At 56.5% G+C, this 57,394-nt stretch carries 54 protein-coding genes, 2 tRNA genes and 1 rRNA gene (1 of these 57 cut by a window edge); 18 read left to right on the top strand and 39 right to left on the bottom strand.

What is annotated here, in order from left to right; genetic code table 11:
* The first annotated feature begins 370 nt into the window (after positions 1-370).
* From rrf to CPJ18_RS00020, 4 genes are all read left to right on the top strand, one after another.
* Positions 371-485: ribosomal RNA gene (rrf, locus tag CPJ18_RS00005) — 5S ribosomal RNA — on the top strand.
* Between the two features lie 299 nt (positions 486-784).
* Positions 785-861: transfer RNA gene (locus CPJ18_RS00010), tRNA-Met, on the top strand.
* Between the two features lie 140 nt (positions 862-1,001).
* On the top strand, positions 1,002-1,280 hold the full coding sequence (locus CPJ18_RS00015; protein WP_103656547.1) for a hypothetical protein: 279 nt from the start codon (positions 1,002-1,004) through the stop codon (positions 1,278-1,280).
* A gap of 5 nt (positions 1,281-1,285) precedes the next feature.
* Positions 1,286-1,636: a hypothetical protein gene (locus tag CPJ18_RS00020; protein WP_188348531.1), complete on the top strand. Its 351-nt coding sequence runs from the start codon at positions 1,286-1,288 to the stop codon at positions 1,634-1,636.
* A gap of 84 nt (positions 1,637-1,720) precedes the next feature.
* On the opposite strand, the gene CPJ18_RS00025 is transcribed toward CPJ18_RS00020, so the two are convergent.
* The 12 genes from CPJ18_RS00025 to CPJ18_RS00080 form a co-directional block, all read right to left on the bottom strand.
* A complete protein-coding gene (locus CPJ18_RS00025) occupies positions 1,721-2,080 on the bottom strand; it encodes an MmcQ/YjbR family DNA-binding protein (RefSeq protein ID WP_103656549.1) in 360 nt (119 codons plus the stop codon).
* Positions 2,077-3,282: a bifunctional phosphopantothenoylcysteine decarboxylase/phosphopantothenate--cysteine ligase CoaBC gene (gene coaBC, locus CPJ18_RS00030; protein WP_103656550.1), complete on the bottom strand. Its 1,206-nt coding sequence runs from the start codon at positions 3,280-3,282 to the stop codon at positions 2,077-2,079. The genes CPJ18_RS00025 and coaBC overlap by 4 nt, the downstream gene beginning before the upstream one ends.
* An 82-nt stretch (positions 3,283-3,364) precedes the next feature.
* Positions 3,365-4,675: a thymidine phosphorylase gene (gene deoA / locus CPJ18_RS00035; RefSeq protein WP_153366881.1), complete on the bottom strand. Its 1,311-nt coding sequence runs from the start codon at positions 4,673-4,675 to the stop codon at positions 3,365-3,367.
* 5 nt (positions 4,676-4,680) lie between these two features.
* A complete protein-coding gene (deoC, locus tag CPJ18_RS00040; protein WP_077119896.1) occupies positions 4,681-5,454 on the bottom strand; it encodes a deoxyribose-phosphate aldolase in 774 nt (257 codons plus the stop codon).
* A gap of 1 nt (position 5,455) precedes the next feature.
* Positions 5,456-6,244 carry a purine-nucleoside phosphorylase gene (locus CPJ18_RS00045; RefSeq protein ID WP_407026444.1) on the bottom strand — a complete coding sequence of 263 codons (789 nt, stop codon included), beginning with the start codon at positions 6,242-6,244 and terminating at the stop codon, positions 5,456-5,458.
* An 11-nt stretch (positions 6,245-6,255) separates the two neighbouring features.
* Entirely contained in the window at positions 6,256-6,645 is a 390-nt protein-coding gene (locus CPJ18_RS00050; protein WP_103585442.1) for a cytidine deaminase, read from the bottom strand.
* 3 nt (positions 6,646-6,648) lie between these two features.
* Positions 6,649-7,620: an ABC transporter permease gene (locus CPJ18_RS00055; RefSeq protein WP_077119890.1), complete on the bottom strand. Its 972-nt coding sequence runs from the start codon at positions 7,618-7,620 to the stop codon at positions 6,649-6,651.
* A 6-nt stretch (positions 7,621-7,626) separates the two neighbouring features.
* The gene (locus CPJ18_RS00060) at positions 7,627-8,730 is read right to left on the bottom strand and encodes an ABC transporter permease (protein ID WP_077119888.1); all 1,104 of its coding nucleotides are present in this window, start codon (positions 8,728-8,730) and stop codon (positions 7,627-7,629) included.
* 19 nt (positions 8,731-8,749) lie between these two features.
* Complete coding sequence (locus tag CPJ18_RS00065) at positions 8,750-10,255, bottom strand: ABC transporter ATP-binding protein (protein ID WP_103656552.1); 1,506 nt, start codon at positions 10,253-10,255, stop codon at positions 8,750-8,752.
* A gap of 83 nt (positions 10,256-10,338) precedes the next feature.
* Entirely contained in the window at positions 10,339-11,331 is a 993-nt protein-coding gene (locus CPJ18_RS00070) for a BMP family lipoprotein (RefSeq protein ID WP_077119883.1), read from the bottom strand.
* Between the two features lie 303 nt (positions 11,332-11,634).
* Positions 11,635-12,285: a peptide-methionine (S)-S-oxide reductase MsrA gene (msrA, locus tag CPJ18_RS00075; protein ID WP_103656891.1), complete on the bottom strand. Its 651-nt coding sequence runs from the start codon at positions 12,283-12,285 to the stop codon at positions 11,635-11,637.
* A 70-nt stretch (positions 12,286-12,355) separates the two neighbouring features.
* On the bottom strand, positions 12,356-12,673 hold the full coding sequence (locus CPJ18_RS00080; RefSeq protein WP_103656553.1) for a hypothetical protein: 318 nt from the start codon (positions 12,671-12,673) through the stop codon (positions 12,356-12,358).
* Between the two features lie 233 nt (positions 12,674-12,906).
* Between CPJ18_RS00080 and CPJ18_RS00085 the strand changes: the two genes are divergently transcribed.
* A tRNA-Ser gene (locus CPJ18_RS00085) sits at positions 12,907-12,996 on the top strand.
* Positions 12,997-13,074: 78 nt separating this feature from the next.
* Here CPJ18_RS00085 and CPJ18_RS00090 read toward each other — a convergent pair.
* Positions 13,075-14,307, bottom strand: a complete 1,233-nt coding sequence (locus CPJ18_RS00090; RefSeq protein ID WP_103656554.1) for an ROK family transcriptional regulator — start codon at positions 14,305-14,307, stop codon at positions 13,075-13,077.
* A gap of 263 nt (positions 14,308-14,570) precedes the next feature.
* Here CPJ18_RS00090 and CPJ18_RS00095 point away from each other — a divergent pair, with 263 nt between their 5' ends.
* From CPJ18_RS00095 to CPJ18_RS00125, 7 genes are all read left to right on the top strand, one after another.
* Positions 14,571-15,593: a sugar ABC transporter substrate-binding protein gene (locus tag CPJ18_RS00095; RefSeq protein WP_077101942.1), complete on the top strand. Its 1,023-nt coding sequence runs from the start codon at positions 14,571-14,573 to the stop codon at positions 15,591-15,593.
* Positions 15,594-15,727: 134 nt separating this feature from the next.
* A complete protein-coding gene (locus tag CPJ18_RS00100) occupies positions 15,728-16,792 on the top strand; it encodes an ABC transporter permease (RefSeq protein ID WP_077101944.1) in 1,065 nt (354 codons plus the stop codon).
* 11 nt (positions 16,793-16,803) lie between these two features.
* The gene (locus CPJ18_RS00105; protein WP_103656892.1) at positions 16,804-17,586 is read left to right on the top strand and encodes an ATP-binding cassette domain-containing protein; all 783 of its coding nucleotides are present in this window, start codon (positions 16,804-16,806) and stop codon (positions 17,584-17,586) included.
* On the top strand, positions 17,583-18,212 hold the full coding sequence (locus tag CPJ18_RS00110) for a nucleoside triphosphate hydrolase (protein ID WP_103656555.1): 630 nt from the start codon (positions 17,583-17,585) through the stop codon (positions 18,210-18,212). Before CPJ18_RS00105 ends, CPJ18_RS00110 begins: the two co-directional genes overlap by 4 nt.
* Positions 18,213-18,309: 97 nt before the next feature.
* Positions 18,310-19,434: a DNA replication/repair protein RecF gene (gene recF / locus CPJ18_RS00115; protein ID WP_103656893.1), complete on the top strand. Its 1,125-nt coding sequence runs from the start codon at positions 18,310-18,312 to the stop codon at positions 19,432-19,434.
* A 40-nt stretch (positions 19,435-19,474) separates the two neighbouring features.
* Positions 19,475-20,236 carry a molybdopterin-synthase adenylyltransferase MoeB gene (locus tag CPJ18_RS00120; protein WP_103656894.1) on the top strand — a complete coding sequence of 254 codons (762 nt, stop codon included), beginning with the start codon at positions 19,475-19,477 and terminating at the stop codon, positions 20,234-20,236.
* Entirely contained in the window at positions 20,236-20,706 is a 471-nt protein-coding gene (locus CPJ18_RS00125; protein ID WP_103656556.1) for a GNAT family N-acetyltransferase, read from the top strand. Before CPJ18_RS00120 ends, CPJ18_RS00125 begins: the two co-directional genes overlap by 1 nt.
* Positions 20,707-20,712: 6 nt before the next feature.
* Here the strand turns inward: CPJ18_RS00125 and CPJ18_RS00130 are convergent, their stop codons facing one another.
* Positions 20,713-21,717: a 2-hydroxyacid dehydrogenase gene (locus tag CPJ18_RS00130; RefSeq protein WP_103656557.1), complete on the bottom strand. Its 1,005-nt coding sequence runs from the start codon at positions 21,715-21,717 to the stop codon at positions 20,713-20,715.
* A gap of 184 nt (positions 21,718-21,901) precedes the next feature.
* Between CPJ18_RS00130 and CPJ18_RS00135 the strand changes: the two genes are divergently transcribed.
* Positions 21,902-22,438, top strand: a complete 537-nt coding sequence (locus tag CPJ18_RS00135) for an SH3 domain-containing protein (protein WP_077101952.1) — start codon at positions 21,902-21,904, stop codon at positions 22,436-22,438.
* Here the strand turns inward: CPJ18_RS00135 and CPJ18_RS00140 are convergent.
* On the bottom strand, positions 22,431-23,423 hold the full coding sequence (locus CPJ18_RS00140) for an adenosine kinase (RefSeq protein WP_077101954.1): 993 nt from the start codon (positions 23,421-23,423) through the stop codon (positions 22,431-22,433). The two genes, CPJ18_RS00135 and CPJ18_RS00140, sit on opposite strands and share 8 nt — an antisense overlap.
* 348 nt (positions 23,424-23,771) lie before the next feature.
* Between CPJ18_RS00140 and CPJ18_RS00145 the strand changes: the two genes are divergently transcribed.
* Positions 23,772-24,716 carry an AEC family transporter gene (locus tag CPJ18_RS00145; RefSeq protein WP_103656558.1) on the top strand — a complete coding sequence of 315 codons (945 nt, stop codon included), beginning with the start codon at positions 23,772-23,774 and terminating at the stop codon, positions 24,714-24,716.
* Here the strand turns inward: CPJ18_RS00145 and CPJ18_RS00150 are convergent, their stop codons facing one another.
* The 9 genes from CPJ18_RS00150 to rimP all read right to left on the bottom strand — a co-directional run bounded on the left by CPJ18_RS00150 (position 24,717) and on the right by rimP (position 35,937).
* Positions 24,717-25,736: a class I SAM-dependent methyltransferase gene (locus CPJ18_RS00150; protein ID WP_103656559.1), complete on the bottom strand. Its 1,020-nt coding sequence runs from the start codon at positions 25,734-25,736 to the stop codon at positions 24,717-24,719.
* 77 nt (positions 25,737-25,813) lie between these two features.
* Positions 25,814-27,955, bottom strand: a complete 2,142-nt coding sequence (gene pnp, locus CPJ18_RS00155; protein ID WP_103656560.1) for a polyribonucleotide nucleotidyltransferase — start codon at positions 27,953-27,955, stop codon at positions 25,814-25,816.
* A gap of 286 nt (positions 27,956-28,241) precedes the next feature.
* Positions 28,242-28,511 carry a 30S ribosomal protein S15 gene (gene rpsO, locus CPJ18_RS00160; protein ID WP_067649741.1) on the bottom strand — a complete coding sequence of 90 codons (270 nt, stop codon included), beginning with the start codon at positions 28,509-28,511 and terminating at the stop codon, positions 28,242-28,244.
* 176 nt (positions 28,512-28,687) lie between these two features.
* Positions 28,688-29,635, bottom strand: coding sequence for a tRNA pseudouridine(55) synthase TruB (gene truB / locus CPJ18_RS00165; RefSeq protein ID WP_103656561.1), 948 nt, complete (start codon positions 29,633-29,635; stop codon positions 28,688-28,690).
* Positions 29,636-29,638: 3 nt separating this feature from the next.
* The gene (gene rbfA, locus CPJ18_RS00170) at positions 29,639-30,055 is read right to left on the bottom strand and encodes a 30S ribosome-binding factor RbfA (RefSeq protein ID WP_067649736.1); all 417 of its coding nucleotides are present in this window, start codon (positions 30,053-30,055) and stop codon (positions 29,639-29,641) included.
* Between the two features lie 75 nt (positions 30,056-30,130).
* Entirely contained in the window at positions 30,131-32,881 is a 2,751-nt protein-coding gene (infB, locus tag CPJ18_RS00175; RefSeq protein ID WP_103656562.1) for a translation initiation factor IF-2, read from the bottom strand.
* A 102-nt stretch (positions 32,882-32,983) separates the two neighbouring features.
* The gene (locus CPJ18_RS00180) at positions 32,984-33,676 is read right to left on the bottom strand and encodes an RNA-binding protein (RefSeq protein WP_103656563.1); all 693 of its coding nucleotides are present in this window, start codon (positions 33,674-33,676) and stop codon (positions 32,984-32,986) included.
* Positions 33,673-35,283, bottom strand: a complete 1,611-nt coding sequence (nusA, locus tag CPJ18_RS00185; protein WP_103656564.1) for a transcription termination factor NusA — start codon at positions 35,281-35,283, stop codon at positions 33,673-33,675. The genes CPJ18_RS00180 and nusA overlap by 4 nt, the downstream gene beginning before the upstream one ends.
* A 66-nt stretch (positions 35,284-35,349) precedes the next feature.
* Positions 35,350-35,937: a ribosome maturation factor RimP gene (rimP, locus tag CPJ18_RS00190; protein WP_077101969.1), complete on the bottom strand. Its 588-nt coding sequence runs from the start codon at positions 35,935-35,937 to the stop codon at positions 35,350-35,352.
* A gap of 283 nt (positions 35,938-36,220) precedes the next feature.
* Between rimP and CPJ18_RS00195 the strand changes: the two genes are divergently transcribed.
* Positions 36,221-37,849: an MFS transporter gene (locus CPJ18_RS00195; protein ID WP_077101971.1), complete on the top strand. Its 1,629-nt coding sequence runs from the start codon at positions 36,221-36,223 to the stop codon at positions 37,847-37,849.
* A gap of 212 nt (positions 37,850-38,061) precedes the next feature.
* Entirely contained in the window at positions 38,062-40,077 is a 2,016-nt protein-coding gene (locus CPJ18_RS00200) for a hybrid sensor histidine kinase/response regulator (RefSeq protein WP_167397795.1), read from the top strand.
* Positions 40,078-40,086: 9 nt separating this feature from the next.
* On the opposite strand, the gene CPJ18_RS00205 is transcribed toward CPJ18_RS00200, so the two are convergent.
* From CPJ18_RS00205 to CPJ18_RS00220, 4 genes are all read right to left on the bottom strand, one after another.
* Complete coding sequence (locus CPJ18_RS00205) at positions 40,087-41,331, bottom strand: FtsX-like permease family protein (RefSeq protein WP_103656565.1); 1,245 nt, start codon at positions 41,329-41,331, stop codon at positions 40,087-40,089.
* Between the two features lies 1 nt (position 41,332).
* The gene (locus CPJ18_RS00210; protein ID WP_103656566.1) at positions 41,333-42,013 is read right to left on the bottom strand and encodes an ABC transporter ATP-binding protein; all 681 of its coding nucleotides are present in this window, start codon (positions 42,011-42,013) and stop codon (positions 41,333-41,335) included.
* Positions 42,014-42,015: 2 nt separating this feature from the next.
* The gene (locus CPJ18_RS00215) at positions 42,016-42,480 is read right to left on the bottom strand and encodes a hypothetical protein (protein WP_103585654.1); all 465 of its coding nucleotides are present in this window, start codon (positions 42,478-42,480) and stop codon (positions 42,016-42,018) included.
* 93 nt (positions 42,481-42,573) lie between these two features.
* Positions 42,574-44,331: an alkaline phosphatase gene (locus CPJ18_RS00220; RefSeq protein WP_103656567.1), complete on the bottom strand. Its 1,758-nt coding sequence runs from the start codon at positions 44,329-44,331 to the stop codon at positions 42,574-42,576.
* Positions 44,332-44,685: 354 nt separating this feature from the next.
* On the opposite strand from CPJ18_RS00220, the gene dnaK reads away from it, so the two are divergent.
* A complete protein-coding gene (dnaK, locus tag CPJ18_RS00225; protein WP_077119849.1) occupies positions 44,686-46,590 on the top strand; it encodes a molecular chaperone DnaK in 1,905 nt (634 codons plus the stop codon).
* Positions 46,591-46,675: 85 nt separating this feature from the next.
* The gene (dnaJ, locus tag CPJ18_RS00230) at positions 46,676-47,809 is read left to right on the top strand and encodes a molecular chaperone DnaJ (RefSeq protein WP_077101983.1); all 1,134 of its coding nucleotides are present in this window, start codon (positions 46,676-46,678) and stop codon (positions 47,807-47,809) included.
* A 78-nt stretch (positions 47,810-47,887) separates the two neighbouring features.
* Here dnaJ and CPJ18_RS00235 read toward each other — a convergent pair whose 3' ends face one another.
* From CPJ18_RS00235 to polA, 11 genes are all read right to left on the bottom strand, one after another.
* Positions 47,888-48,439: a DUF924 family protein gene (locus tag CPJ18_RS00235; RefSeq protein ID WP_103656568.1), complete on the bottom strand. Its 552-nt coding sequence runs from the start codon at positions 48,437-48,439 to the stop codon at positions 47,888-47,890.
* A gap of 10 nt (positions 48,440-48,449) precedes the next feature.
* Complete coding sequence (locus CPJ18_RS00240) at positions 48,450-48,662, bottom strand: SlyX family protein (protein WP_042616170.1); 213 nt, start codon at positions 48,660-48,662, stop codon at positions 48,450-48,452.
* Between the two features lie 107 nt (positions 48,663-48,769).
* Positions 48,770-50,275: a tripartite tricarboxylate transporter permease gene (locus CPJ18_RS00245; RefSeq protein WP_077119845.1), complete on the bottom strand. Its 1,506-nt coding sequence runs from the start codon at positions 50,273-50,275 to the stop codon at positions 48,770-48,772.
* An 8-nt stretch (positions 50,276-50,283) separates the two neighbouring features.
* Complete coding sequence (locus tag CPJ18_RS00250) at positions 50,284-50,745, bottom strand: tripartite tricarboxylate transporter TctB family protein (protein WP_103656569.1); 462 nt, start codon at positions 50,743-50,745, stop codon at positions 50,284-50,286.
* Between the two features lie 72 nt (positions 50,746-50,817).
* Positions 50,818-51,801: a tripartite tricarboxylate transporter substrate-binding protein gene (locus CPJ18_RS00255; protein ID WP_077119841.1), complete on the bottom strand. Its 984-nt coding sequence runs from the start codon at positions 51,799-51,801 to the stop codon at positions 50,818-50,820.
* 292 nt (positions 51,802-52,093) lie between these two features.
* Positions 52,094-52,468: a tudor domain-containing protein gene (locus CPJ18_RS00260; protein WP_103656570.1), complete on the bottom strand. Its 375-nt coding sequence runs from the start codon at positions 52,466-52,468 to the stop codon at positions 52,094-52,096.
* Positions 52,469-52,644: 176 nt separating this feature from the next.
* Positions 52,645-53,973 carry a sigma-54-dependent transcriptional regulator gene (locus tag CPJ18_RS00265; RefSeq protein ID WP_103656571.1) on the bottom strand — a complete coding sequence of 443 codons (1,329 nt, stop codon included), beginning with the start codon at positions 53,971-53,973 and terminating at the stop codon, positions 52,645-52,647.
* Positions 53,970-55,793: a sensor histidine kinase gene (locus CPJ18_RS00270; protein WP_167397796.1), complete on the bottom strand. Its 1,824-nt coding sequence runs from the start codon at positions 55,791-55,793 to the stop codon at positions 53,970-53,972. Before CPJ18_RS00270 ends, CPJ18_RS00265 begins: the two co-directional genes overlap by 4 nt.
* A 140-nt stretch (positions 55,794-55,933) precedes the next feature.
* Positions 55,934-56,119, bottom strand: a complete 186-nt coding sequence (gene rpmF, locus CPJ18_RS00275; protein ID WP_003507205.1) for a 50S ribosomal protein L32 — start codon at positions 56,117-56,119, stop codon at positions 55,934-55,936.
* Positions 56,120-56,310: 191 nt separating this feature from the next.
* Positions 56,311-57,033: a DUF1868 domain-containing protein gene (locus CPJ18_RS00280; RefSeq protein WP_103656573.1), complete on the bottom strand. Its 723-nt coding sequence runs from the start codon at positions 57,031-57,033 to the stop codon at positions 56,311-56,313.
* A 71-nt stretch (positions 57,034-57,104) separates the two neighbouring features.
* On the bottom strand, positions 57,105-57,394 hold the 3' end of the coding sequence (gene polA, locus CPJ18_RS00285; RefSeq protein ID WP_103656896.1) for a DNA polymerase I. 2,701 nt of this gene lie beyond the right edge of the window; only the last 290 of its 2,991 coding nucleotides appear in the window; the start codon falls outside the window, past its right edge; the stop codon is at positions 57,105-57,107.

Raw genomic sequence — 57,394 nt, forward strand, 5'->3', positions numbered from 1 at the left:
GAAGCTTACCGTTACTAATAGCTCGATCGACTTCTTCGTTCCCATTGATTATGTTCATGTTTATCGAAGATAAACATCAACTGTTCTGTCCTGACGCGCGAAGCGCTCCGGACGGGCCGCGCCACATGGTATTTTGCCTTACGGCAAAAACCGGAGCGCGACGACCTCTGGTCTGTATGGCTGCCCTGCTCGCACTCGAGCAAGGTTACCAAGCAGACAGGTCACAGAATGACGTGTAAATTAAATAGAACCTTCGGGTTCTCCAGCTTCTCGAAAACAACTTATGTTGTTGCGTTNGACGTGTAAATTAAATAGAACCTTCGGGTTCTCCAGCTTCTCGAAAACAACTTATGTTGTTGCGTTTTGCCGACCTGGTGGTTATTGCGGGGCGGCTGCACCCGTTCCCATTCCGAACACGGCCGTGAAACGCCCCAGCGCCAATGGTACTCCGTCTTAAGACGCGGGAGAGTAGGTCGCTGCCAGGTCTGCAAATCGCAACTCATGATAAAACATCTTCTCAAGCAAAAACAAACCTCGGCCCAGCCGATACCAAGGGCCGCGATAAGCGGCCTTTCGTCGTTCCGGGGTGATGCATAAACGGAAACACGGTTTACGCAGTCGGTATNGGTATCTTGCCAAGGTAAAATACCGGGAAAAGACGACATTTTGCCTCCGGCAAAAGTCGGGTAGAGGCGACAAATCCAAGGGGATTTGCGCTGGTAGAGGCGCAAACTCTGCGAGTTTGCTCTGGCGCGATAAATCCCTTCGGGATTTACGCTGGTAACGCGGGGTGGAGCAGCCCGGTAGCTCGTCAGGCTCATAACCTGAAGGCCGCAGGTTCAAATCCTGCCCCCGCAACCAAAAACAAACAAAAATTCCTAGCAAGATAAAGATACCAATCTCCTCACCAAACGCGTCCAAGAGATGTTTGCGTTTGACATAAGGTCGATCTCGCCAGTCGCAGGCCAGGACATGATGTCGTTGCCCGCCGCAGCAAGGAAATGCTGCTCCAGAAGATCGACCACCTCCAACGATCCCATGATGTTGGCTATGTCGACGTCAACCTAAAAGGATGCCGGCTGGTGGCCCTGGGTCTTGCCGAGCGCAACCGTCTGGATCAGGGCGCGAACCAAACGCTGCGACGCTTGCTCTTCGACACTGTCGTGGAGCGGGCCTGCCATGCCCCACAAGTCAACGTCAAAGTGAGGGATTGCTTGCTGATGGAGACAGGCTATATTTCTTTGGCTTACGGAGAAAAGCTTGGGAGGAGCGTTTCATGAGACGGATGTGGCCGGAGGAATTCAATTCTATTCTCAACGAGGCGCGGGAGGTTACGCTTGGTGTTCCCGCAGCAGGCCCTTACGGGGACGTGACCAAGCGCAAGGCATTGACCGTGCGTCTGACGCAAGCGGACTATGAGCGCATATGGCCACTGGCCGAGATACGGTACCGCGTCCAAGGGCCTTTGTCGGGCAAGGCAATAACGCTGATCACCAACAATCCTCACTATCAGAAATGGCATCCAGTGGATGGCGGATTTGAGGAAGAGATTTCCGATAGTGGTAAGCCATTTCAAACAAAATATGTCGTTGTGCATTTTTTGTTGGATGACGTTAGCGACAAGGTGGAGGCCTAAGTACCGGTTGGAGCATTTCTCTTGGAACAGCAGAGGGCTTTCGGGTAAAGCTGTGCGCGACCGGCACGTTGGAACAGATGTCTTTCAGCTCAACGCAATTCCAAGATCGGCCCGCAGTTTTTTTGTTAGCCCTCGTGCTACCAATTCATAAGACCGCAAGACATAATGCTCCACCTCCGATAGCTCGAGCGGAGAGTGGTCAGAGATGGATATCCATTTGCGTTTGCTGAAATAGGGTGCCTGTCCTATTCCCTCCAGGGCGGTCAGAATCTCGAAGCTCTCTTCGGAGCATTTGACGACAAGCCGCCAATTTTCTCGCTCGCCCAGAACGGCGAAGACCTTATCTCCGACCTTTGCGACATGTGAATCCCACTGATCAACGAAATGAACACCCGGCCATGTTTTCAAGGTCGAATCAAAGTTTTGGCGCTCGAATAGGCTCATGCGATTTTTTCCGCAATCAATGCTGCGAGCCGTCTGGCCACCTCATTTTTATCGAGATCGGGCCATGCCTCTACGCCTGTCTTTGAAATAACCTTCACGCTGTTGCGGTCACCGCCCATCACGCCAGTGGCGGCGGACACGTCGTTAGCGATGATGATATCGGCTCCTTTGCGCTCTAGCTTTGCACGTCCGTTGGTTTCAACATCCTGCGTTTCCGCAGCGAAACCTACGACGATACGTGGCCTGTTCGCATGGTGGCCGACGGTCTTGAGGATGTCGGGGTTTTCCGTCAATTGCAGTGCTGGCGAAAGGTCGTCCGGCTGTTTCTTGATCTTCTGATCCGAAGACGCCGCAACACGCCAATCAGCAACAGCTGCCACCATCACGGCGATATCGGCCGGCAGGTGAGCAAGCACCGCGTCCAGCATCTCTTCGGCACGCTCCACATGGACAGTCATTACGTTGGACGGGTCGGTAATCGTGACCGGGCCAGATACCAGCGTAACGTCCGCACCCAATGCCGCAAGAGCTTTTGCGATGGCGTGGCCCTGCTTACCGGAGGAGCGGTTGGCAATGTACCGCACCGGATCGATCGGCTCGTGCGTCGGGCCGGAGGTGACAATGGCTTTCTTTCCTGCCAACGGCTTTGGTCCATCATCAAGCAGCGCCTCGACAGTTTCAACGATCTGCAAGGGCTCCGCCATGCGGCCAAGTCCAGCTTCGCCTTTTTCTGCCATTTCACCCGCCATCGGCCCGATGAATTGGATGCCATCGATTTTCAAGGTTTCGACGTTGCGCTGTGTCGCCTTGGCGCTCCACATTTTGGGGTTCATGGCCGGTGCGATGAGAATTTTACGCTCCGTAGCGAGCAGTATGGTAGAGGCCAGATCGTCGGCCAGTCCGTTTGCCATCTTTGCCATCAGGTCAGCCGTGGCGGGTGCTACAAGCACCAGATCGCAATCCCTTGCCAATCTTATATGGCCGACGTCCTGTTCATCCTGTCTCGAGAACAGCTCGGTAAACACATGGGTAGCAGACAAAGCGCCGACAGCAAGCGGAGTGACGAACTCCTGCGCGCCGCGTGTCATCACCGGCGTCACCTTTGCCCCTCGCTCCCTCAAGCGGCGGATGAGATCGAGGCTCTTATAGGCCGCGATACCGCCAGAGATAATGAGAAGAATATGTTTGCCTGAAAGCGCCATGATGTCGGACCAATTTCCATTTCACGGCAGAAACTAAGCGCTCAGCTTTCAAAGTGCAATCACGCGTTCAGCTTCTGCCGCTCTAAGCAATGCGGCCGTAGATAATGGGAGTTTCAGAGAGCGGTATTGGCGAGAAACCATAGGTGTTCAAAACCGCAGCCACGGCCTGCGCGGCAGCTCGCTCTGTTGCGGCGTGTACCATCGCGATTGGCTGGCCTTTTTCTACCTTCGTTCCCAAGGGCAGGATATTCGAAATTCCAACGCGATGATCGATGATATCGTCAGGTTTCCTCCGCCCGCCGCCAAGTTCGACAACGACCATGCCAAGATCACGGGTCTGACATGAAGAAAGCCAACCCGCCTGCGGTGCCATAACCGGGACGATATGCGGAGCAGATCTAATATAGCGATCCGGCTTTTCGACAAAATCCGTTGGCCCGCCGAGATCGGATACCATACGGCCGAAGATATCCATCGCCGCACCACTTGCTAGCGCTGCTTTGGCCTTTTCTGCACCTTCTTCCAACGTTGAAGCGATGCCAGTCTGAACCAGCATTTCGGCTGCCAGAGCGAAAACGAGTGTCTCGATACGTGTGCCCGACTTCTTGCCGCGGAGAAAATCGAGGCAGTGGATTATTTCGAGTGCGTTCCCGGCGGCGTCGGCCAATGGCTGGTTCATGTCGGTGAGGAGGGCTGATGTTTTGACGCCCGCGCCATTGGCGACATCGACAAGCGACCGCGCCAGTGTCTCAGCCTCTTCCTGGCTTTGCATGAAAGCGCCATTACCGAATTTCACGTCAAGCACCAATGTATTCAGCCCCGCCGCCAGCTTCTTCGATAAGATGGAGGCTGTAATCAATGGCACCGAATCGACGGTCGCTGTTACATCGCGAATGGCATAGAGCCGTTTGTCCGCAGGCGCGAGGTCTCCCGTCTGGCCGATGATGGCGCAACCCACTGTGGCCACCGTGCGGCGGAACAAGGCTTCGTCCGGCATGACGTTGTAGCCTGGGATTGCTTCCAGCTTGTCCAGTGTGCCACCTGTATGACCAAGCCCCCGGCCTGAAATCATGGGAACTGCCAACCCGCAAGCTGCAACGATCGGCGCGAGCATGAGTGAGACATTATCGCCGACGCCACCGGTAGAGTGTTTGTCAGCGATGGGTTTCTCGATATCCGACCAGAAAAGAACATCGCCGCTGTCGCGCATTGCAACCGTCAGCGCAACCGTCTCATCCCGGCTCATGCCACGGAAAAACACCGCCATAGCAAAGGCCGCGGCCTGCCCTTCGGAAATTGCGTTGTTGGACAAGGCGTAGATGAAGGCGGCAATTTCAACTGCCGTCAACGTTTCGCCATCACGTTTGCGACGGATAATTTCCTGCGGGATCATAGCGATCAATAGCCGTTGGATGCTTTGGCCGGTTCACCACCTGCCAGCACGTTCACGATATCATCCAGAACGCCGGATGCGCCGAAACGGAAAGTGGAAGGCATGGCCCAGTTGGGCTGCATGATGGTTTCTGCCAAGCGCAAATAAAGCGTGGCATCTGCAACCGTTCCAATCCCGCCAGCGGGCTTGAAGCCGACCTTTTTCTTGCTGTCGCGAATGACCTGCAGCATGATGTCTGCGGCCTCCAGCGTTGCGTTGACAGAAACTTTGCCGGTGGACGTCTTGATGAAGTCTGCGCCTTCGGCAATAGCGATTTCAGAGGCGCGTCGAATCAAAGCCTTGTCTTTCAGCTCGCCGGTTTCCAGAATGACCTTGAGCAGAACGGGGGAAACGCAGACCTTACGCACGGCGGCAACCATCTCTGCCACGGCGTTTTCATCACCTGCGATGAGTTTTTTGTACGGAATCACCAGATCGATTTCGTCCGCACCATCATTGATGGCACGCTCTGTTTCTCCGACGACGGTTGCGAGATCAAGATCGCCAGAAGGGAAATTAACGACCGTGGCAATCCGGATCGAATGGTCCTTACCAAAGGCGGCACGGGCCTGGGCCACGAAACGCGGCCAAATGCAAATCGCAGCCGTGTTGCCATATGGCGTATGCGCTTTCTGGCACAAAGCAGCAATCTGCTCGGGTGTGCAATCTTCCTTCAGATTGGTGAGGTCGAGCAGGGATAGGGCGAGAGCGGCAGCTTCACGCGGGCGCTGAAGTTCCATCTCAATTTCCTCCAGAAATCATTTCCGTTAAAATCGCGGCCAGTCGTTTGCCGCCAATCGGGGCCATGTCTTTGGTTTCTTCATGGCTCAGTTCGTCGCCAGTCATACCGGCACCGTAATTGGTAATAACGGAAGCAGCGGCAACACGCATCCCGAAAAATCGCGCGAGGATAACTTCTGGCACTGTCGACATGCCAACCGCATCTGCGCCCAGCGTGCGGGCCATACGGATTTCCGCAGGTGTTTCGAAACTCGGGCCGGAAAACCACATATAGACACCGGTGAACAGCGGAACAGTGGCACGGATGGCGGCATTGCGCATGACAATCGATAATTCCGCATCATACGCACTGGTCATACCAACGAAACGGCGATCGGTTTCTTCGCCGATCAGCGGGTTCATGCCGGAATAATTGATATGGTCGGTGATCTGCATCACCGACCCGGGTGGCATGTCCTGCCTGACGGAGCCTGCCGAATTGGTCAGAATGAGCGATTGGACGCCGATACCTGCGAGAGCTTCTATCGCCGGGCGCATGGCCGCCGCATTGCCTTTTTCATAGTAGTGGACACGGCCCGCCAGCATAATGACGGGCTGTCCGCCGAGATATCCCGCCACAAGCTCACCCGCATGGCCGGAGACGGCACTCTCCGGAAAACCGGGAATGTCCGAATAGGGAATGCGGATGGCATCTGTAACCTCATCCACCAAAGACCCAAGCCCGGAGCCCAAAACGATGGCGGTTCGCGGCACAAGTCCATTCAGCCTGTCGACGAGAACGTCGATCATTGCGTGATCCATCACGGTAGCTCGGTCTTGAAGCTGAAGGGCAAAAGCTCTTCCATGGTCATAACCTTTTGAACACCAGCCTCATCACACAGATAGATTTTCGTGTCGGCAGAGGCGAATTCTGCGATCTTCTGGCGGCAGCCACCGCAGGGTGGGCAGAGGGCCAACTTTTCAGCGATGACAGCGATTTCGGCGATCTTCTTTGCCCCACCCATGATCATGGCACTGATGGCGGATGGTTCCGCGCACCAGCCCTGTGGGAAGGAAAGGTTCTCGATATTGGCGCCCTTGTAGATTCTGCCGTCTTCGGCGCGGATGGCCGCACCGACAGGGAATTTTGAATAGGGCGCGTGGGCAAAGCTCATCGCGTCGCGAGCTGCCTCAAACAATTCGTGCGACATGGACTAACGCTCCTTCGAATAGGCGACGCCACCGGCCTTCGGCGGTTTTGCAACGCCAATGAAGCCAGCCAGCAGAATGCATGTGAGGATATAAGGCAGCGCCTGGAAAATTTGGACTGGCACTTCCCCAATGCCCGGAATGGCCTTGCCCTGCATGAAGTTTGCCATGGCGTCAAGAAAACCAAACAGCAGGCAGGCAAACATGACGGGAACTGGCTTCCACTTGGCAAAGATCAGGGCTGCCAGCGCAATATAACCCTTGCCCGCAGACATGTTGGCAATGAAGGCAGCCGATTGCGCGACGGCAAGATAGGCTCCGGCAAAGCCACAGAGAAAACCGGCAACGATGACGGCGCGGAAGCGCATCCACGCCACCGAAATGCCTGCCGTATCTACCGCACCGGGATTTTCACCGACGGCACGAAGACGAAGACCAAAGCGTGTACGGTAGAGCACCCACCAGGAAATCGGCACGGCGAGAAAGGCGAGGTAAGTCAGAATGTTGTTGCCGGAAATGACGTTTGCGTAGAGCGGACCAATGAAGGGCACTTCGCGCATCATGTCGGCACCAGGCAGGATGATGGGCGAGAAGCGACCTTCGCCGGGGATTTGCGGTGTGCGACCGCCTTGTCCAAACCATGCCTGGCCGAGAACCACCGTCAGACCGGCGGCAACGAAATTCAAGGCCACACCTGAGACGATCTGGTTGCCACGATTGGTGATGACGGCAAAGCCGTGCACCAGCGAGAAAAAGATCGCAGTGCCAATGCCTGCGGCTAGTCCAGCCCATGGGTTTCCGGTCAGATAAGCCACACAGGCGGATGCAAAAGCCGCCGCCAGCATCTTGCCCTCAAGGCCGATATCGAACACGCCGGCGCGTTCAGAAAACAGCCCGGCCAATGCCGTGAACAAAAGCGGGATTGTCAGACGAACGGTCGAACCGAGAATGCTGACCAGCATATCGAAGGTTTCCATGGGCCGTTACCTCTTCACGAATTGCTGGTAGATGCGCACGAGCGCGGGGCGGTACATAAATTCAAGTGCGCCCGCAAACAGGATGACGAGACCCTGAATGACGACGATCATCTCACGGGTAATGTTGGGCATTTCGAACGAGAGATCCGCTCCACCCTGATAAAGGATTCCGAAAAGCAACGCCGCAAAGACGATACCAAGCGGGTGACTGCGGCCCATCAGCGATACGGCAATGCCGACGAAACCTGCGCCACCGACAAATTCCACCTGCAAACGTGCGGATGCGCCCATGACCGGGTTCAGCGCCATCATACCCGCCAGACCACCTGATATCAGCATGGCGATGATGACCGTGCGCGAATAGGGAATACCTGCATAAACGGCAGCGGAGGGGCTGATGCCCAGTGTCCGCATCTCATAACCCAGCTTGGTGCGCCAAATCAGGACCCAGACCAGAAAGGCCATAACGAGCGCGATGATGAAGGACACGTTGAAAGGTGCCGGCCCCAGCTTCAGCCCGAACATCGCCATCAGCCAGTCCAGCTTCGGCAATTGTCCGCCTGGCAGAAAGGTGCGGGTTTCCGGTGCCATCTTGCCCGGCACGATCAGCACATTGACCAGGAGATATACCATCAGCGCCGCGGCTATGAAGTTGAACATGATGGTGGTGATAACGACATGGCTGCCGCGTTTTGCCTGAAGCCAGCCGGGAATGAAGGCCCAGGCCGCACCGAACACGGCAGCACCGATGACCGCAAACGGCATGGTCACATACCATGGGACGTAGCGGTCCAGCGCGAGTGCCACGAGGGCCGCACCCAAGCCACCAATGTAAGCCTGGCCTTCGGAGCCGATATTGAACAGGCCGGCATGGAAAGCGACGGCCACCGATAGGCCGGTGAAGATGAAGCTGGTGGTGTAAAACAGGGTGAAACCAATGGCATCACCCCGGCCCAGCGCACCTTCGATCAAAAGCTGCAGGGCGGCGAAGGGGTCTTCTCCAATGCCCCAGACAACAAGGCCGGAGATGAAAAAGGCTGTTAGGATATTCAAAAACGGCAACAGGCCGTAGGTGATCCAGTTGGGAAGAGGGACGGAAGCTGTACTCATGGACTTTAAAGCCTTTGCCTTATGCGGCGATGCCGGCCATCATCAGGCCCAGCGTTTGTTCTTCGGCTTCCGCCGTTTTCTCTCCGACGACCCGGCCTGCGAACATGACCAGAATACGGTCCGACAACGACCGTATCTCATCAAGCTCCACGGACACCAGCAGAATGGCTTTGCCCGCATCACGCATTTCGATGATGCGGCGATGGATAAACTCGATGGCACCGATATCGACGCCACGTGTCGGCTGGCCGATGATCAGCATCTTCGGATCACGCTCGATTTCGCGCGCAACGACGATCTTTTGCTGATTGCCGCCTGAGAAGTTGGCGGTTTTCAAATTCGCATTTGGCGGGCGGATATCGTATTTCTCTATCTTCTCGATAGCATCTTTGCGGATGGCTTCTGGATTGAGAAACGGTCCCTTGCCGTAGCGCTCGTCGCGGTGATAGCCGAGGATGGAGTTTTCATACTCCTCAAACTTCAGCACCAGCCCCATGTGATGACGGTCTTCGGGAATATGGGCCAAGCCCAGCTTGCGAAGGACCGCGGGATCGACCTTGTCGACGGTTTTGCCGCCCATCAGAATCTCACCGGAATAGGGTTTGCGGATACCAGCGATGGCCTCCAGCAGTTCCGACTGGCCATTACCAGCCACACCGGCAATGCCGACGATTTCGCCAGCGCGTACGTCAAAAGAAACATCGTCCACCATGGTCACGCCACGGCTGTCCTTGACGGTTAGATTGCGGACGGAAAACAGGACTTCGCCGGGGTTTGATTCACCCTTTTCAACGCGCAGAAGCACGCGACGACCGACCATGAGTTCGGCCAGTTCTTCCACCGTGGTCTCGGAGGTCTTGCGCGTCGCCACCATCTCGCCGCGACGCATGACGGAGACCTCATCGGTAATCGCCATGATTTCGCGCAGCTTGTGGGTGATAAGAATGACGGTTTTGCCCTGATCGCGCAGCACGCTTAATATCTTAAAAAGATGATCGGCTTCGGCGGGTGTCAAAACCCCTGTGGGTTCATCCAGAATAAGGATTTCAGCGCCGCGATACATGGCTTTGAGGATTTCGACGCGCTGTTGCAGTCCAACCGGCAAATCCTCGATGATTGCGTCAGGATTGACCTCAAGGCCGTATTCATCCTCGAGACGCTTCAACTCCTTGCGGGTCGCGGCTGTGCCTTTGGCCAGCAAAGCACCGCCTTCAGCACCCAGCATGATGTTTTCCAGCACCGAGAAATTCTCCACCAGCATGAAGTGCTGATGCACCATGCCGATGCCGGCATCTATGGCCGCCTGGCTATCTCTGATGTTGACGGCCTTGCCGTCGATGCGGATTTCACCGGAATCGGCAGAATAGAAGCCGTAAAGGATCGACATCAAAGTCGATTTCCCCGCTCCGTTTTCCCCAATAATGCCGTGGATGCTACCCTTGGCAACGGTAAGATTGATATTCTTGTTGGCGTGTACGGTGCCGAATTTTTTATCGATACCGACAAGCTCGATCGCAGGTTCCATCGTCAACCCAAACGTCTCCGGAGGCTGGATATGAAAAGGGCGCAACGCGAAATCCGCGATGCGCCCGTCTTCTATAAATCACATCACTTTGGGCAAGAGTTGTCCGACATATAGTCGTGAACCTTGACGGTACCGGCAATGATATCAGCCTTTGCCTTTTCAACGGCGGCAGTCATTTCCGGGGTGATCAGAGCCTTGTTGTTGTCATCGAGGGCATAAGCAACGCCATCTTCCTTGACGCCGAGAGCGGTCACGCCTGCTGTGAACTTGTCGTCCTTGGTGTCCTTGAATGCGTTGTAGACAGCAAGATCGACACGCTTGACCATCGAGGTCAGGACAGAGCCGGGATGCAGGTGGTTCTGGTTGGAATCCACGCCGATCGAATATTTCTTGTTGTCGGCAACTGTCTGGAGAACGCCGAGACCGGTTGCACCTGCAGCTGCGTAAACGACGTCAGCGCCCTGATCGAGCTGGTTCTTGGTCAATTCACCACCACGAACCGGATCGTTCCAGGCAGCACCTGTCGTGCCGGTCATGTTCTGGAAGACTTCGATCTTGTCATTGGCAGCCTTTGCACCCTGTGCGTAACCGCAGGCGAACTTGCGGATCAGCGGAATATCCATGCCGCCGATGAAGCCGACCTTGCCGGTTTTGGATGCCATGCCTGCCAGAAGGCCGACGAGGTAAGAGCCTTCTTCTTCCTTGTAGACGACGGAGCGCACATTCGGCAGCTCGACAACGGAGTCGATAATTACGAACTTGGTGTCCGGAAACTCGGCCGCAACCTTTTCCATAGCGGATGTCCATGCGAAGGACACGGCAACCACGGGGTTGAAGCCACGGCTTGCGAAGTTGCGAATCGCCTGCTCACCCTGCGTGTCGCTGGTTGGCTCGAAATCGCGGTATTCAGTGCCGGTTTCCGCCTTGAACTTTTCTGCGCCTGTCGCAGCAGCTTCGTTGAACGACTTGTCGAATTTGCCGCCCGTGCCATAGACCAGCGCAGGCTTGATGTCCGCAGCCAAAGCGGAAGCCGACATCGCGGCCAGCGCGAAAAGCGTCAGAAGGGATTTTTTCATTGTGCAGCCCTGTTGTTACAGTTTGGTTTTTTAAAGGGTCCTCCCGCAAACCCGAGAAACGGGCATGTCTGCGGAACTGCCAGCCTTTTCTAGACTGTGCGTGAGGATATCCTTGCACGGCTGCGAGAAAAATTCATCCGGTTTTTTTTACCCAGTGGAAAAACCGTTAACTGCTGTTTTCTAAAGCAACATGCGCAAAAAAGTGCATCGACTTTGCGATAACAATGAGCAATACCGAGAGGGCGGCAAAGGCCAGCAAAACAAACCGTAAAACCTTCGCCTCACCGCTGTCGGCACAAAGACTTAGCTGATATTGCAGCTCACGCCCGTTCCCCGAAGGCCGCAATAACCGCCGGGATTTTTCGCCAGATACTGCTGGTGATAGTCTTCTGCGTAATAAAAGACATCCAGTGGCTCAATTTCCGTGGTGATCGCCTGTTTGTGACCAGCATCCGTCAAGGCTTGTTGGAATACATCACGGGCGGCCTTGACCTCGGCCAACTGTTCTTCGCTGGTGGTATAAATCGCGGATCGATAGGTCGTGCCGACATCATTGCCCTGGCGCATGCCCTGCGTCGGGTCGTGCTCCTCAAAGAATGTCTTCAGCAATGCTGCCAGCGAAACCTTGGCCGGATCGAATACGACCTTCACCATCTCTGTGTGACCTGTTAGCCCCGTGGTCGTTTCCTGATAGGTGGGATTTCGTGTGATGCCCCCTGCATAACCGACAGCGGTCACCCAAACGCCCGGTGTTTGCCAGAACAGGCGTTCCGCACCCCAGAAGCACCCCATGCCGAGATAGACCGTTTCCAGATTATCCGGGTAGGGGCCTTTCAACGGATTGCCGTTGACGAAATGATGTTCCGGGATCACCAAAGCCTCATCGCGACCGGGATAGGCGGTCTCCGGTGTTGGCATGACAGTTTTTTTGGACATCGTATCAAATCCGAACATTGCAGTCTCCTTGCGCGCCCAAACGGGGCCGCTCTCTGGCTTCAGCATGAGTGTGCGTGACGACGCCGTTTCAAGCGGCAAAGCGGCCTATGGCTCTGTGCTTCTTGTATCCAGCCATCCAGAACAGGAGCGACAGGGTAAGAAGAACCGCGAAAGCCGGAACCATCGATAGGCCATTTTCGACCCAACGCCACGCTTCAGGATGAATATAGTGCGCGACCCCGGCTTCTACCATGGTGACCGACGCAGGAAAAAATTTCACCCACGCATCGTGCGCGCTCATCAAATCGACGGACGACGTCGAGACAGAGCGGATCGAATCCAGAACGCCGACGCCAACTGCCGCAGCCAGAGCTATGAAGCTGATGAACCGGAAAACCGTCTTCATGGAATGGCTGCTCCGATGATTATCGCAAAACTGCGGGCCGGTTGGCGCGCTATGTTTTGACCGCGAAGCCTCTGGATAATGCGGTCAAACCGTCTTTGCAATCCACATCCTTAGCAAGCAATTGTTGCACAAATAAAAAAACTGTCAGATTCGGGTTGATCCCTGCGAATTCATCGGTATATATCGCGCCGTTCCAGTGATTTGCAGTTTTCACGAAATGCAGATGTTTAGACGGACAGGTGGCCGAGTGGTTTAAGGCGCACGCCTGGAACGCGTGTGTGCGTGAAAGCGTACCGTGGGTTCGAATCCCACCCTGTCCGCCATCCCTTCAAGATGTTACCGACAATCCGGCAACCGCAAAGCTCGCGTTCTTTAGAACACGGCTGATGTGTATCAGTTGTTCAAATCGTCGTTTCCTTGAAAAGAACATTCTGGTCCAAAAGGTACCGTGAGAAAAGTGGCAAGCTTGCTCCTCCGATGGCACGCGCTTGGCTGCCGACGGCACCTTCCAATATTTCCGGCACCACCACCCCTTGAAGATCGTGCAGATCCAAAGCCTTGCGGGTCGCATCGGTGATGCGCGTTCGGACCCAGCCCGGGAAGCCACCGTCAATGATGACTGATGCGAAATCGATGATCGAGGCTGCGGCGAGCACGGCCTGAGCAAGGGCTGCGGCCGTATTTTGTATCCAGCGTTCCAGCGGCTCGCCGAAATCGACCCAATCGTCAGGGGAAAACCACAGGGGTTTGGGGTCGATGTGGTTTTCACGCAGCATGTCTTCCAGAACGAAGATAGAGGCGATCTTGAGTAGCGGAACGGTGGAGCCGTCGCGCCCCTGAACGGGAAGGGGGCCGATGGCACCCGCAGCACCGGTTCGCCCGGAAAATAGGGCGGAGTTCAGCACGACACCTCCACCGATGAACGATCCTATGAAAACATAGAGAAAATCAGGGTAGTTCTGGCCCAAGCCAAAAACCAGTTCTGCGCCGCAGGCGCTGGTGGCATCGTTTTGGAGAAAAACGGGGTAGCTGACCTGATTGGCGATTTCCGCTCTCAAATCCACGCCGCGCCAACGATCCATTTCCTTTTGTGGCGCACCGACTTCCTTTGCCCAGCTCCACATCTCAAAGGGCGCTGCGATGCCTATGCCGGCAATCCTCTCGCGTTCATCCGGTGTCAGGCGTGCTTCCAGCTCTGCCATGCCATTGATCAAAAACGGCAATATCCACTCGGGCATGGGGTAGGGGTAGGTATTGCGCAGCTTTAGCCTGATCCGGCCGACGAAATCCATCAGGACGAGATCGACACTACGCCGGCCGATTTTGACGCCGAATGAGAACACCGCATCGGGATTCAGCCTCATGGGCGTGGACGGTTGGCCGACCTTGCCGCGCAAACGTTCGCCGCGAATAAGCAGTCCGTCACTTTCCAGCGAGCGCATGATGACGGAGACGGTTTGTGCCGAAAGGCCACTTCTGCGGGCGATTTCCGCTTTCGAAAGGCCGCTGTGCCGACGCACGAGGGAGAGAACGAGGCGCTCATTATAGGCGCGCACACGAACCTGATTGGCCCCGCCACTCAGATCCGGCACATTCGCTGGCGCGTGCCGGGTGGCTTCCGCTGAGCGTGTCATTCTTTTCCTCCCGATGACGACATTTAAGCCGCCAGTATCTGCGCTTCGGAACCACCATGTTTGCGAAAAGCAGTGCCTCCAAACACACTTTTCAATGGTTACGAAAATCATAAAATGCCACAACAAATTAATAATTCAATTGGATTTATTTATTGACAGGGTGCAGTTTTGATGTTTCCATCTGCGCCAGTGGCACCCGATCTAGGAGGAGAAGGGCCGCAAAAGTCGCTTCGACAAGAAGCACTCATCACTGGGAGGACTACATGAAAAGCACCGTTTCCGCCTTTCTCGGCGCGCTTGCGCTTGGCGTTTCTTTTGCATCTGTCGCATCCGCTGCCGACACGTCGGCCTGCCTCATCACCAAAACGGACACGAACCCATTCTTCGTAAAAATGAAGGAAGGCGCGACAGCCAAGGCCAAGGAACTCGGCGTTACGCTGAAATCCTATGCCGGTAAGGTCGATGGCGACTCCGAGAGCCAGGTTGCCGCGATCGAGTCCTGCATTGCCGATGGCGCAAAGGGTATTCTGATCACCGCATCCGACACCAAGGGCATCGTGCCTACCATCAAGAAGGCCCGCGATGCTGGCATTCTCGTCATCGCGCTCGACACACCGCTTGATCCAATCGCGTCTGCCGATGCGACCTTCGCTACGGACAACCTGCTCGCAGGCAAGCTGATCGGCGAATGGGCAAAGGGAACGATGGGCGACAAGGCTAAGGACGCTAAAGTCGGCTTCCTCGACCTGACCCCTGATCAGCCAAGCGTCGACGTTCTGCGCGACCAAGGCTTCATGATCGGCTTCGGCATCGACCCGAAAGACCCGAACAAGATCGGCGATGAAGTCGATCCACGCATCGTTGGCCATGACGTAACCAACGGCAATGAAGAAGGCGGCCGCAAGGCTATGGAAAACCTTCTCCAGAAGGATCCAGGCATCAACGTCATTCACACCATCAACGAACCTGCCGCTGTCGGCGCTTATCAGGCCCTCAAGGCTGTCGGCATGGAAAAGAACGTGCTCATCGTTTCCGTTGACGGTGGTTGCCCCGGTGTGAAATCGGTTCAGGACGGCGTGATCGGCGCGACATCGCAGCAATATCCGCTGATGATGGCAGCCCTTGGCGTGGAAGCGATCAAGAAGTTCGCTGACACCGGTGAAAAGCCGAAGCCAACCGAAGGCAAGTCGTTCTTCGACACAGGCGTTTCGCTCGTTACTGACAAGCCGGTTTCCGGCGTGCCAGCCATCAGCGTCAAGGAAGGCCTTGCCAAGTGCTGGGGCTGATAGCCTCTATCGATTAACGCGCGCTGGCCGGGACCAAATCCCGGCCAGTTCCGTCCCAAAGATTTCGCTGTCAGATTACCCGGCTCAATAACGGGCGCCTTGAATGGCTGTGCTGGCGGGCGGCAGGAGGAAACATGAGCGGAATACAGGAATTCGAGAAAGTGCTGGATTCAAGCGACAAGAATGTCGCTTCTTTCGACCAGCAAAAGATTTCACCCTTTAAACGCGCGCAGCACTTCCTGCACTCAACCCCCGCGGCGGTGCCGCTGATCGTGTTGATATTATCGGTCGCCATCTTTGGTCTCACCATCGGCGGGCGCTTCTTTTCTTCCTATACGCTGACGCTGATTCTGCAGCAGATTGCCGTCGTCGGTATTTTGGGCTCAGCACAGACGCTGATCATTCTGACCGCCGGTATCGACCTTTCGATTGGTGTGGTGATGGTCATTTCATCCGTCGTCATGGGCAACTTCGCCGTCACCTACGGCTTGCCGACAGGCATTGCGATCCTCGCAGGCTTTGTGGTTGGCGGATTGTGCGGCTTCTTCAACGGCTTCCTTGTCGCGGTTGTCAAATTGCCACCCTTCATTGTTACCCTGGGATCATGGAATATCGTCATGGCAACGAATTTCATTTATTCCGCAAACGAGACGATACGTGACGCGGACGTGGCGCAAAGCGCGCCTCTTCTTCATATCTTTGCCACGAACTTTCGAGTTGGAACCGCAATCTTCACGCTTGGCGTGATTGCCATGGTCCTGCTGGTCGCTTTTCTTTGGTACGTCCTCAATCACACGGCATGGGGTCGCCACGTCTATGCAGTGGGTGATGATCCCGAGGCGGCAAAGCTGTCTGGCATTCAGACGCGCAAGGTTCTCTTGAGTGTTTATACGGTTGCCGGGGTTATCGCAGCCTTTGCCGCCTGGGTCGCCATCGGTCGTAACGGTTCGATTTCGCCGTCTGCTGCGGTGACCGACTATAACCTTCAGGCCATTACGGCGACGGTTATCGGTGGTATCTCGCTGTTTGGCGGACGTGGCTCCATTCTCGGCACGCTGTTTGGTGCCATGCTTGTTGGTGTCGTTTCCATGGGTCTCAACATGCTCGGTGCAGACCCGCAGTGGAAAGTCATGTTGACCGGCTGGCTGATCATCGCCGCCGTCGGAATTGACCAATGGATCAGAAAGGCAGGCGTGTGATGACTGTTGATATGACCAAGCAACCCATTCTTTCCGCCCATGGTCTCGTCAAGCGTTATGGCCGCGTGACCGCTCTCGACAATGCGGATTTCGATCTCTATCCGGGCGAAATCCTTGCTGTCATCGGCGACAACGGCGCTGGCAAATCTTCGTTGATCAAGGCTCTTTCGGGCGCTGTGCGCCCTGATGAAGGCGAGATCAGGCTGGATGGCAAGCCGGTGCAGTTCAAAACGCCGCTCGAAGCCCGCGACGCTGGCATCGAGACCGTCTATCAGAACCTTGCGCTTTCACCTGCGCTGTCGATCACGGACAATATGTTCCTGGGGCGTGAGCTCAGAAAGCCTGGTTTTATGGGCACGGTCCTGCGCAAGCTCGACCATGCGGCCATGGACAAGTTTGCCCGCAACAAGCTCTCCGAACTCGGGCTGATGACCATTCAGAACATCAACCAGTCGGTGGAAACACTGTCGGGTGGCCAGCGTCAGGGTGTGGCCGTGGCAAGAGCGGCCGCCTTCGGCTCCAAGGTCGTTATTCTCGACGAACCGACAGCGGCGCTGGGCGTGAAGGAAAGTCGGCGCGTGCTGGAGCTTATTCTGGACGTTCGCTCCCGTGGCATGCCCATCGTGCTTATCTCGCACAACATGCCGCATGTGTTTGAGGTCGCAGACCGCATCCACATTCACCGGCTTGGAAAGCGCCTCTGCGTCATCAACCCAAAGGAATACACGATGTCGGATGCCGTCGCCTTCATGACGGGTGCCAAGGAGCCTCCAAGGGAAACGATCGCCGCATGACTATGACACTCGGTGCGCTGACAGATACTATCGTGCAGCGCGCGTCGGGACATTCCCGCTTCATCGTCGCCATTGCCGGTCCCCCAGGGGCCGGCAAATCCACTTTGGCCGATGCACTTCACGGTGAACTGACTCATCGTGGCGAAAAAGCTGAAGTCCTGCCCATGGACGGGTTCCATATGGACAATGGCATTTTACGTGAGCGCGGCCTTCTTGCCCGTAAAGGCGCTCCTGAGACGTTCGACGTTCGCGGTTTCTTCGATATCGTAACCGCAGTCAGAAAGGCGGATCAGGAGGTTCTGGTGCCGGTTTTTGACCGCTCCCGGGAGATCGCCATTGCATCCGCACGCTCCGTTTCTTCTGAAACGCGGTTCATTTTGGCGGAAGGCAACTATCTTCTATTGAATGAAGAGCCGTGGATTCGGCTGAAAGACAGCTTCGATTTTTCCATTTTCGTCGGGCCGACCGTCGAGGTTTTGGAGCAGCGTTTACGAGATCGCTGGATTGGATACGGGCTGGATGACGCTGGCATTGCCGCGAAACTCTATGAAAACGATCTGCCGAATGGCAAGCGCGTGGTTCAGAATTCGCAAGAGGCGGACATCAAGATCGACATTTGGGAGTAGGGGGCTCTGGCTCCTTGTCCTGCTCCACCCGTGAAATTTCATTCCGATTTTTCAGCGAATGCTGTAGGTCATGGGCCATGACGATTCTGGATGCGGCATGACTGCCAAGGTTTTCCTCACACGGTTGAAACTGAACGCGTTTCGCAATTACGCGGAGGCTTCGTTGCGTCTCGACCAGCGGCACGTTGTGCTGACGGGCGATAATGGTTCTGGCAAGACCAACCTGCTGGAGGCGATTTCCTTTTTGTCGCCGGGGCGAGGTTTGCGTCGTGCGACCCTGTCCGATGTTACGCAGGTGGGCGCGGAAAACATCGGCTTTTCGATCTTTGCCGAGGTGACCGGCATGGATGGCGACGTCGCGATTGGTACCGGTGTCGAGGGCGAAGGTGAGGCTCTTTCGCGCCGATTGCGGCTGAATGGGACGCCGGTTAAATCCGTGGATGAGTTGACCGATCACCTCCGTGTTTTGTGGCTGACGCCCTCCATGGACGGGCTTTTCACCGGCTCCTCGTCTGAACGCCGTCGTTTTCTCGACCGACTGGTTTTGTCGCTCGATCCCAGTCATGGACGCCGTGCCAGTGACTTCGAAAAAGCCATGCGTGGCCGCAATCGCCTGTTGTCAGACGGACGTTTCGACCCGGTGTGGCTTGAAGGCATCGAAAAACAGATGGCAGAACTCGGCATCTCCATGGCGGTTGCGCGCCACGAGATGCTGGGCCTGCTGAGAGCGCTGATCGAGAGCCGCGGCAATGATGCGAATTTCCCGACCGCTTCACTGACTCTGTCTGGATTCATGGATGGTGAATTTCACCGCCCAGCCGTCGATTTGGAAGACGAATATCTCGCGCTGTTGAAGGATAATCGTTACCGCGATGCCGGTGCCGGGCGCACGCTGGATGGGCCGCACCGTGCCGACCTTTACGTCCGCCACGCTGAAAAGGACATGGACGCCGGTCGCTGTTCCACGGGTGAACAGAAAGCTCTGCTTGTCGGGTTGATCCTGGCTCACGCGCAATTGACAGCCAATATGACAGGCCATGCGCCGGTGCTGTTGCTGGATGAGATCGCTGCCCATCTGGATGAAGGCCGCCGCGCCGCCCTGTTCGATCTCATTCACGCACTGGGCGGTCAAAGCTTCATGACCGGAACCGACGCATCGATGTTTTCAGGCTTGCAGGACAGGGCACAGTTTTTCAACGTTTCCGATGGAAGCATCGGATGATAATGCTTACATCCTCGTGAAAATCACCGGAGACGCGATTTTGGATCCCTTGAGCCCAGAGGAAATCGAACGCTACAAACGACATATCCTGTTGCCGGAAATCGGCGGCGTCGGGCAGCAACGGCTGAAAACGGCGAAAGTGCTGGTCATCGGTGCGGGCGGTCTGGGAGCGCCGGTGCTTTACTATCTGGCGGCGGCAGGTGTTGGAACACTCGGTATCATCGATGATGATGTCGTTTCGCTATCCAATCTCCAGCGTCAGGTCATTCATGATACAGGCACGATCGGCGAGCAGAAGACCGAAAGCGCGCGTCGGTCCATCGCGCGGCTCAACCCGCATGTGCGGACACTCCATTTCGAAGAGCGTTTCTCTATTGTCTGGGCACATGATCATCTGAAGTCCTTCGATCTGGTCATCGATGGCTCAGACAATTTCGATACCCGCTATGCCGCAGCGGATGCGGCAGAGACAGCCAAAGTGCCGCTGGTGACGGGGGCGGTGGGACGTTTCGATGGTTCCGTGACCGTTCTCAAGCCGTATGAGACAGGACCGGAGGGCGTACTATTACCCGGCTACCGGGATTTGTTCCCGACGCCTCCGCCGCAGGGCGTGGTGCCGTCTTGCGCCGAAACCGGTATCATTGGAGCGCTAACCGGCGTCATTGGTACGATCATGGCGATGGAAGCGATCAAGCTCATCACGCAGACAGGCGAACCACTGTTGGGACGCTTGCTTCTATACGATGCGCTGGCATCCCGCTTCGACACTGTTCGTTACAAACGCCGACAGGAAAAGGCGTAATGGATATCGTCAGAATCAAACCGAGCTTTGGGCGCTTCGATGAACTGCTGGCGCTGATCCGCTCGTCTTTCGCCTACATGGATGGCGTCATTGATCCTCCATCATCGGCGCATCGCCTGACATCAGAAACGTTGATGCAGAAAGCGAAGGACGAAATTGCCTTCGTGGCGTTTGATGGTGAAGACCTGTTGGGCTGTATTTTCTGCAAACCCGAAGTAACGAGCCTTTACGTCGGCAAGCTTGCAGTGTCTCCAACCGCGCAAGGGCAAGGCGTGGGCCGCGCACTGCTGGCCAAGGCCGAAGACATTGCCTCCAGCTTGGGTCTTACGGCATTGCGGTTGGAAACACGCATCGAGCTGGCTGGAAACCATCAGCGGTTTTCGGCATGGGGCTTTACCAAAACCGCCGAAAACTCCCATCCCGGCTATGACATCATCACCTCTATCGAAATGACCAAACGCCTGGGCTGAAGCTTTTCAGCTGCGCCCCGGCAGCACCCGGTTGGGTGGGCGATGGCCATCATAGAAGGCACGGATGTTGATGATGACCTTGTCACCCATATCGATCCGGCCTTCGATGGTGGCCGAACTCATATGCGGCAAAAGGACCACCTTGCCTTCTTTGGCCAGCTTAATGAGCTTTGGGTTCACGACCGGCTCGTTTTCGAAGACATCCAGACCCGCACCGGCGATCTTGCCGTCCATCAGGCATCGGATGAGGGCTGCTTCGTCGATGATATCTCCGCGTGCCGTGTTGACGATGTAGCTCGTCGGCTGCATCAGCGCCAGATGGCGGGCGGAAATCAGATGGTAGGTTGCGGGGGTTGAGGGGCAGTTGACCGAAACGATATCGACCCGCGCCAACATCTGGTCGAGGCTGTCCCAATAGGTCGCCTCAAGCTCGGCTTCCGTTGCCGGGTTCACGCGCTTGCGGTTGTGATAATGGATGGACAGGCCGAATGCCTTGGCGCGGCGCGCAACGGCGGTGCCAATGCGTCCCATGCCGACGATACCGATGCGCTTGCCGGACAAACGCCGTCCCAACATCCACGTGGGCGACCAGCCGCTCCATTCGTCGGAACCGTTGGCTAACACACGGGTGCCCTCCACCAGTCTGCGCGGAACGGCAAGAACAAGGGCCATGGTCATATCGGCGCTGTCTTCGGTCAGGACGTTCGGTGTGTTGGTAACCGTGATGCCTTTGCGAGCCGCCGCATCCACGTCGATGTGGTCGATGCCATTTGAAAAACCAGCGATCAGTTTCAGTTGCGGGCCAGCCTGATCAATCATCTCTGCCGTGATTCGGTCTGTCACGGTCGGCACCAGAACATCCACCTGCTGCATCGCTGCAACCAGCTCCGCCATCGTACGCGGGGCGTCTTCGATGTTCAGTTCCGCGTCGAACAACTCGCGCATGCGGGTTTCGACCAAATCCGGCAATTTGCGTGTCAAATAGACGGAAGGTCTCTTTTTATTCGTCATCGTCAGCAGGCACCTTGTTCAGAGGTCATTAACCAGAAAGAGCGATAATTTCATTCACCACGGGCGTTTCTACCAGACCCAACGACGAAGACAAACAAATCTCGCATGTCGCAGTCGCAGCCTTTAGAAACGATGACCCCGACCACACTTCTCTATTGCTAAAAAGCAAGGAACGGAAACCGGCATGCGTAGCATTGTTTCGATTATCTGCATTGCATTGTCGCTGGGTTTGATCGACGCCGCAAGCACGCCCGCATATGCGCAGGGTGCAGCCAAGGGCGCAAGCGGCCTGCCGCTGCCACGATTCGTCAGCCTCAAGTCGCGTCGAGTCAACATGCGCATCGGGCCAAGCACGGATTATGCCGTGTCGTGGATGTACATGAAATCGGGCATGCCGGTGGAGATCATCCAGGAATATGAAAACTGGAGACGCATTCGCGATGCGGATGGCACCGAAGGCTGGGTCAACCAAGCGCTTCTATCTGGTGAGCGAACGGCTGTGGCTGCGCCATGGATGCGCGGCAAGGGCAAGGACGTCTTCGTCAACATGCGCCGCGAAGCCCAGTCCGGTGCCGCCGTCATTGCCAGGCTGGAGCCAGGCGTTCAGATCAGCATCGGCGAGTGCAATGGCGATTGGTGCCGGGCCCATGCCGGTCAGGTGACCGGCTGGGTATCTCAGGGTGAAATCTGGGGGGCTTACCCAGGAGAGGCCTTTAAATAAGGCCGTGCTTTTCTGCCAGTGCTTTCAGCGATGACATAGGCCGTGGGCCCACTTGCTGAATGACAGCTGCTGCCGCCAGGCATCCGAGCTTTCCGCTGTCTTCCAGCGAACGGCCCTGCGTGTAGCCATAGAGAAAACCGGACGCAAAAAGGTCGCCTGCACCTGTTGTGTCCACAACGTCAAAAACCGGGTAGGCCTCGACTTTAATGCGCTCTGTGCCGGAAACGATGGTCGCACCTTCTTCACTCATGGTCACGGCTGCGATCTTGCAATCGGCCGCGATCTTCGTCAGCGCCAGCTCGAAGTCGTCGGTTTCGTAGAGCGAGAGCGCTTCTTGCTTGTTGGCAAAAACGATGTCGACGGTGCCGGAGCGCATGAGATCGAGAAACTCATCGCGGTAACGACCAACGCAGAAGCTGTCGGAGAGCGTCATGGAAACTTCACGCCCATTTTCATGGGCAATTCTGGCGCAATCACGAATGGCGTCCTTGGCCTGTGGTGGATCCCACAGGTAACCTTCGAAATAGGTGACCTTTGATTGGGCAACGACTTCTGGTTCGACATCCTCGGGGCCGAGATCGACGCAGGCACCCAGATAGGTGTTCATCGAGCGTTCGCCGTCTTCGGTAACGAAAATCATCGAGCGTGCTGTCGGCGGGAAGGTGCCTTCCGGTTTGGTCTCGAAATAAACGCCTTGGGCACGGATATCATGCTGGAAAATCTCACCGAGCTGATCTTCGGCCACCTTGCCGAAATAGGCTGCGCGCCCACCGAAGTTGGCGATACCCGCTGCCGTATTGCCAGCGCTGCCACCGGATGCTTCGAGCGCCGGGCCCATCAGTGAATAGAGCAGTTCGGCACGCTCGGCATCAATCAGGTTCATTGCGCCCTTGGTGATGCTATTGGTATTGAGAAAAGCATCATCGCAGCGGGAGATGATGTCCACGATGGCGTTGCCAACGGTCAGTACGTCGAATTTTGTCATGTGCCTCTCGTCCGAACCGCATCGACCGATGCGTTATCCAGAACTCGGTCTTAAAGATTTCTGCCGACATGAAAAGCCAAAACCTCATTCTGGAGGGCGTCGGCACACTCTTGTCGTTAATTTTCCGCGTCATGCACCTGTCATGGAGCATTGTTATAGAGTGTGCGTCGCTGTGCCACGGATGTACTGGCGCGGCGTGCGGGATGAAGGCGGGGGCAACCCCGCTTTTTTCTTGCTCTCTTTTTCGTCGCTGTCCGATTGCGGCGAGCCAGGCAAAATCATTTGTTTGCCTGTGCCATATGCGTTAGACCGAACGCACCCCTGCAAGGCCTGCGAAAGTCCTCCCCCATGTATGCTGTCGCCGTCAATGTCGCGCCGATTTTTCTTCTTATCCTGATTGGCTGGCTGACGGTCAAAGCGAAGCTATTCAAGGCGGAAGCTGGCGACGTCCTGAGCGACTTCGTGTTCAAGATTGCGGTCCCGACACTTATTTTTCGCACTCTGGCGGCTGCCGATTTTCACGGTGCGTCACCCTTCAAACTCTGGCTTACCTACTTTACCGGCGTCGCTATCACCTGGGCGGCAGGACAGTTGGTGACGCGCCATGTATTCAAACAGGATCTGCGGGTCGGCGTCATCGCCGGTATCTCATCGGCCTTTGCCAACAATATCTTCATCGGCTTGCCACTTGTCGGTCGCTCCATCGGCAGTGAAGGTATCGTTGCCATTTCCATTCTTCTGGTGGTGCATCTGCCCATCATGATGATTGCAGGGACTATTCTGATGGAGAATGCGACCCACAAGGTCACGGGCGGAGACAAGCGCAGCATGTTCACGGTCTTGAAGCAGGTTGGGCGTAATCTAGCACAAAACCCGCTGGTGATTGCGCTTGTGCTGGGGCTCGGCTTCAACATGATAAACGTGCCGATGCCCACGGTGATGACGACGGTCATTGATCAGATTGCCGGGATGGCGGGACCAGCGGCACTGATTTCTCTTGGTATGGCGCTCACCAAATATCCCATTCGCGGTAATCTGCGCATCGCCATGACGATGACGGCCTTCAAGCTGGTGCTTATGCCAGCCTGTGTCTGGTTGACCGCCCATGCCTTGGGACTGAGCCCGGCATGGACCGCAGCATTGGTTCTGACGTCCTGCGTGCCGACAGGTATCAATTCCTGGCTGCTGGCAAACCGCTTCGGCATCGGCCACAGCATTGCGGCGTCCACGATCAGCATTTCCACCCTGTTTGGTGTGCTGACCGTGTCGTTCTGGGCGTGGTTTCTCAGTTGATTATTTCTGCGCGCTCAGCACCTTGAAGCGCGAGTTGCGGCACACTTCCTGGCTGGAACGGAATTCGGCAGACAAAACTGTCTCATAGGGCATGCCGCGATTGGCGACCAGCAATAGCTTGCCGCCGCTACGCAGAGCAGTAGCGGCAGTTTTGATCAGCGCCTGACCAAGAGCCGGCTCAGATGCCTGTCCGGTTGCGTGGAATGGCGGGTTCATGATGATAAGGTCGTATTTTTCCTTGGGCGGCTCTGCGGCCAGATCCTGCCAGAAGAAACGTGTCGCCAAACGCGGGCAATTTTCCAGCATGTTGGTTTTCGCATATTCCAGCGCATTCCAGTCAGCTTCGAACAAGTCGATGCGTGCCGTGCGCGGTGACTTCTCAGCCAGCATGACGGAGAGATAACCCCAGCCCGCGCCGAAGTCTGCCGCATTGCCATCGAAATCAGCAGGGAAACGCGAAGCCAGAAGTTCCGAGCCACCATCCACACGGTCATGCGAGAACATGCCCGGCAGGGCCGTGAAGCGGTTCTCGATCGTGGCAATTTCCTGCTTGAGCTTGGAAACAGCTGTTGAAACCTCTTCCGGTCTTTTGAACCAAATGGCGACGCCGTGATATTTGGGTGTCGAATCCGCTTCGATGCCCAGTTTCGACAGGGTCTTGCGCAGGGTGACAATGCCGTCTTCCTTGGAACCAGCAGCTACGATCATGCCACCGGCTTTCACACGGCTCAGAGCTTCGGAAACCCGGTTTTCATTTTCACCACGATGCTTGCCGCACAGGATGAGTGCGCTGTCGAAATCCTCGCCGGAAAGGTCGGGTGTGACCTCGGCACCTTGGGCCTGCAACGCGCGGTAAAGCGGACGCTGGCTCTGGACTGCGGTAATCGTGGCATCAAAGCCTTCCAGACGCGGCGCGCCTGCTTCCGCGCCGAGAAACAATACGCGCTCCCCTTGACCGGGTGCGTCAAGCATCTGCGCAGCGAAGGGATGGAACAGGGTTTTAACGGCGTCACGGCTCATGGGGTGGTTCCTAAGGTCAAATAGAAAAAAGGCGCGGGGAAAAGCCCGCGCCTCGATATCGGATAGCGCAAGCCGCCTTATTCGGCAGCTTCGCCTTCGCTCTTCTTCTCAGCCGAAACTTCCTTGCCGGTTGCCTGATCGACAACCTTCATGGACAGGCGAACCTTGCCGCGCTCATCGAAGCCCATCAGCTTGACCCAAACCTTGTCGCCTTCCTTGACGACGTCGGAGGTCTTGGCAACACGGTCGGCTGCCAGCTGCGAGATGTGAACGAGGCCGTCACGTGCACCGAAGAAGTTGACGAATGCACCGAAGTCAGCGGTCTTCACGACCGTGCCTTCGTAGATCAGACCAACTTCAGGCTCTGCAACGATGGAATGAATCCACTTGCGGGCTGCTTCGATTTCCTTGCCCGAGGACGAGGCGATCTTCACGGTGCCATCGTCTTCGATGTTGATCTTCGCGCCGGTCTTTTCGACGATTTCGCGAATGACCTTGCCGCCGGAGCCGATGACTTCACGGATTTTGTCGACCGGAATGTTCATGACTTCGATGCGTGGAGCAAATTCGCCGAGCTGCGAACGGCCTTCGGTTATGGCGTTGGCCATTTCGCCCAGGATGTGCGTACGACCGCCCTTTGCCTGCTCCAGAGCGACCTTCATGATCTCTTCGGTGATACCGGCGATCTTGATGTCCATCTGCAGCGATGTGATGCCGTCGGCAGTACCCGCAACCTTGAAGTCCATATCGCCGAGGTGATCTTCGTCTCCGAGAATGTCGGAGAGAACGGCAAAGCGTTCACCTTCAAGGATCAGGCCCATGGCAATACCGGCCACTGGCTTGGCAAGCGGAACGCCTGCGTCCATCAGAGCGAGCGATGTGCCGCAAACGGTTGCCATTGAGGACGAGCCGTTGGACTCGGTGATCTCGGAGACGACGCGCAGCGTGTAAGGGAACTGTTCGACCGATGGCAGCATCGGGCGGATTGCGCGCCATGCCAGCTTGCCGTGACCGATTTCGCGGCGGCCCGGGGAGCCCATGCGGCCTGTTTCACCAACCGAGTAGGGAGGGAAGTTGTAATGCAGAAGGAAGCGTTCCTTGTACATGCCCGTCAGGCTGTCCACGTACTGCTCGTCTTCGCCGGTGCCGAGTGTGGCAACAACGATGGCCTGGGTTTCGCCGCGTGTGAAGAGCGCCGAACCGTGCGTGCGTGGCAGCATGCCGACTTCAGACACGATCGGGCGAACGGTGGACAGGTCGCGACCGTCGATGCGGCTCTTGGTGTCCAGAATGTTCCAGCGAACGATCTTCGCCTGAATGTGCTTGAAAACAGCGCCGATGACTTCGTTGGTGTACTTAGGTTCTGCACCTTCTGGGAAGAAGTGCGCCTTGACCTTGGCCTTGACGGCGTCGACTGCGTTGTAACGGGCAGCTTTTTCAGTGATCTTGTAGGCGTCGCGCAGTTCAGCTTCGGCAAGGCCGAGCATTTCTGTTTCGAGAGCGGAGAAATCTTCCGGCTCGAATTCGCGTGGTTCCTTGGCAGCAACTTCAGCCAGCTTGATGATGGCGTCGATGACCGGCTGGAAACCGCGATGACCGAACATCACAGCACCGAGCATGATCTCTTCGTTGAGTTCCTTGGCTTCCGATTCGACCATCAGGACGGCGTCCTGCGTGCCGGCAACGACCAGATCCAGAACCGACTCGTCCATCTCGTCGAGATGCGGGTTCAGAACATATTCGCCGTTGATGTAGCCGACGCGCGCGCCGCCGACTGGGCCCATGAAAGGAACGCCAGACAGTGTCAGGGCAGCAGAGGCCGCGACCATCGACAATACGTCCGGGTCATTTTCGAGGTCGTGCTGAATGACGGTGACGACAACCTGTGTGTCGTTCTTATAGCCTTCAGGAAACAGCGGGCGGATCGGGCGGTCGATCAGACGGGAAACCAGAGTTTCCTTTTCGGAAGGACGACCTTCGCGCTTGAAATAGCCACCGGGTATCTTGCCGGCTGCGTAGGTCTTTTCCTGGTAGTTGACGGTCAGCGGGAAGAAATCCTGACCGGGCTTTGGCGACTTTGCGGAAACGACGGTCGCAAGAACCATTGTCTCGCCGTAGGTTGCGATAACCGCACCATCGGCCTGACGGGCAACTTTGCCTGTCTCAAGTCTTAAAGGGCGGCCTGCCCATTCGATTTCGACGGAATGTTGATTGAACATATCTTGTCCTTAAAAGAAGCCTCGGTTCTCACATCGAAGGAAAACACGCGGGCTTTAACACGTCACGGGCAAGACAGCTGGAGGCTTTGGAGCGGCATATCCATCGATATGCGGTGACGCGGTTCAGCGTAACAAAAGCATCCGGCAATCCTGCCCCATGACAGGTCATCGGTTTATTTCAGATGGCACCGGCCCATCCGGCCCATCTTCGTTTTCGGCGTCCTGTTAAGGACTGCCATAAGAAAACCGGCGGAAATTTCTTATCGAAACCCGCCGGGATTTGTTTTTAGCGGCGAATGCCGAGGGCACCGATCAGCTTGGTGTAACGGCTTTCGTCCTTCTTCTTGACGTAGTCGAGAAGCGAACGGCGGCTGGAAACCATGGTCAGAAGGCCACGACGCGAGTGGTTGTCCTTCTTGTGATCTTTGAAGTGGCCTGTCAGGTTGTTGATCCGTTCGGTCAAAATTGCGACCTGAACTTCCGGCGAACCGGTATCACCTTCCTTGATGGCATATTCCTTGATGAGGGCGGCTTTGCGCTCTGCAGTAATCGACATCGGACGATCCTTTCTATTTAAGGAAAAACGGGACGCCAAGCACCGGGATGTCGTCCAGCACTGGCCATTCATTAGCGCGGGCGCTGCCCAAGCTGCCGCTGCCTATAAACCAATTGGTCTATAAAGGAAAGAGGCGATTACCACCGCCCCTTTCAGCCTATCAGTCGTTCGACGTTTTAGCCGAAAACGCGTTTGGGACGGAATTCGCCTTCTGCGATGTCGCCAATGGCAACCAGCTTACCGCGCGCGGTGGCATAGGCATCCGTTTCCTGCGTCGGCGCATCGCGGCCGCGTAACAGAATAGGGTTGCCCATTTTCAGCCGATGGGCCTGGTCATCGTTGATGATGAGGTGAGGCAGGGATGAGAGGGCTTCAGACGTATCGATCAGATAGGCATCAAGTGCTGCCAGTCTCTCGTCCCGGTCTTCGATGGCCTCGAATTCGACCAGCTTTTCAAGCGGAACCATCGCGTCTTCCGCAAAGGGTGCGACCATGGAACGGCGGAGCTGCGAAATGAAGCCATAGCAGCCGAGATCACGGCCGAGATCGCGCGCCAACGCACGGACATAGGTGCCTTTTCCGCATTCCACTTCGAAATGTGCAGTATCGGCATCCGGGCAGGCGAGGAGGGTGATGCGGTGAATTTCAACTTCGCGCGCTGGAATTTCGACCGCTTCGCCGCTGCGGGCAAGATCATAAGCCCGCTCACCGGCAATCTTGATGGCCGAAAACTGCGGCGGGGTCTGAAATATGGTGCCGGTATAGTTGGGCAGCAAATCCCGGATCGCCTGTTCAGCAGGACGGTTGGTCGATGAGTTCAGAACATCGCCTTCCATATCGTCGGTGGTACGTTCTTCGCCCCAGGTGACCGTAAACTCATAGATTTTACGGCCATCCATGACATAAGGAACGGTCTTGGTAGCATCACCCAACGCAATCGGCAGCATGCCGGAAGCCAAAGGGTCAAGCGTTCCGGCGTGTCCGGCCTTCTGGGCGTTGAACAGCCATTTGATCTTCGAGACGGCTTCAGTCGAGCCGAAATCGAAAGGCTTGTCGAGGATGATCCAGCCGGAAATCGGCCGTCCCTTGGGTTTACGATTTTGCTGTTTACGTGGTTTGGACATGCTTCAATTCTGTTCGTCGTCTTTATCGTTTGAAGGTCCCAGATCGCGCTGTACCTCCGGCGAGCGCAGGAGCGCGTCGATCTTCTTGTAATTGTCGAAGCTGGTATCGTCGCGGAAACGCAGTTCCGGCACATATTTCAGCTGCCGCAAATTTGGGCCGAGCCGACCACGAAGAAACTTGGCGTGGCGGTTCAATGCTGTGATCGTATCGGTGTGGTCGTCAACGCCAATCGGCGTCACATAGGCGGTTGCGATTTTGAGGTCGGTCGACATGCGCACTTCCGAAACGGAAATCACCGTCTTTTCGATCAGATCGTCATTCACTTCTCCGCGCTGTAGAATCTGAGTGATCGCAGCGCGCACCTGTTCGCCAACACGCAGCATGCGTTGCGAGGGAGCGGATGATGTTACTTTTGCCATTTTTATCAAGCCTCAAACAGAGCGAGCGCCGGTTAAGCCGGCGCCCGACAGTTTTCTTGTGTTGCGGCGAAACGCTTAGAGCGTTCTGGTGATGTGCTCTACGCGGAAGCACTCGATGGTATCGCCCGCACGGATGTCTTCGTAGTTCTCGAACGCCATACCGCACTCCTGACCGACCGGCACTTCGCCGACTTCGTCCTTGAAGCGCTTGAGCGTCTTGAGCTTGCCTTCGTGGATGACGACGTTGTCGCGCACCAGACGAACACCAGCACCACGTTCCACCTTGCCTTCGACCACACGGCAACCGGCAACCTTGCCGACCTTGGTGATGTTGAAGACTTCCAGGATTTCGGCGTTGCCGAGGAAGGTCTCGCGACGTTCCGGAGACAGAAGGCCCGACATTGCCGACTTCACGTCATCCACCAGATCGTAGATGATGTTGTAGTAGCGAATTTCGATCCCAGCCCGTTCAGCCGCCTGACGTGCTTGCACGTTGGCACGAACGTTGAAGCCGATGATGGCCGCGTTCGATGCTTCGGCGAGCGAAATATCCGACTCTGTGATGCCACCGGCACCCGAGTGAATGATGCGAGCGCGAACTTCGTCCGTGCCGAGCTTGTCCAGCGAACCGATAATCGCTTCGATGGAACCCTGCACGTCGCCCTTGATGAGCAGAGGGAAGTCCTTGCGGCCTGTCGACTGCAACTGCGTCATCATCTGTTCGAGCGAGCCGCGCTGACCGGTCTGACGGGCAACAGCCTTATCGCGGGTCAAACGCTGACGGTATTCTGCGATTTCGCGAGCACGGCTCTCGTTTTCAACAACCGCGAAGCGATCACCGGCAGACGGTGTACCGGAGAGACCGAGAACCTCGACCGGCATGGCCGGACCGGCTTCCTTGACGTGTTCACCCTTGTCATTGACGAGGGCGCGAACACGGCCCCACTGGTCGCCGGCCACGATGATCTGGCCCGGACGCAAGACGCCCTTCTGAACCAGAATGGTAGCAACGGAACCACGGCCACGATCAAGCTGAGCTTCGATGACCGTACCTTCAGCCGTGCGGCTCAAGTTAGCCTTCAGGTCGAGAATTTCGGCCTGGAGAAGAACGGCTTCGAGAAGCTTGTCGAGGTTGAGCTTGTTCTTGGCGGAGACTTCCACGTCAAGAACTTCACCGCCCATGGATTCCACGAACACTTCGTGCTGCAACAGCTGCTGACGAACCTTTTCAGGGTTTGCCTCGTGCTTGTCGATCTTGTTGATCGCGACGATGATCGGCACACCAGCGGCTTTCGCGTGGTTGATCGATTCAATCGTCTGCGGCATCACGCTGTCATCGGCTGCAACCACCAGAATGGCGATGTCGGTTGCCTGTGCACCACGAGCACGCATGGCCGTAAAGGCGGCGTGACCGGGGGTGTCGATGAAGGTGATCTTGTGACCGTTCTTTTCGACCTGATATGCACCGATATGCTGGGTGATGCCACCGGCTTCACCTGAAACGACGCTGGTCTGACGGATAGCGTCGAGCAGCGATGTCTTGCCGTGGTCGACGTGACCCATGATGGTGACGACAGGAGGACGCGAAACCAGTTCGCCGCCGCCATCTTCGTCCGAGACGTTGAAGATGCCTTCTTCGATGTCGGATTCAGACACGCGCTTGACGGTGTGGCCGAATTCGCCAGCGATGATTTCAGCCAGATCGGCGTCGATGACGTCGCCCGGCTTCATCATCTGACCTTCCTTCATCAGATACTTGATCACATCGACAGCCCGTTCGGACATACGCTGCGACAGTTCCTGAATGGTGATGGTCTCAGGCAGAATAACTTCGCGCATGACCTTTTCGCGCGTTTCCTGCATCTGGCCGCGACGGAATTTTTCCTGACGACGGCGCATGGCAGAGAGCGAGCGGCCACGGGCCTGACCGTCTTCTTCCAGATTGGACGTAACGGTCAGCTTGCCACGACGGCGCTCTTCTTCCGTCTTGAGGCGAGCGGCAGGCTTGGCCGGAACCGGCGCTGTGATCTTGCCGCGAACCGGTACGCCGGTACGGCGAGCGCCGCGATCGTCTTCTTCTTCGCCAGCGCGGCGGCCACGTGGGCCAGCGCTGTCGATCGGTGTCGGGGCAGCAGGTGCCGTGCGTGTCGTCTGAGGACGCGCATCTGGACGACCGGTGCTGGCAGGCGTTCTGCTGGCGGCCGGTGCCGGTGTAATCTCGGCCGGTGCCTGAACTGGAGCGGGTGCCGGTGCCGTCTTGGCGGCGAGGGCTTCCTCAGCGGCGCGGCGCGCAGCCTCTTCCTTTTCGGCCACGGCACGGGCTTCGTCTTCTACCTTGCGGCGTGCTTCGTCTTCGGCGCGCTGCTTGGCTTCAATGATGTCGCGAGCCTGAGCTTCTGCAAGAGCCCGACGGCGTGCATCCATTTCGCCAGCCGAAAGGTCATGCAGGACGGCACCACGTGGGCGGTCCGGCTGACGCTGTGGCTGCGAAGACGGCGCAGAGCGATTCTGATTGTTGTTATTGTTCTGGTTGCCAGACTGGTAAGGCCGCTGCGACTGAGGCTGCTGCGGGCGCTGTGCTGCTGCGGGCGTTGCAGCAGGTGCTGCCGGCCGGGCAGGCTGCGGCGCTGCCGTCACCGTTGGCGTAATGGGCTTTTCGTCTTCAGGACGCAATGGGCGGCGTTTGCGTGTCTCCACGACAACCGCGTTGGTGCGACCACGACCCATATCCTGACGCACAGTTCCCGTCGACGCTCCGCTCGGCTTGAGGGTGAGAGTCTTCTTGGGCTGTGCGTTGAGTGTCTTGTCGTCGTTGTTCTCGGTCATTCCGTTCCCGTTCCTTCGGACGAGAGCCGGATGACATTCATCAGGCCCTGTCTTTAACTAGCTGCATCCGAACGCGGTGGCGGATATCGTCCGATGACCGCGTCATTGTTCTGTCCGGGCAGCGTCTAAATCCGCTTGAGGTTGATCGCCATTGCGATACCGCTCGAGCATCTTTGCGCGCTTCACTACACCTTCACCCGCCTGCCCTGCAAGCACGCAAGCATGGATAAAAGCATTCTGGCCCATCAGTTCGTCCATTTCCTGCTCACTGAAGAGCCGAAAGGACGGTATTTCAGTCTCGGCACCTGAGCCGAGCGTCCAGGCCTTGCGGGCCTGATTTATCTTTCTCACGCCATCAGGCGCTGCATCCGTGGCGTGAAACACCGCAATGGCCTTTCCCGAACGCACGGCGGCATCGACTTTCGTAGCGCCGGAGATGAACTGACTAGCCTTGCGGGCCATGCTGATCATTCCGGCCAGTTGCTGTGCCATCAGCCGGTCCATCATATCCAGAAGGTCCGGTCCGGCTTTCACATCCGTCTTCAAGGCGCGCGCGAAAAGCTTCTTCGCGATGGCCTTTTCGATCAGGGCGCGCTCGGGTGTGACCCAGCAACCGCGCCCCGGCAATTGGCGTTTCAGATCCGGAACCACACTCTGGTCCGGGCCTGCGACAAAGCGGATCAGCTCATCTGGCGATCCGATTTGCCGTGTCACAATGCACATCCGCTCGCTTGCGGTACCTTCGAACTGCTCGTCATCGAACAGTTCGTCCGGCTGATGCGCTTGCGACATCATTCCTGTTCGGCGGTATCCGCCTCCTCGGTCGCTGCTGCTTCCTGCTGTGCGGCAAGATCTTCAGCTGTGATCCAGCCAGCCAGAAGGCGAGCCTGAACGATCATGTTTTCAGCTTCAACGCGCGACACGTCGAGTTTGGAGAACGTGCCTTCGAACTTCTTTGTCTCGCCGTCCTTGCGTTCGCTCCAGCCAACCAGATCGTCGGCGGCGCAGCCTGCAAAGTCTTCGATGTTCTTGACGCCTTCTTCGCCCAGCGCGACCAGCATCTGCGATGTCAGGCCGTCGATCTGGCGCAGTTCGTCGGAAACACCGAGTTCCTTGCGCTTTGCGTCCATTTCGGTCTCGATACGCTCGAGATACTCCTTGGCGCGGGTCTGGATTTCAACGGCTGTGTCTTCATCGAAACCGTCGATGGACGAAATTTCGCTCAAGTCCACATAGGCCAGTTCTTCGACCTGCGCGAAGCCTTCGGATGCCAGAACCTGGCCGACCATCTCGTCCACATCCAGGGCTTCCATGAAGATGCCGGTGCGTTCGTTGAATTCCTTCTGGCGGCGCTCGGACTCTTCGGCTTCCGTCATGATGTCGATGTCCCAGCCGGTCAGCTGCGATGCCAGGCGTACGTTCTGGCCGCGACGACCGATGGCCAGCGACAGCTGTTCATCGGGAACGACGACTTCGATACGCTCTGCCTCTTCATCGAGAACGACCTTGGAAACTTCAGCAGGCTGAAGGGCGTTGACGATGAAGGATGCCGGGTCCTGGGACCAAGGGATGATGTCGATCTTTTCGCCTTGGAGCTCGCCGACAACGGCCTGAACACGCGAACCACGCATACCGACGCAAGCGCCGACCGGATCGATCGAGCTGTCGTTGGAGATAACGGCGATCTTGGCGCGCGAACCTGGGTCGCGGGCAACCGACTTGATCTGGATGATGCCGTCGTAGATTTCAGGCACTTCCATGGTGAAGAGCTTGACCATGAACTGCGGATGCGTACGCGACAGGAAAATCTGCGGGCCGCGCTGTTCGCGGCGCACGTCGTAGACGAAGGCACGAACGCGGTCGCCGTAACGCAGGTTTTCCCGAGGAATCATCTCGTCACGACGGATGATGCCTTCACCACGACCGAGATCGACGATGACGTTGCCATATTCGACGCGCTTGACGGTGCCGTTGATGATTTCGCCGATGCGGTCCTTGAACTCGTCATACTGGCGGTCACGCTCGGCTTCACGAACCTTCTGGACGATGACCTGCTTGGCGGACTGTGCGGCAATACGACCGAAATCCATTGGCGGCAGCGGATCGGCAATGTAATCGCCGATCTTGGCGTCGACGTTACGGTCGCGGGCCAGCTCCAGCGGAATTTGTGTGCCGTAGTCTTCGGCCTTTTCCACCACTTCGAGCAGACGCTGCAAGCGGATTTCACCCGTCTTGGAGTTGATGTCAGCGCGAATATTGGTCTCGGAACCATAACGAGAGCGGGCAGCCTTCTGGATGGCGTCAGCCATCGCGGCGAGCACGATTTCGCGGTCGATGACCTTTTCTCGTGCAACAGCATCGGCGATCTGCAGAAGCTCAAGCCGGTTAGCACTCACTGCCATGTTTTTGTCTCCGTAATTCGCAAGTTGCGTTCTGCCCGTGTGTCAGGGCTTACGTGGTAATTAGAATTAGTCTTCGTCTGCTTCTTCGTTCTGGTTGGCAGCGGCTGCGGCCTTGGCCTGCTTATCCGCCTTCAACGCGTCACGAATGAGGTCATCCGTCAAAACCAGCTTGGCATCCGAAAGCGTGTTGAACGGGATCAGAACCACAGGCTCCTCACCATAGGCGATCTGGTCACGTTCAAGCTTGAAGCCGTCAGCTTCGATCTCAGCGATCTTGCCACGGAAGCGCTTGCGGTTGTCCACCAGGATCGATGTCTCGATCTTGACAATATGGCCCTGCCAGCGAGCGAAATCCGTCTTGCGCACCATCGGCCGATCGATGCCGGGCGACGACACTTCAAGATGATACGCCTTCTCGACGGGATCTTCCACATCAAGAACAGGTGAAATGGCCAGCGAGACCGCTTCGCAATCCTGAACGGTCATGGTGCCGTCTTCGCGCTCCGCCATCACCTGCAATGTCGAACCGTTCTGGTTGGAGAGGCGAACCCTGACCAGCAGAAAGCCCATGCCAGTCAACACCGGCTCGATGATTTCTGCGATGCGCTGGTCCACGCCTGTTTCGGTTATCAGTCTTGGTTCGGCTTCAGCCATTCTGGTCTTCCGGTCTTTATGTCTAACCGGAAACGCTTTGCACCGGTTTTAGGGCGCCTAACGAAAAAGAGCGGAGCCTTTCGGCCCCACTCTTCATCAGACGATCAAGAATTTGATTGCACGTATAACTGCTTATGCCCGACATTGCAAGGAAAAGCCGGAGTGCAACGAAATTGGCTTTCGTCACAATTTCAGCACAGGTCAGTTAGAAACAGTGGCGTCCTCTTAATCGGCGTCTATACTGACGCAAAGAATAAACACCAATCGCATCATTGGACTGCCCGTGCCCGATAGAAAATCCCCGCTCGCGCCCCTGCGGCATCCAACTTACAGAACAATCTGGTTTGCGAGCATCGCCTCGAATTTCGGTGGGCTCATTCAGGCGGTTGGGGCAGCATGGATGATGACGGCGCTTTCGTCGTCTGAAAACATGATTGCGCTGGTTCAGGCATCGACATCGCTGCCAATCATGCTTTTCTCTCTCGTCTCGGGCGCTCTTGCCGACAGCCTCGATCGCCGCCGCATCATGATTTCGGCGCAGCTTCTGATGTTGGTGGCCTCTATTTTGCTGACGGTCTTTGCCTGGGCCGAATGGCTGACGCCATGGCTTCTGCTGTTTTTCACCTTCATGATTGGCTGCGGAACGGCGCTCAACAATCCCTCATGGCAAGCATCTGTCGGCGAAATGGTTCCGCGTGAGGACCTGCCAGCGGCGGTGACGTTGAACAGTGTCGGCTTCAACATCACACGAAGCGTCGGTCCTGCCATCGGCGGTGTCATTGTTGCCATCTCAGGGGCTGCTGCCGCTTTCCTTGTCAACACATTCAGTTATTTTACGCTGCTCTACGCGCTGTTCAAATGGCAGCCACCCAAAAACACATCCAGCTTGCCCCGCGAACATCTCTTTGCCGCCATTTCTGCCGGCATGCGCTATGTGGCCATGTCGCCGAATATCGGCAAGGTTCTGGTTCGGGGTTTCCTGTTTGGCCTTTCCGCCAGTGCCATTCTGGCGCTGATGCCGCTCGTCGCACGTGACCTGGTGCAGGGTGGTCCGCTGACATATGGCATCATGCTCGGTGCTTTTGGTGTCGGTGCGATTGGCGGCGCGTTGATCAGTGCCCGCTTGCGCGAAACATTGAGCAGCGAATGGATCGTCCGTGTCGCATTTCTAGGCTTCGCCTTCAGTGCTGCCGTCACGGCGGTCAGCACGAGTGCGATCCTGACGGCGCTTGTGCTGACCGTTTCCGGGGCAAGCTGGGTCTTGGCGCTTTCGCTGTTCAACACGATCGTTCAACTGTCCACCCCTCGCTGGGTGGTGGGACGTGCGCTGTCTCTTTACCAGACCTTGACCTTCGGCGGTATTGCCGTTGGTAGCTGGCTGTGGGGCTCTCTTGCCGAAAATTACGGCCTGTCCTACTCGCTTCTCTGTTCGTGCGTGCTGATGCTGCTGGGTGTGGTGGTCGGTTTCAAGCTCACCATGCCAGCCTTCGCGTCACTCAATCTCGATCCGCTCAACCGCTTTGTCGAACCGAACCTGCGGCTCGACGTCAAACCCCGAAGCGGCCCGATTGCCATTCTTGTCGATTACGAGATCGATGATAGCGATCTTCCGGAATTCATGACGATCATGGCCGAGCGCCGACGAATCCGTTTGCGCGATGGCGCGCAAAACTGGACGTTGATGCGCGATCTGGAAAATCCTGACATCTGGACCGAAATTTATCATGTTCCGACCTGGGTCGAATATGTCAGGCATAACCATCGTCGGACGCAGGCGGATGCTGAAAGCTGGGACAGCATTCTGGCGCTGCACCGGGGTGCCACCCGCCCGCGCGTTCACCGCATGATTGAGCGTCAGGCAATCCCACCGCAGGATGATATTTTCCATAAGGCTCATATTGATCCGCATTGAGCGGGTGCGATGGGCGAAGCTTTTTGATGCGTAGAAATATTTTCCCACAACAGGAACTTTTTTTATCCGGCTCGATTGATGCGTCTGACCAAATCTGACGCTCGTCATCGAGCAAATTTTAGCTCTGACACGGACGGCAGTGGACTGGCAGAGCGAAGTGCTGGTTGATTGCCGACAATGAGCAATACGAAATACGCTTATGGGGTACGAGATTGTACGGACAGACAGACAATATCGGCCCCATTCTCACACAATTGTTCAAGCAGGCACCGACCTTCATCGCTCTGTTGCGAGGTCCAGACCATCGTTTCGAACTGGCAAATCCAAGCTACATGAAGCTGGTCGGTCGCGAGGATCTTATTGGTCGCACCGTGGCCGATGCTCTGCCTGATGCTGGTGCGCAAGGCTTTGTCGGCATTCTCGATAACGTCTATAGCTCGGGGGAACCCTACTCGGCAAACGGCGCGCATTATGCCGTTCAGTCTGAACCGGGTGGGCCAATCACTGAGCGCTATATCGACTTCATTTATCAGCCTATTCTCGATGGCGAGGGCAAGGTCGAGGCCATTTTCGTTGAAGGGTCTGACGTCACCAAGCGGACATTGGCAGAACGCGCGCGCCGCGAAAGCGAAGAGCTCTACAAGGGCCTGTTCGATGCCATCGATGAAGGCTTTTGCGTCATCGAATTTTTCGACGGACCACACGGCCCCAACAGCGACTACATACACATACAGGCCAATGAGGCCTATGCCCGTCACGCCGGAATTCCAAACGTCGTCGGCCAAAAATTGCGCGAAATGGTGCCCGACGAAGCTGATGCCTGGATTGCCCGATATGGGGAAGTCCTGCGTACCGGCAAGTCGATACGGTTTCAGCAGGAGCTTGTGGCGACCGGCCGATACCTTGAACTGGCGGCAGTTCGTATCGAGCCTGGAAGCAGGCGGCAGGTCGCCGTCATGTTTCAGGACATCACCGCTCGCCGACGTGCTGAAGTGGCGCTGGCGAAACTCAATGCGACGCTGGAACAACAGGTGGAAGAGCGTACCGGCGAGTTGATGGTCGCGGAAGAAGCGCTTCGCCACAGCCAGAAAATGGAAGCCGTGGGTCAATTGACCGGCGGTCTGGCCCATGACTTCAACAATATTCTGGCAGGCATCAGCGGTAGTCTCGAGATGATGAACACGCGTCTTGTGCAGGGTCGGGTGGGCGATCTGGCGCGTTACATCAACGGCGCAGTCGGCGCGACGAAACGCGCTGCGGCACTCACGCAACGACTGTTGGCATTTTCCCGCAGGCAGACGCTTGATCCCAAGCCGCTCAACATCAACTCTCTGATCGAAGGTATGCTCGATCTTATCACCCGTAGTGTTGGTCCAGGCATAAATGTAGAAACCGTCGGAGCTGCAGGGCTATGGGCTACGAATGTCGATGCCGGTCAGCTCGAAAATGCTCTGCTGAATTTATGCATCAATGCGCGTGACGCCATGCCCGGTGGTGGCAAGCTGACGATCGAAACCTGTAATCGCTGGATTGATGAAAAGTCTGCGCGACTGCGGGGACTGGAGCCGGGGCAGTATGTTTCCCTCTGTGTCTCTGACACCGGAACCGGTATGTCGCAGGAGGTCATCGAGCGGGCATTTGACCCATTCTACACCACCAAGCCGATCGGGCAGGGCACAGGGCTCGGACTGTCCATGGTCTATGGTTTCGCCGGACAATCCGGAGGTGCCGCCCGCATTTATTCTGAGGTGGAGCAGGGTACGACCATATGCCTTTACCTGCCAAGGCATGCAGGTGATTTAGAGGCAGTGGAAGAGCAGCATGAGGCGATAGCCGATGCGCCGCGCGCCGATGGCGGCGAAACTATTTTGGTTGTCGATGATGAGCCGCTGGTGCGTATGCTGGCGGTGGAAGAGCTCCAGGATCTGGGATATTCGGTCATCGAAGCGGAAGACGGCGCGTCAGCGCTCAGAATTCTCAATTCCGCCCGGGATATCAGCCTCTTGATAACCGATGTCGGTCTGCCCGGCGGCATGAACGGTCGCCAATTGGCGGATGCGGCCCGTGTGAAGCGGCCGGAACTGGAGGTCTTGTTCATTACCGGTTATGCCGAGAACGCCGTACTCAACCATGGCCATCTTGACCACGGTATGCATGTCATGACCAAGCCGTTTCAGCTCGATGTTTTCGCGCAACGGGTCAAAGCGCTCGCGCATCCCAAGCAATAAGGGCAGGGCCTATCCTCGAAGTGCTTCGGCGGGAGATTGTCGGTAGGCCAGCCACGCGGGCAGAATGGCAAGACCAGCAGCCACCGCAAGCAGCAACACGGCTTGTGTTATGTCCGCCTTGGCAAACTCAACCGGCATGACGACGCCACTTTTTGCGACGAGCAGGCCGGTTATGATTTTCGCCGCTGCAAAACCAATTGCGAAGCCAAGCCCGATCCCCGTTGCGAACAATGCGAACAATTCCGTCCAGACGATCAAGGAGATAGACGAGCGCGGCGCGCCAAAGGCGCGCAATGCGCCGATCTGTTTTCGCCTTTGTACGATGTGCGTGAGCGTTACGAGAATGAGGGAGGCTGCCACCAGACTTTGAGCGCCGATGGCGACCACGGAGAGAACCTCTCGAGCATCTCCCAATGTGGCATAGAGCTTTGTCAAAACCTCTCCTGGGAACACGGCAAGTGTGTTGCCCTGCCGATATTGCTGGCGAAGCTTATAAGCATCGGCGATCGTTTTCGGTTTCACCAGAATGGCCGGAACACCCGGTGTCTCAGCCGTGAATGTTTCGTCCAGTCCGTTTTCTTCACCCTCTGCATGATCATGGGCATGACCTTCATGTTCTCCCGCTGCATGCTCGTGACCATTCTCATGGGCATCCATGCCGTGAATGTGCCAGACGGAACTAATGGGTACAAGAATGGCGCGATCCCATGGCGTGCCGGTGGGCTTTAGTCGGCCCTGAACATGGTAGACGATCTCGGTATGGGTATGGCCGCCTTCTTCCGCTGCCCCGTGCATCGGCTTGATCTCTGCACCCAATGGCAGATCAACCGCAGAGCCGATGACGGCGTCTTCACCATCGGCGAAACCTTGACCTTCCACGAAGCCACTGGAGGTGTTGGCGATTAACGATGTTGTCGTTCCGACAATTGGGTAGCCGGCAAAGGAATCTCCGAAGCCGACCGGGCCTGCCCATGCGACGCGCGGGTCTTTGGCCAAGGACGCCAGCGTTTCGCCACTGACCAGCGGCAAGGGTGCAGCCTGAAGGAAGACCGAGGACAGAACGAGTTGCGTTTCGCTACCGGCCGCGCCGATGACGAGATCGAATTTGTCGGCAGCGCGCGCCGTTCCCAAGCGCAATGCACGTTCCTGCAATGTGACGGTAACGCCGAGCGCCGTTGCCAGAGAAACCAGCAACACGACAACCAGTGAACCTGCCCAAAGGCGTTTTAGATCGGAGAGTATAAAACGAATCATATCATGTGTTCCCGGCGATATCGGTTAGGATACGGCCATTGGCGAGTTCCAGACGGCGATCCAGGCGTTGCGCCAGAAGCCTGTCATGGGTGATCACGATGAGTGTCGTGCCATCTGCCCGCGCCAGATCAACCAGCAGACGGCCGATCGTCTCGCCATTACCAGGGTCAAGGCTTGCCGTAGGCTCATCGGCGACGATAACGCCGGGCTTTCGCAGCAGCGCGCGTGCAATCGCTACACGCTGCATCTCGCCGCGCGACATGGTGTTGATGTTCTGGTCTGGCCGGCCGAGGCCGGTTTTTTCGAGCAAGTCCGCTGCACGCTTACCGTAATCGCGGCACATAGCGCGGCTCAGGCGAACCGGCAGCAGCACGTTTTCGATAGCTGAAAGGCCCGGCAACAGATGAAACTCCTGCATAACGAGCCCGACATTTTCGCCTCGCCAGCGATCTCGTCTGGTTTCGGTCAATCCGGCAATATTCTGATCACCCCAGGTTACCGTGCCTTCTTGGATGCGCTCAAGACCGGTGATGACATTGACAAATGTACTTTTGCCGGAGCCGGACGCGCCTGATATTGCCATCATCTCGCCTGCGGCAACCTTCAGTTCGCCTATAGACAAAACCGGTGCGGCCAAGCCGGGATAGGAAACGGTAAGGCCCGATATGGTCAAAGACAACATGTTCACGACACCGAATATTGCGCATCTCTGATGCGCACGAGGCTGACGAAACCCGTCTCGGGGTCGGTCCATGAGCCGTGCTCCAAAGTTCCGGTCACCTCGATTGTCGTGCTGGGTTGCACGAAGGTCTGCTTTTCCGAGAGGTAGACGACGACGATATTGTCCGGCCAATCGGAATCCGACGAGCAGAACGGGCAAAGCGCCATGGGAATTTCCGTCAGCACGAAAAAGGCGGCTTCTGCCTTCAAGGGAGGAGCCATGAAGCCCTTCATGCGGATTTCCTTGCCGGTCAACTGTTTCAGCTTATCGGAAAATTCCAGCCCTAGAACGCCGATCTTGCCATACATCTCATCGAAGGTGAGTGGCGATGGCGCAGCGAATGCACGCCCGGCGCAGAGCGTTATCCCCGACAGAGCGGCGAGTTTGAGCGAATGCCTGCGCGTGAACATGCGGGAATGGTGCGCCATGACGATCTCCAGTTCGACCTGTCCGGTATAGTCTGAAACGAGGACGATCCGGCCCGCATTGTGCGAGCCGGACCGTGTAATGTTCAAGCGTTCTTACTGCGTCTGTTTCGTGCCAAGAGCGAAAGCATCGGCCAGCACGCGGTAGACGTCGCTCTGCTCCATATATCCCTTGAACTCTTCCGAGCCTGGACCTGTGGACTGTAGAACGATGTCGTCAACAGCGTGAACGCCGCTATCGCCATCCTTGGGAATGTTGCCCTGCACGAAGACTGCGCCGGGTACGTTCTTGTAGGCTTCGTTGGCGATATATTCCTTCTTTTCGTTCTGGATTGCAGGAACGAAAGGACCGTCGAGCTTCGGACGGAATGTTTCATAATGGTCGGGACCATTATTGGCATTCAGGAACAGGCGGCGGCTGACGTCGACGCGGTCAGGATAGCCATCGCCATCCTTGTCTTCGTAGTTCGGGAAGCCGGCTTCGGCGTAGGTGCCAACCTTGGCACGCATTTCATCGCCTGGCTTTTCGTCATCGACGGTTCCGATGATGGAAACGCCATGCGTGTGGTCGCCGGTGACGACGATCAGCGTATCGGGGTTCTTTGCAGCGAATTCGCGTGCAACGCCAATGGCCTTGTCGAATTCGATGGTTTCAACGACGGCGCGATCCCAATCCAGCGGGTGAGACATCTTGTCGATATTGGCAGCTTCGACCATCAGGAAGAAGCCTTCCGGGTTTTTCGACAGCTCACCAAGCGCAGCAGTGGTCATGTCGACCAAGCCGGGCTGATTTGGAAACTTGTCTACGGTGCCCTTCTTGAGGAAGTTGCGGTCTAGAACCGTATCCATGTTGCCGGTGTGAAACAGGCCGAGAAGCTTTCCGGTGTTGGAGCCTTCTGCCTTTTCAAGCTCGCTCTTGTCGGTTGCCAGCGTGTAGCCTGCATCCTTAAACAACTTGATGTAGTCTTTGTCGTCCTTGCGCTTTGAACCGGGGGTATCCTTGCCGAGGAAGTAGGCAGAGCCACCGCCGAGAACGACATCAGGCTTGACATCGAACATCATGCCGGTGATTTCGGCCTTATCGCCGCGCTTGCGGGTGTGAGATACAACGGCGGCAGGTGTCGCGTCCTGCAGTTCCGATGTCGTTACGATGCCGATCGACTTTTTCGTCTGGCGGCGAAGGGCTTCTGCAAGGGTTTCGACCTTCGGGTCATCAAGGCTTGCTGGTGTGCGGTCGGCATAAACGCCAAGGGCGTTCACGGCTGTCTTGTGACCGGTCATGTAAGCCGACATGGTGTTGGCACTATCGGTCGCTACAGCTTCTGTAGAAGACGTACCGATAAACGCCATACGGTCCATCTCGTCCATGTTGAGGCGGCCATTTGCCTTACCTTCGGTCATGCCCTTGGACATGATGCGGGCCGCTGTGCGGTGCGCAACGGAAAGGCCATCTCCCAGCAGGAAGATCACGTTCTTGGCCTTTGGTGCTTCACCCGTGCCATAAACCGTCCATGTGACGTTTTTGGTTTCAGAACCGGCGGAAACCTCAACTTTGTAATCGCCAGCCTTGGCAATCTTCAAACCGCGCAATGTAACGGCAGAACCAAGGACCTTGTCCTCTTTGCCCTTTTCTTCGGCTGTGAATGTGACGTCGGAACCGAAGATAGCTTTATAGTCCTGGCCATTGACGGTAATCTTGACGTCTTCAGGCTTTACGACATTCTTGAACTCGACTTTGAAATCAAAAGGAGAGCCGGTGAGAATCGTTGCACGATCAAGGGGATAGACAGTTGCTGCCTGTGCAGCACCGGCAAGAACGGTGGTGGCAACGAATGCGGCGAAAAGTTTGCGCATGATAACCTCTAAGGAGTGATGTTTTATGGAAAGGCTTCCCGCCTATAGGGATTGCGCATGACAGAGACATGACGGTTGGCGGGAATTTTTGGGTGCCGTACAACCCGGTTGTTTCTGATTATCAACGTATCCCGGGTCGTTGTGACACCCAATGCGTTTTGTCAGCAGGCGCATTTCTTGATTTTTGCTGCGATGGACACATCTATCCGCCTTGCAGCGGGAAAAATCGCTCCTTATATACCCCCCAGAACAGCGTTGAAGAATGCTGCACGAACACGAAGACCATCCAAGTCAAGGAGTTGTCAGTGGAATGCCTCACGGGGTTCCGACAACTCGCTTCAAGGAGAGAAGAAAATGGCAAAAGTAATCGGTATCGACCTTGGCACGACCAACTCCTGCGTTGCAGTGATGGACGGCAAGGATATTAAAGTTATTGAAAACGCCGAAGGCGCGCGTACGACACCTTCCATGGTTGCGTTCAGCGATGATGGCGAGCGTCTGGTCGGCCAGCCTGCAAAGCGTCAGGCTGTTACCAACCCAACCAACACATTGTTTGCCGTAAAGCGCCTTATCGGTCGCCGTTACGAAGACCCTACTGTCGGTAAGGACAAGGGCCTCGTTCCGTTCGAGATCGTCAAGGGCGACAACGGCGATGCATGGGTACAGGCGCAGGGCAAGGGTTACTCGCCTTCGCAAATCTCGGCCATGATCCTTCAGAAGATGAAGGAAACCGCTGAATCCTACCTCGGCGAAAAGGTCGAGAAGGCCGTTATCACGGTTCCCGCCTACTTCAACGACGCACAGCGTCAGGCAACCAAGGATGCGGGCCGCATCGCGGGTCTTGAAGTTCTGCGCATCATCAACGAGCCAACGGCTGCTGCCTTGGCCTATGGCCTCGACAAGAAGGACGGCAAGACAATTGCGGTCTACGACTTGGGCGGTGGTACCTTCGATATTTCCGTTCTGGAAATCGGTGACGGCGTTTTCGAAGTGAAATCCACCAATGGCGACACGTTCCTTGGCGGTGAAGATTTCGACATGCGTCTGGTCGAATATCTGGCCGGTGAGTTCAAGAAGGACCAGGGTATCGACCTGAAGGGCGACAAGCTTGCGCTTCAGCGCCTCAAGGAAGCTGCAGAAAAGGCAAAGATCGAGCTTTCGTCTTCGCAGCAGACCGAAATCAACCTGCCCTTCATCACGGCAGATGCGACCGGTCCTAAGCACCTAACACTGAAGCTGACACGTTCCAAGTTTGAAAGCCTGGTAGACGATCTCGTTCAGCGTACCGTTGCACCGTGCAAGGCAGCGCTGAAGGACGCCGGTCTGACCGCAGCTGAAATCGAGGAAGTCGTTCTCGTCGGCGGCATGAGCCGCATGCCGAAGGTTCAGGAAATCGTCAAGCAGCTGTTTGGTAAGGAACCACATAAGGGTGTGAACCCGGATGAAGTCGTTGCCATGGGCGCCGCTATTCAGGCTGGCGTTCTACAGGGTGACGTCAAGGACGTTCTGCTTCTCGACGTAACGCCTCTGTCGCTCGGCATCGAAACACTGGGTGGCGTCTTCACACGTCTGATCGACCGTAACACGACGATCCCGACGAAGAAGAGCCAGACCTTCTCGACCGCTGAAGACAGCCAGTCTGCCGTGACGATCCGCGTCAGCCAGGGTGAGCGCGAAATGGCTGCCGACAACAAGTCGCTTGGTCAGTTCGACCTCGTTGGACTGCCACCAGCACCCCGCGGCGTACCGCAGATCGAAGTCACCTTCGATATCGACGCCAACGGCATCGTGCAGGTATCGGCAAAGGACAAGGGCACCGGCAAGGAGCAGCAGATCCGCATCCAGGCATCTGGTGGTCTGTCTGACGCCGACATCGAAAAGATGGTGAAGGACGCCGAGGCCAATGCCGAAACCGACAAGAAGCGTCGCGCCGGTGTAGAAGCCAAGAACCAGGCCGAAAGCCTTATCCACTCCACCGAAAAGTCGGTGAAGGAATATGGCGACAAGGTTTCCGAGACGGACCGCAAGGCCATCGAAGACGCCATTGCTGCGCTGAAGACCTCGGTCGAAGCGGCTGAGCCTGATGCTGATGACATTCAGGCAAAGACCCAGACCCTTATGGAAGTGTCCATGAAGCTTGGTCAGGCCATCTATGAAGCCCAGCAGGCTGAAGGTGGCGAAGCCGGTCATGAAGGCGGCAAGGACGATATCGTCGATGCCGACTATGAGGAAATCAAGGATGACAAGAAGTCCGCATAAGCGTGGCTTTTGAAATCCAATTGATACTTGACTGAAATCCGGCTGCCTTGTGCAGCCGGAAATCCATTTCCGGGGCTTGTAGTTAATGGCGAAAGCAGACTTTTACGAAACACTTGGCGTTGGCAGGACAGCTGACGAAAAAGAGCTGAAAAGCGCCTTCCGCAAACTTGCGATGAAGTATCATCCGGACAAGAATCCTGGTGACGCCGAGTCTGAGAAGAAATTCAAAGAACTCAACGAAGCCTATGAGACACTGAAAGACCCGCAGAAGCGGGCCGCCTATGACCGCTTCGGTCATGCAGCCTTCGAGCAGGGTGGTATGGGCAATGCAGGCGGCGGCTTTGGCGGTGGTGCCAGCGGTGGCTTCTCCGACATCTTCGAAGACATCTTCGGTGAGATGATGGGTGGTGGACGCGCGCGTCGCTCCTCCGGCGGCCGCGAACGTGGTGCCGACCTTCGTTACAACATGGAAATCTCGCTGGAGGAGGCGTTTGCGGGCAAGACGGCGCAAATCCGTGTGCCGACCTCCATTACCTGTGACGTTTGCACCGGTTCCGGCGCAAAGCCTGGCACACAGCCCAAAACCTGCGCGACCTGCCAAGGCTCAGGCCGTGTACGAGCAGCGCAGGGCTTCTTCTCGGTAGAGCGCACCTGCCCGACCTGTCACGGTCGCGGCCAGACGATTACCGACCCTTGCGTGAAGTGCCATGGTCAGGGCCGCATCACGGAAGAGCGTTCGCTGTCGGTCAATATTCCAGCCGGTATCGAAGACGGCACACGCATTCGCCTACAGGGCGAAGGCGAGGCAGGCATGCGCGGAGGCCCCTCGGGCGATCTCTACATCTTCCTGTCTGTGCGTCCGCACGAGTTCTTCCAGCGCGATGGCGCCGATCTCTATTGCGCAGTGCCCATCTCCATGACGACGGCAGCGCTGGGTGGCACTTTCGATGTAACGACGCTGGATGGCACGAAGTCGCGCGTGACGGTGCCTGAGGGTACACAGGCAGGCAAGCAGTTCCGTTTGAAGGGTAAGGGCATGCCGGTGCTGCGTTCCGCACAGCAGGGTGATCTCTATATCCAGATTCAGATCGAAACGCCGCAGAAGCTGACTAAGCGGCAGCGCGAGTTGCTGCAGGAATTCGAAGAGCTGTCATCCAAGGAAAATAACCCTGAATCCACTGGCTTCTTCGCCCGGATGAAGGAATTCTTCGACGGCTGATTTCAGCCTTTGACGTCTACGACAAAGCCGCGCTTCGATAAGAATGCGCGGCTTTTTTATGCGGTAATGTCAGCTCGATCAGCCAGCAAACCCGCCCTCGTCCAGAAAGCGTTTTTCTTCCGCGGTGCTCTCGCGCAGCAGAATTTCGTTGCGATGTGGAAAGCGACCGAAGCGTTCGATTATGTCGCGATGCTCAACGGCAAAAGGCAGATAGCGCTCGCCCAAGGGTTCGCACAGCTTGCAGCACAGATGCTGGTCCTCAAGGTCTTCCGAATGCATCAAAGGGAGATAGAAGAAGATGGGAAGCTCGGCATCGATTGTTTTGTCGTGGCCGCGCCGCAGGATCTCTTGCGTGTAGTGGCGAGCGAGCGGATCCGTCGCGTACATATGCGCCGTGCCGCGAAAGCAGTTGCGCGGAAACTGGTCCAGCAGCAACAGCAGAGCAAGGCTGTCCTCTGCGCTTTCCAACCATGTGTCCAACTCGCGCCGTGCGGCGGCAAAATGCAAATCCCTGAAACGGTCATGGAACGTTGCGTCGAATTGGGCGTCCTTGTCGAACCACTTTTCAGGTCCGGCATCTTTCCAAAACGCCACGATATCAGAAGCGGACGTGGCGGTGTCTTTGCTCATGGTGCGCTCCTTAATAATGCGGCGGCTTGGTAATGGCGGGCGCTTCGAGCGATTGCTCCTCAAGGTTCAGGAAACGGTCGGTCAGCCGATCCAGCTTGGCGCGGGTCTGCTCGACCACTTTCCATTGCTCAGTCAGCTGATCGGAAAGCTCTTCGATGGTTTTCGCCTGATGCGCCACGGTTTCTTCGAGCGCAATGATGCGATTTTCGCTGTCGTCAGCCATGGGTCTCTCCTCGTCAATGCCCTGCTTTGCCAGCTTTATATCCCGCAAACAAGACAAAGGCCGGACGTGATGCCCGGCCTTTGATGTTTCCGTGGTGTGATGGCGGATCAATCTTCTTCCTGGAAGACCTCTTCGCGCTTTTTCTTGACACTCGGCAGGAAGACGACGACCAGAACCGCCAGCGCAATCAGCAGCAGCGTGGCGCTGATGGGGCGCGTGACGAAGGTCGTTGCGTCACCACGTGACAGGATCATGGCACGCCGCAAATTTTCCTCCAGCAGCGGCCCCAGAACGAAGCCGAGCAGAAGCGGTGCCGGTTCGCAGCGCAGTTTGACGAGTGCGTAGCCGATGAGCCCGAAGAAAGCGACGGCATAGAGATCGTAGACGTTGGAGTTGACGCTGTAGACCCCGATGGCGCAGAAAGCCATGATGATGGGGAACAGCACGTAGTAGGGAATGGTCAGCAGCTTCACCCACAGCCCAATCAGCGGCAGGTTGAGGATAACAAGCATCAGGTTACCGATCCACATGGACGCGATGATGCCCCAGAACAAAGCGGGCTGTTCGGTGGCGACATTGGGACCGGGGACGATACCTTGGATGATCATGGCACCGATCATCAGCGCCATGACGGGGTTGGCGGGAATGCCGAGCGTCAAAAGCGGAATGAACGAGGTCTGCGCACCGGCATTGTTGGCCGACTCAGGGCCAGCTACACCGGCGATTGCGCCATGGCCAAACTCTTCCGGATGTTTCGAGACACGCTTTTCAACGGTGTAAGACGCAAAAGCCGCAAGGATTGCACCGCCACCTGGCAGAATGCCGAGCGCCGAACCGATGGCCGTGCCGCGCAGAACCGGGCCGATCATCTGCTTGAAGTCTTCCTTGCTGGGCAGGAGGCCACTGACCTTTGCCATCAAGACGGACCGGGTCTTTTCGTTTTCGAGGTTTCGCAGAATTTCGGCGATGCCGAAAACACCGACGGCGACGGCAACGAAGTTCAGACCATCGGCATATTCGCGGATGCCGAGTGTGAAGCGTGGCGTGCCGCTATAGATATCGGTACCGACGAGGCCCAGCAGCAATCCGAGAACCACCATGGCCAGCGCCTTGATGATGGAGCCGTGGGCCAGCGCGATGGAGGAGACGAGGCCAACCACCATCAGCGAGAAATATTCGGCAGCGCCGAATTGCAGCGCGATGGCCGTCAGCGGCGGGGCGAAGATTGCCACGAGGAACGTCGAGACCGTACCGGCGAAGAACGAGCCGAGCGCGGCAACCGAGAGTGCCACGCCGGCCCTGCCCTTGCGCGCCATCTGGTAGCCATCGATGGCGGTGACGGCGGACGAGGATTCGCCAGGCATGTTGATGAGGATCGCCGTGGTCGAGCCGCCATATTGCGCACCGTAATAGATACCAGCCAGCATGATGAGCGACGAAACCGGCTCCAGTTGGAAGGTGATCGGCAGCAGCATGGCGATGGTTGCCGTGGCGCCGATGCCCGGCAACACGCCGATCAAGGTTCCGAGCAACACGCCGATAAGGCAGAAGAACAGATTATCGATAGAGGTTGCGGTGGAAAAACCCAGCGCCAGATTATTAAACAGTTCCATCATGCACCTCAGAAATTGAGCCAGGGGCCGAAGCGCTGGAAGGGCAGGCCAAGACCGTAGTCGAAGACTGCGACGGAAAAGACGGTGATGCCGATGGACAGAATGATGGCCATCAACGGTTTCATCTTATGCGACGCAAAGGATGCAATTAGCGCGCTGATGAAAAGCGCCGGAACGAAACCCAGGCCACGTACTGTCATGCCGAAGAAGATCGGCGCTGGCAGAATGAGAAAGATGCCGCGCCAAGCAATCGGCCCTAGCGGCTCGCCCTGAACCTTGCCAGCCCGCACAAGAATGAGCGTGCCGAGCCCGACGAGAATGAGCGACAGCACCAGCGGGAAATAACCCGGCCCCATGCGAAACGCGGTTCCCAGCTCCAGCCCATAGGATTGCCAGGCGAAGAAAATGCCGAGCAGAATGAAAAAGGCGCCACAAATCGCCTCTGTTGCGTCGAAAGAAAGTGATTTCATGTATGTGTCCCCCGCTAACGAGTGAAAACCGGTGGCATGTGAACGCCACCGGTCGATTGCTTGTGAGCAGGCTTAGTCGGCGTACTGGCCAGCGGCCTCGATCACCGTTTTCCAGCGCGGAATTTCGCTTTCGAGCTTAGCCTTGAGCGCCGCAGGCGTGCCATCTGCTTCAGGCGATGGCGTGGTGCCAAGCTCGGCAAAGCGGGCTGCGACATTCGGGTCCTTCAGCGCGATTTGCAGCGACTTGGACAGGCGCTCATTGATATCGGCAGGTGTGCCCTTTGGCGTATAGATGCCGTGCCAGACGCCGACTTCGAAGTTCGGCAGACCGGCTTCCGCCGAGGTCGGTACGTTCGGCAGCACATCGAGGCGCTTCGGTGTTGTAACCGCGTAGGCTTTCACCGTACCGCCCTGAATCTGCTTGGTCGTGTTGGTGGTCTGGTCGCACATGATATCGACCTGGCCGCCGAGAAGATCAGTCATCGCTGGACCCGTGCCTTTGTAGGGAACAGTAACGAGCGGGGTCTCGATAGCGCTCATGAACAGCATGCCGCACAGATGCGAGGCGGCACCAATGCCAGCATTCGCCACAGTGACCGTGTCCTTGTTGGCCTTGGCGTATTCGATCAGACCTTTGAGATCATTGGTCTCAAGCGTCTTACGCGACAGAATGGTCATCGGCACTTCGGTGACGAGGCCGACATAATCGAAGGCTTCGAGCGTGTTGTAGGCCAGTTTGCGGTAGAGCGTAGCGCTGGTTGCCATACCGATGTGGTGGAGAAGGACGGTGTAACCATCCGGATCAGCCGATGCCACGCGACCCGCACCCAGCGTGCCACCGGCACCGCCGACATTTTCCACGATGATCTGCTGTCCCAAATCCTTGGACATGGATTCGGCAACGAGGCGGGCAACCGTATCGGTCGGGCCGCCTGCGGCGAAGGGAACGACCATTGTGATGTTGCGCTGCGGATATGTCTGCGCAGCAGCGGACAAGGCGAACAGCGATACGGCAGCAGCAGCCACAGCACCTGTGACGGTCTTGAGAATTTTCATCTTTTCCTCCCGATGAAATATGGCCTCATCGACCGGCGCACTCCTATTGCGGTCGGTCGGGGTGAGGCTATTTGCAATCGGTGTCAGCGTTCACGCAACGCTTTCGCGAGGAAGCGAATAACAAAGTGGTTCTCTACCGCCTGAGATGGGTGGATTTCGAAACATTTGCCAATATCGATGTGTGAAAATCCACCCATTTCAATATTGGATTGCGGTTTCATTGCTCTTCTCAATCGAAAGCCCGCCGCGCGGATGCGACGGGCTCTGTGAGAATTGCCTTTAGAACAAAGATTTACTTCGTGCGGCAGCGACCGGTCTTGGTCGTTTCTTTGTCGCCATCGTCATAGGCAATGCCGATTTTCTCACCGGCGAGCGAGGCGATCCGGCCAGAATACCAGCTTCCTGCACCCTTATAGTTGCATTCAACCTTCGTACCAATCATCCAGTCGTAAGGACGAACGGCATTGATTGAGACGGTTTCCCTGTCGCCATCGTCATAGCGAATGGTGATCTTGTCGCCAGCAAGTTTCTCAACAACACCCGGAAACCAGTAGCCAGCGCCTTTGTAGTTTCCAAGAACCCAATCACCCTTTGTTTGCGCGCAGGCAGAACCGGCACCAAAAGCAACCACGCCAGCAGCAAATAAAACAGAAATGAATTTAAACAAAGCCCATATCCCCCAGGTCAGATCAAAATTGAAATGAGTAATGTAGAGATATACATGGCGAATAAATACTCAATGAAATTTCTTGAGTATCGTAAAATTTATCCTCTCTATTCCAATATATGATTAAATCGAGTGGGTCGAACCTCTTATTTTACTTTAACCACCATCGTAAATTATTATTTCGTCAGCGCGTGTTTTTGCATTTTTTCATACAAGGTCTTACGGGATATTCCGAGTGTTTCGTAGACAGCTTTGAGATTGCCTTTGTGGAGCGCGATCGCTCTTGCCAGAACGGATTTTTCGAACTCCGCGACCTTGTCCGAGAGACTCGCGGCATTTTCCGACGTCGTTTGTGCCCCATCCGACGCGCCGCCATCCAGCCCCAATACCAGCCGGTCTGCCGCATTTCTCAGTTCCCGCACATTGCCCGGCCAATCCTGCATGGCAAGAGTTGAGATGATATCGGTGGGTACGTCGAGATCATCCCGGCCATAACGTGCCGCTGCCTCGCGCACCAACTGGAGGAAAAGCAGCGGAATATCGGAGCGGCGCTGCGAAAGTGCGGGGACATGAACCGTCGCGACATTCAGCCGGTACAGCAAGTCCTGCCGAAAGCGCCCCGCCAGCGCCTCTTGTGCCAAATCAGCCTTGCTGGTCGCGATAAAGCGCACATCGAGCTCCACGGTCTCGTTTGAGCCGAGGCGGGTGATCGTACGCTCTTGCAGCACCCGCAAAAGCTTGCCTTGCATGTCTGATGGCATGGAGCCGATTTCATCCAGCAACACCGTGCCACCGCGGGCATGTTCGAACTTGCCGTAACGCGGACGCAAAGCGCCGGGAAAAGCGCCAGCCTCATGGCCGAACAGCTCGCTTTCGATAAGGTGCTGCGGCAGGGCTGCGCAATTTATGGCGACGAAGGGTTTGTCTGCGCGGGCACTCACGTCATGAAGCGCACGGGCAACGACTTCCTTACCGGCACCGGTATCACCGATGATCAGCGTATCGGCGTCGGCAGCACCAATTGCCCGGATGCGATAGCGCAGATCGACCATGACCTGCGTGCGTCCCGGCAGGCGCGTTTCCAGATCGTCACGTTTGCCTGCGACTGCACGAAGGCGGCGGTTTTCCAGAACAAGAGAGCGCCGGTCTATCGCACGTTTTATAATGCCAGCGAGATATTGAACGCTGAAAGGTTTTTCGATGAAATCATAAGCGCCGTTGCGCATGGCGCTGACGGCAAGCTGCACATCTCCATGGCCGGTGACGAGAATGACCGGGATTTCCGCATCCAGTTCCCGCACCTTTTGCAGCAGCGTCATTCCATCCATGCCGGGCATTCTGATATCGCTGACGATCACGCCATCGAAGCTGTAGCCAATCAGTTCGAAGACATGGTCGGCATGGTCGACGGTGACGACGTCGAGACCTGCCAACTCAAGCGCCTGTGCGGTGGAAAGCCGCAAATCCTCTTCGTCATCGATCAGCAAAACGCGCGAGGCATTCATTCGGCAGCAATCTCCATCGGCGCTTCCGCGTCCAGTTCAATATCAAACCGTGCACCACCTTCTGGAAGATTGGTCACGCTGAGACGCCCGCCAAAATCCTTGACGATATTGTAGGAAATGGAAAGCCCAAGACCCAATCCCTTGCCCACGCCCTTGGTGGAGAAGAACGGATCGAAAATGCGCTCCATGATGGCAGGCGGAACGCCGGGACCATGGTCGCGAATGGAGAGGATGACTTTTTCGCCCTCCAGCCTCGCAGTCAGATCGATACGGCGATCCTGCAGCCCCTCCACGGCATCGGCGGCGTTGGAAATGATGTTGACCAGGACCTGCTGAAGCCTGACAGGGCCAGCTTTAACCTGAAGCGGCACCAGCCCGAAATCCACGGTCAATTGCGCATCGGCCGCCTTGAGACGAGCATTGACGATCTCCAGCGTGTCGCTGACCACGGTATCCAGCGAGACCGGGCCGAGCTTTTCATTCGGCTTGCGCGCAAAGTTACGCAAGTGCTTGCCGATGGCGGCCATACGGTCGATCAGCCCCGAGATTCGTTTGAGATTATCGGAGGCCTCGTCAACCCTGCCGCGCTCGATTAGCAACAAGGCGCTTTCGGCATAGGTTTTCGCAGCTGCCAGCGGTTGGTTGAACTCGTGGGAAAGAGCCGCCGACATTTGCCCGAGCGCTGCCAGCTTCCCAGCCTGGATCAAATCCTTCTGCGTTTTGCGCAACCGCTTTTCGGTTTGACGCCGTTCGGCAATTTCGTGCTTGATGTCGACATTGACGCGGGCGAGATCGGCGGTGCGCTCTTCTACCCGTCGTTCCAGTTCGGCCTGCGCTTCTGCCTGATGGATCAATCTGTCCTGAAGGCTCTTGCGCCGTTGCAGCATTGCGGCAACCAGAGCACCGGCAAGGCAAAGACAAAGAACGACGGCGATCATCGTCGTCTTCACCTGGGTGCGTATGGAACCGGTGTCCATCAGCATATTGACCGTCCATCCGGCGTCGGGCATGTCCTGCGAGAGAGAAATATACTCCCGGTCCTGCTCACCCTCGCGGATAGTCATCAGATCATGTTCGCCGAAGGTGCTGTGCGTCACCGCAAGCTGCCTGAGATTAGCGTCCGAATAGCGCCGAGAGCTTTCGGTTCTGGCAATGCGTTCGGGTGTCAGCGGCTGGATGGCCGAATAAAGCCATTCCGGTGTTCCCGTCATGAAAATGATGCCTTCGGGATCATTGACGAAGATGCGGTTCTCGCCATTACCAAAGGATGCCTCTATCCCTTCGATATCCACCTTGAAGACAATGACGCCCTTGATCTCTGCGTTGAAAAGAATGGGCGAGGCAAAATAATAACCGCGCTTGTGGGAGGTGGTGCCGAGCGCGAAGAATTTCGATTGCTGCCCCTTCGCAGCGTCCTGAAAATACGGGCGGTAGCTGAAATTCTGGCCGACGAAGCTCGCTGGGCCATCATAATTGCTGGCAGCGATCGTTTCGCCATCCAGCGTCATGATGTAAATATCGGAGGATTTCAGCAGGTCGTTGATGGACTTCAGGTAGATATTGGCGCGAAGCCGCAACGACTGCTCCTGCGGATGTGCGACAAGCTCCTCGATATCGTCGTGATCGGCCATCAATGCCGGTAGCGGCTCGTAGCGGCTCAAATGCCCACCCAGCGCAGAGACCGCCAGCCGCAACGTCGTGGTGCCTTGCGCGGCCACTTCATCGAAATAACTTTCGGCGACGAGATCGCTTCCTCGGGTCAAGGCGACGCCGCCAAGCCCCAAGCAAACAAGCACGATACCGATCCAGCGATATGTCACCGATCTCCCCCTCCACATTCCCATGTGCAAGTCTAAGTGGAGGCGCTGGATTTTCCAAGCGTGATCGAACTGCGTGCTGACAAAACAAAAAAGCCGACCCAAAGGCCGGCTTATTCTTCAATCGAAGACTGCGCTAAAAATTATGCGCTTTCTTTTGGTGTCAGAACCTGACGGCCACGGTACATGCCGGTCTTCAGGTCGATGTGGTGTGGGCGGCGAAGTTCGCCTGAGTTCTTGTCTTCAACATAAGTTGCGGACTTCAGGCCATCGGCCGAACGACGCATGCCGCGCTTGGACGGGCTAGTTTTTCTCTTTGGTACTGCCATTTGTGTAACTCCACTTGAGCGGCGAAACACGGGAACCAGCCAGGACCCAGGCCGAATGTCACATGTTTCTATATCTGAATTTTGGCGCGCTTATACATGCCTCCCAAGGCTTTGACCAGCCCCGGCGTCGATTTTTTCCAGAATGTCCGAATCGCGGAAGGGTTTCACGCGAAAGCTTTTTCCACTGACTATCAGACTGGATCGAAAACGATCAATTCCTCAAAATGCTTCATATCATTGAATTCACAGAATGCTGGTGGGCGCATTTCGAGAACCGGCACGGCGGACCGCAGTTCCTCAAGGCATTCATCGAGCATTCTTTGCCAGTGCGGCAGGCACCCGGGATCGAACCAGCGCATGATGTAAGCAAAAGTAATGTGAAACTCGTAGGTTTCGTGGTCGGGATGGCGATAAGAAAACGCGTCGGCAAATGCATTGCGCCATTCTGCAACGGCACGGTCATCCTCTACCGTTGCACCTTTCAACGTCAGGCCAAGCGGTGAAACGCGGGTTATCTGCATTGCAAAGGCTGGAAGCTGCGGAAAAGCCTGAAGTTTTTTCAGATAGAAATCCGTCATCTCGTCGATGGATGTATCGCCGGGCATCTCCTTTGGCCAATAGGGCCAGGTGCGGCGATACTCGATGATCCCCTGAAATACGGTCATGTGAAGACTGGAGATGGGGGTGAAAGCCAGATGGCTATGAGCCTCTGGCATGTCGAGAAGCTGCTTGCGGGCCTTGATGATCGCATATTGGGTGCGTGACCCTTCTGCCAGATGACAGACGACCGTGTTTCCCGGCTCACGCAGAAATTCGCCGTTCAAATCATACCGGGTTCCAAGATGACGCGGCGGCGCGTCGTTACTGGAGGCGGAGAAGGCGGCAAGCTTCTGTGAAACGAACGGCGCGTGCATGGTGCGAAGGCTCCTTGTAAGCAAGGTAGCCTCCTACTCCCGGCACGCGACACTTCAATGACAAGGCACAATCAGTGTGCCTCGTCCCAATTGGCGGCGGCACGCGCATCTACCTTCAGCGGTACCTTCATGTCGATGGCGGGCATGGCCGCATTTTCCATGATCGACACCACGACCGGCAAGGTCTTGTCGATCTCTGCCTCTTCCACTTCGAAAATCAGTTCGTCATGCACCTGTAACAGCATCCGCGCAGAAAGCCGGGCCTCTTCCAGTGCCGGTTCTATACGGATCATCGCGCGGCGGATGATATCGGCAGCGGAACCCTGAATGGGCGCATTGATGGCAGCGCGTTCATTGAAGG

It is taken from the genome of Agrobacterium rosae, assembly GCF_002915175.1.
Taxonomy (GTDB): Bacteria; Pseudomonadota; Alphaproteobacteria; order Rhizobiales; family Rhizobiaceae; genus Agrobacterium; species Agrobacterium rosae.

Coding starts and splice junctions, on each gene's coding strand:
- CPJ18_RS00015 (WP_103656547.1), top strand. CDS start 1,002: ATGCTGCTCCAGAAGATCGACCACCTCCAACGATCCCATGATGTTGGC.
- CPJ18_RS00020 (WP_188348531.1), top strand. CDS start 1,286: ATGTGGCCGGAGGAATTCAATTCTATTCTCAACGAGGCGCGGGAGGTT.
- CPJ18_RS00025 (WP_103656549.1), bottom strand. CDS start 2,080: ATGAGCCTATTCGAGCGCCAAAACTTTGATTCGACCTTGAAAACATGG.
- coaBC (WP_103656550.1), bottom strand. CDS start 3,282: ATGGCGCTTTCAGGCAAACATATTCTTCTCATTATCTCTGGCGGTATC.
- deoA (WP_153366881.1), bottom strand. CDS start 4,675: ATGATCCCGCAGGAAATTATCCGTCGCAAACGTGATGGCGAAACGTTG.
- deoC (WP_077119896.1), bottom strand. CDS start 5,454: ATGGAACTTCAGCGCCCGCGTGAAGCTGCCGCTCTCGCCCTATCCCTG.
- CPJ18_RS00045 (WP_407026444.1), bottom strand. CDS start 6,244: ATGATCGACGTTCTCGTCGACAGGCTGAATGGACTTGTGCCGCGAACC.
- CPJ18_RS00050 (WP_103585442.1), bottom strand. CDS start 6,645: ATGTCGCACGAATTGTTTGAGGCAGCTCGCGACGCGATGAGCTTTGCC.
- CPJ18_RS00055 (WP_077119890.1), bottom strand. CDS start 7,620: ATGGAAACCTTCGATATGCTGGTCAGCATTCTCGGTTCGACCGTTCGT.
- CPJ18_RS00060 (WP_077119888.1), bottom strand. CDS start 8,730: ATGAGTACAGCTTCCGTCCCTCTTCCCAACTGGATCACCTACGGCCTG.
- CPJ18_RS00065 (WP_103656552.1), bottom strand. CDS start 10,255: ATGGAACCTGCGATCGAGCTTGTCGGTATCGATAAAAAATTCGGCACC.
- CPJ18_RS00070 (WP_077119883.1), bottom strand. CDS start 11,331: ATGAAAAAATCCCTTCTGACGCTTTTCGCGCTGGCCGCGATGTCGGCT.
- msrA (WP_103656891.1), bottom strand. CDS start 12,285: ATGTTCGGATTTGATACGATGTCCAAAAAAACTGTCATGCCAACACCG.
- CPJ18_RS00080 (WP_103656553.1), bottom strand. CDS start 12,673: ATGAAGACGGTTTTCCGGTTCATCAGCTTCATAGCTCTGGCTGCGGCA.
- CPJ18_RS00090 (WP_103656554.1), bottom strand. CDS start 14,307: ATGACACGCTCAGCGGAAGCCACCCGGCACGCGCCAGCGAATGTGCCG.
- CPJ18_RS00095 (WP_077101942.1), top strand. CDS start 14,571: ATGAAAAGCACCGTTTCCGCCTTTCTCGGCGCGCTTGCGCTTGGCGTT.
- CPJ18_RS00100 (WP_077101944.1), top strand. CDS start 15,728: ATGAGCGGAATACAGGAATTCGAGAAAGTGCTGGATTCAAGCGACAAG.
- CPJ18_RS00105 (WP_103656892.1), top strand. CDS start 16,804: ATGACCAAGCAACCCATTCTTTCCGCCCATGGTCTCGTCAAGCGTTAT.
- CPJ18_RS00110 (WP_103656555.1), top strand. CDS start 17,583: ATGACTATGACACTCGGTGCGCTGACAGATACTATCGTGCAGCGCGCG.
- recF (WP_103656893.1), top strand. CDS start 18,310: ATGACTGCCAAGGTTTTCCTCACACGGTTGAAACTGAACGCGTTTCGC.
- CPJ18_RS00125 (WP_103656556.1), top strand. CDS start 20,236: ATGGATATCGTCAGAATCAAACCGAGCTTTGGGCGCTTCGATGAACTG.
- CPJ18_RS00130 (WP_103656557.1), bottom strand. CDS start 21,717: ATGACGAATAAAAAGAGACCTTCCGTCTATTTGACACGCAAATTGCCG.
- CPJ18_RS00135 (WP_077101952.1), top strand. CDS start 21,902: ATGCGTAGCATTGTTTCGATTATCTGCATTGCATTGTCGCTGGGTTTG.
- CPJ18_RS00140 (WP_077101954.1), bottom strand. CDS start 23,423: ATGACAAAATTCGACGTACTGACCGTTGGCAACGCCATCGTGGACATC.
- CPJ18_RS00145 (WP_103656558.1), top strand. CDS start 23,772: ATGTATGCTGTCGCCGTCAATGTCGCGCCGATTTTTCTTCTTATCCTG.
- CPJ18_RS00150 (WP_103656559.1), bottom strand. CDS start 25,736: ATGAGCCGTGACGCCGTTAAAACCCTGTTCCATCCCTTCGCTGCGCAG.
- pnp (WP_103656560.1), bottom strand. CDS start 27,955: ATGTTCAATCAACATTCCGTCGAAATCGAATGGGCAGGCCGCCCTTTA.
- rpsO (WP_067649741.1), bottom strand. CDS start 28,511: ATGTCGATTACTGCAGAGCGCAAAGCCGCCCTCATCAAGGAATATGCC.
- truB (WP_103656561.1), bottom strand. CDS start 29,635: ATGTCCAAACCACGTAAACAGCAAAATCGTAAACCCAAGGGACGGCCG.
- rbfA (WP_067649736.1), bottom strand. CDS start 30,055: ATGGCAAAAGTAACATCATCCGCTCCCTCGCAACGCATGCTGCGTGTT.
- infB (WP_103656562.1), bottom strand. CDS start 32,881: ATGACCGAGAACAACGACGACAAGACACTCAACGCACAGCCCAAGAAG.
- CPJ18_RS00180 (WP_103656563.1), bottom strand. CDS start 33,676: ATGATGTCGCAAGCGCATCAGCCGGACGAACTGTTCGATGACGAGCAG.
- nusA (WP_103656564.1), bottom strand. CDS start 35,283: ATGGCAGTGAGTGCTAACCGGCTTGAGCTTCTGCAGATCGCCGATGCT.
- rimP (WP_077101969.1), bottom strand. CDS start 35,937: ATGGCTGAAGCCGAACCAAGACTGATAACCGAAACAGGCGTGGACCAG.
- CPJ18_RS00205 (WP_103656565.1), bottom strand. CDS start 41,331: ATGATTCGTTTTATACTCTCCGATCTAAAACGCCTTTGGGCAGGTTCA.
- CPJ18_RS00210 (WP_103656566.1), bottom strand. CDS start 42,013: ATGTTGTCTTTGACCATATCGGGCCTTACCGTTTCCTATCCCGGCTTG.
- CPJ18_RS00215 (WP_103585654.1), bottom strand. CDS start 42,480: ATGGCGCACCATTCCCGCATGTTCACGCGCAGGCATTCGCTCAAACTC.
- CPJ18_RS00220 (WP_103656567.1), bottom strand. CDS start 44,331: ATGCGCAAACTTTTCGCCGCATTCGTTGCCACCACCGTTCTTGCCGGT.
- dnaK (WP_077119849.1), top strand. CDS start 44,686: ATGGCAAAAGTAATCGGTATCGACCTTGGCACGACCAACTCCTGCGTT.
- dnaJ (WP_077101983.1), top strand. CDS start 46,676: ATGGCGAAAGCAGACTTTTACGAAACACTTGGCGTTGGCAGGACAGCT.
- CPJ18_RS00235 (WP_103656568.1), bottom strand. CDS start 48,439: ATGAGCAAAGACACCGCCACGTCCGCTTCTGATATCGTGGCGTTTTGG.
- CPJ18_RS00240 (WP_042616170.1), bottom strand. CDS start 48,662: ATGGCTGACGACAGCGAAAATCGCATCATTGCGCTCGAAGAAACCGTG.
- CPJ18_RS00245 (WP_077119845.1), bottom strand. CDS start 50,275: ATGGAACTGTTTAATAATCTGGCGCTGGGTTTTTCCACCGCAACCTCT.
- CPJ18_RS00250 (WP_103656569.1), bottom strand. CDS start 50,745: ATGAAATCACTTTCTTTCGACGCAACAGAGGCGATTTGTGGCGCCTTT.
- CPJ18_RS00255 (WP_077119841.1), bottom strand. CDS start 51,801: ATGAAAATTCTCAAGACCGTCACAGGTGCTGTGGCTGCTGCTGCCGTA.
- CPJ18_RS00265 (WP_103656571.1), bottom strand. CDS start 53,973: ATGAATGCCTCGCGCGTTTTGCTGATCGATGACGAAGAGGATTTGCGG.
- rpmF (WP_003507205.1), bottom strand. CDS start 56,119: ATGGCAGTACCAAAGAGAAAAACTAGCCCGTCCAAGCGCGGCATGCGT.
- CPJ18_RS00280 (WP_103656573.1), bottom strand. CDS start 57,033: ATGCACGCGCCGTTCGTTTCACAGAAGCTTGCCGCCTTCTCCGCCTCC.